This is a genomic window from Martinezella sp. CNPSo 3959 (assembly GCF_057784355.1).
In genome coordinates, this window is sequence record NZ_JBXSOV010000009.1 from 1 (window position 1) to 57,671 (window position 57,671).

General features: G+C 59.7%; 48 protein-coding genes and 1 pseudogene (1 of these 49 running past the window's edge). 21 read left to right on the forward strand and 28 right to left on the reverse strand.

The window, feature by feature from the left end:
• Nucleotides 1–637, reverse strand: a 637-nt coding sequence (locus tag AC13RE_RS18840; protein WP_488564052.1) for a DUF2161 domain-containing phosphodiesterase, incomplete at its 3' end; no start/stop codon positions are given.
• A gap of 324 nt (nucleotides 638–961) precedes the next feature.
• On the opposite strand from AC13RE_RS18840, the gene AC13RE_RS18845 reads away from it, so the two are divergent.
• Nucleotides 962–1,816 carry a WcbI family polysaccharide biosynthesis putative acetyltransferase gene (locus tag AC13RE_RS18845; RefSeq protein ID WP_488564053.1) on the forward strand — a complete coding sequence of 285 codons (855 nt, stop codon included), beginning with the start codon at nucleotides 962–964 and terminating at the stop codon, nucleotides 1,814–1,816.
• A gap of 129 nt (nucleotides 1,817–1,945) precedes the next feature.
• Here AC13RE_RS18845 and AC13RE_RS18850 read toward each other — a convergent pair whose 3' ends face one another.
• The 3 genes from AC13RE_RS18850 to AC13RE_RS18860 form a co-directional block, all read right to left on the reverse strand.
• On the reverse strand, nucleotides 1,946–5,206 hold the full coding sequence (locus tag AC13RE_RS18850) for a GH36-type glycosyl hydrolase domain-containing protein (protein ID WP_488564054.1): 3,261 nt from the start codon (nucleotides 5,204–5,206) through the stop codon (nucleotides 1,946–1,948).
• A gap of 176 nt (nucleotides 5,207–5,382) precedes the next feature.
• Entirely contained in the window at nucleotides 5,383–7,851 is a 2,469-nt protein-coding gene (locus AC13RE_RS18855; protein ID WP_488564055.1) for a glycoside hydrolase family 2 protein, read from the reverse strand.
• Between the two features lie 28 nt (nucleotides 7,852–7,879).
• Nucleotides 7,880–8,581 carry a FadR/GntR family transcriptional regulator gene (locus AC13RE_RS18860; RefSeq protein ID WP_488564056.1) on the reverse strand — a complete coding sequence of 234 codons (702 nt, stop codon included), beginning with the start codon at nucleotides 8,579–8,581 and terminating at the stop codon, nucleotides 7,880–7,882.
• A 113-nt stretch (nucleotides 8,582–8,694) separates the two neighbouring features.
• Between AC13RE_RS18860 and uxuA the strand changes: the two genes are divergently transcribed.
• From uxuA to AC13RE_RS18875, 3 genes are all read left to right on the forward strand, one after another.
• Complete coding sequence (gene uxuA / locus AC13RE_RS18865; RefSeq protein WP_488564057.1) at nucleotides 8,695–9,873, forward strand: mannonate dehydratase; 1,179 nt, start codon at nucleotides 8,695–8,697, stop codon at nucleotides 9,871–9,873.
• 186 nt (nucleotides 9,874–10,059) lie between these two features.
• On the forward strand, nucleotides 10,060–12,132 hold the full coding sequence (locus AC13RE_RS18870) for a putative bifunctional diguanylate cyclase/phosphodiesterase (protein WP_488564058.1): 2,073 nt from the start codon (nucleotides 10,060–10,062) through the stop codon (nucleotides 12,130–12,132).
• Between the two features lie 156 nt (nucleotides 12,133–12,288).
• Nucleotides 12,289–12,720: a VOC family protein gene (locus tag AC13RE_RS18875; protein WP_488564059.1), complete on the forward strand. Its 432-nt coding sequence runs from the start codon at nucleotides 12,289–12,291 to the stop codon at nucleotides 12,718–12,720.
• An 80-nt stretch (nucleotides 12,721–12,800) separates the two neighbouring features.
• On the opposite strand, the gene AC13RE_RS18880 is transcribed toward AC13RE_RS18875, so the two are convergent.
• The 5 genes from AC13RE_RS18880 to AC13RE_RS18900 all read right to left on the reverse strand — a co-directional run bounded on the left by AC13RE_RS18880 (nucleotide 12,801) and on the right by AC13RE_RS18900 (nucleotide 17,821).
• Nucleotides 12,801–13,631 carry an alpha/beta hydrolase gene (locus AC13RE_RS18880; RefSeq protein WP_488564060.1) on the reverse strand — a complete coding sequence of 277 codons (831 nt, stop codon included), beginning with the start codon at nucleotides 13,629–13,631 and terminating at the stop codon, nucleotides 12,801–12,803.
• A gap of 34 nt (nucleotides 13,632–13,665) precedes the next feature.
• Nucleotides 13,666–14,913: a kynureninase gene (kynU, locus tag AC13RE_RS18885; protein ID WP_488564061.1), complete on the reverse strand. Its 1,248-nt coding sequence runs from the start codon at nucleotides 14,911–14,913 to the stop codon at nucleotides 13,666–13,668.
• A gap of 19 nt (nucleotides 14,914–14,932) precedes the next feature.
• Nucleotides 14,933–15,856 carry an ABC transporter permease gene (locus AC13RE_RS18890; protein ID WP_132719563.1) on the reverse strand — a complete coding sequence of 308 codons (924 nt, stop codon included), beginning with the start codon at nucleotides 15,854–15,856 and terminating at the stop codon, nucleotides 14,933–14,935.
• A 7-nt stretch (nucleotides 15,857–15,863) separates the two neighbouring features.
• Entirely contained in the window at nucleotides 15,864–16,643 is a 780-nt protein-coding gene (locus AC13RE_RS18895; RefSeq protein ID WP_488564062.1) for an ABC transporter ATP-binding protein, read from the reverse strand.
• Nucleotides 16,644–16,834: 191 nt separating this feature from the next.
• Nucleotides 16,835–17,821: an ABC transporter substrate-binding protein gene (locus AC13RE_RS18900; RefSeq protein WP_112335734.1), complete on the reverse strand. Its 987-nt coding sequence runs from the start codon at nucleotides 17,819–17,821 to the stop codon at nucleotides 16,835–16,837.
• Nucleotides 17,822–18,004: 183 nt separating this feature from the next.
• On the opposite strand from AC13RE_RS18900, the gene AC13RE_RS18905 reads away from it, so the two are divergent.
• Together AC13RE_RS18905 and AC13RE_RS18910 are read left to right on the forward strand one after the other, a co-directional pair.
• Nucleotides 18,005–18,721, forward strand: a complete 717-nt coding sequence (locus AC13RE_RS18905) for a GntR family transcriptional regulator (RefSeq protein WP_488564063.1) — start codon at nucleotides 18,005–18,007, stop codon at nucleotides 18,719–18,721.
• Nucleotides 18,722–19,154: 433 nt separating this feature from the next.
• Nucleotides 19,155–21,230: an acyltransferase family protein gene (locus AC13RE_RS18910; protein ID WP_488564064.1), complete on the forward strand. Its 2,076-nt coding sequence runs from the start codon at nucleotides 19,155–19,157 to the stop codon at nucleotides 21,228–21,230.
• On the opposite strand, the gene AC13RE_RS18915 is transcribed toward AC13RE_RS18910, so the two are convergent.
• The 7 genes from AC13RE_RS18915 to AC13RE_RS18945 form a co-directional block, all read right to left on the reverse strand.
• Nucleotides 21,224–21,463 (reverse strand): hypothetical protein, encoded by a 240-nt coding sequence (locus AC13RE_RS18915; RefSeq protein ID WP_488564065.1) that lies wholly within the window; start codon nucleotides 21,461–21,463, stop codon nucleotides 21,224–21,226. The two genes, AC13RE_RS18910 and AC13RE_RS18915, sit on opposite strands and share 7 nt — an antisense overlap.
• A gap of 74 nt (nucleotides 21,464–21,537) precedes the next feature.
• A complete protein-coding gene (locus AC13RE_RS18920) occupies nucleotides 21,538–22,137 on the reverse strand; it encodes a cation efflux transmembrane domain-containing protein (protein ID WP_488564066.1) in 600 nt (199 codons plus the stop codon).
• On the reverse strand, nucleotides 22,137–22,712 hold the full coding sequence (locus AC13RE_RS18925; RefSeq protein WP_488483855.1) for a Chromate resistance protein ChrB: 576 nt from the start codon (nucleotides 22,710–22,712) through the stop codon (nucleotides 22,137–22,139). Before AC13RE_RS18925 ends, AC13RE_RS18920 begins: the two co-directional genes overlap by 1 nt.
• A gap of 130 nt (nucleotides 22,713–22,842) precedes the next feature.
• Nucleotides 22,843–24,630: an ABC transporter ATP-binding protein gene (locus AC13RE_RS18930; RefSeq protein WP_488564067.1), complete on the reverse strand. Its 1,788-nt coding sequence runs from the start codon at nucleotides 24,628–24,630 to the stop codon at nucleotides 22,843–22,845.
• Nucleotides 24,624–25,661: a glycosyltransferase family 2 protein gene (locus AC13RE_RS18935; RefSeq protein WP_488564068.1), complete on the reverse strand. Its 1,038-nt coding sequence runs from the start codon at nucleotides 25,659–25,661 to the stop codon at nucleotides 24,624–24,626. The genes AC13RE_RS18930 and AC13RE_RS18935 overlap by 7 nt, the downstream gene beginning before the upstream one ends.
• 1 nt (nucleotide 25,662) lies before the next feature.
• On the reverse strand, nucleotides 25,663–26,766 hold the full coding sequence (locus AC13RE_RS18940; protein ID WP_488564069.1) for a glycosyltransferase family 2 protein: 1,104 nt from the start codon (nucleotides 26,764–26,766) through the stop codon (nucleotides 25,663–25,665).
• A gap of 15 nt (nucleotides 26,767–26,781) precedes the next feature.
• A complete protein-coding gene (locus AC13RE_RS18945) occupies nucleotides 26,782–27,975 on the reverse strand; it encodes an acyltransferase family protein (protein WP_488564070.1) in 1,194 nt (397 codons plus the stop codon).
• On the opposite strand from AC13RE_RS18945, the gene AC13RE_RS18950 reads away from it, so the two are divergent.
• Nucleotides 27,952–28,431 carry a hypothetical protein gene (locus tag AC13RE_RS18950; RefSeq protein ID WP_488564071.1) on the forward strand — a complete coding sequence of 160 codons (480 nt, stop codon included), beginning with the start codon at nucleotides 27,952–27,954 and terminating at the stop codon, nucleotides 28,429–28,431. The two genes, AC13RE_RS18945 and AC13RE_RS18950, sit on opposite strands and share 24 nt — an antisense overlap.
• Nucleotides 28,432–28,639: 208 nt before the next feature.
• Here AC13RE_RS18950 and AC13RE_RS18955 read toward each other — a convergent pair.
• Nucleotides 28,640–28,978: pseudogene (locus AC13RE_RS18955) on the reverse strand (substrate-binding domain-containing protein); the annotation flags it as partial.
• 183 nt (nucleotides 28,979–29,161) lie between these two features.
• On the opposite strand from AC13RE_RS18955, the gene AC13RE_RS18960 reads away from it, so the two are divergent.
• From AC13RE_RS18960 to AC13RE_RS18970, 3 genes are all read left to right on the forward strand, one after another.
• Nucleotides 29,162–29,449 carry a hypothetical protein gene (locus AC13RE_RS18960; RefSeq protein ID WP_488483850.1) on the forward strand — a complete coding sequence of 96 codons (288 nt, stop codon included), beginning with the start codon at nucleotides 29,162–29,164 and terminating at the stop codon, nucleotides 29,447–29,449.
• A 382-nt stretch (nucleotides 29,450–29,831) separates the two neighbouring features.
• The gene (gene kynA / locus AC13RE_RS18965) at nucleotides 29,832–30,662 is read left to right on the forward strand and encodes a tryptophan 2,3-dioxygenase (protein ID WP_132719497.1); all 831 of its coding nucleotides are present in this window, start codon (nucleotides 29,832–29,834) and stop codon (nucleotides 30,660–30,662) included.
• Between the two features lie 517 nt (nucleotides 30,663–31,179).
• Nucleotides 31,180–32,043 carry an alpha/beta fold hydrolase gene (locus AC13RE_RS18970; RefSeq protein WP_488564072.1) on the forward strand — a complete coding sequence of 288 codons (864 nt, stop codon included), beginning with the start codon at nucleotides 31,180–31,182 and terminating at the stop codon, nucleotides 32,041–32,043.
• A gap of 15 nt (nucleotides 32,044–32,058) precedes the next feature.
• Here the strand turns inward: AC13RE_RS18970 and AC13RE_RS18975 are convergent, their stop codons facing one another.
• On the reverse strand, nucleotides 32,059–32,982 hold the full coding sequence (locus tag AC13RE_RS18975; RefSeq protein ID WP_488483847.1) for a response regulator: 924 nt from the start codon (nucleotides 32,980–32,982) through the stop codon (nucleotides 32,059–32,061).
• Nucleotides 32,975–36,364, reverse strand: coding sequence for a hybrid sensor histidine kinase/response regulator (locus tag AC13RE_RS18980; protein ID WP_488564073.1), 3,390 nt, complete (start codon nucleotides 36,362–36,364; stop codon nucleotides 32,975–32,977). Before AC13RE_RS18980 ends, AC13RE_RS18975 begins: the two co-directional genes overlap by 8 nt.
• Before the next feature lie 230 nt (nucleotides 36,365–36,594).
• Between AC13RE_RS18980 and urtA the strand changes: the two genes are divergently transcribed.
• The 7 genes from urtA (at nucleotide 36,595) to AC13RE_RS19015 (ending at nucleotide 43,129) form a co-directional block, all read left to right on the forward strand.
• Entirely contained in the window at nucleotides 36,595–37,884 is a 1,290-nt protein-coding gene (gene urtA / locus AC13RE_RS18985; protein WP_112337771.1) for an urea ABC transporter substrate-binding protein, read from the forward strand.
• Nucleotides 37,885–37,951: 67 nt separating this feature from the next.
• A complete protein-coding gene (urtB, locus tag AC13RE_RS18990) occupies nucleotides 37,952–39,577 on the forward strand; it encodes an urea ABC transporter permease subunit UrtB (protein WP_488564074.1) in 1,626 nt (541 codons plus the stop codon).
• The gene (gene urtC, locus AC13RE_RS18995; protein WP_488483844.1) at nucleotides 39,574–40,734 is read left to right on the forward strand and encodes an urea ABC transporter permease subunit UrtC; all 1,161 of its coding nucleotides are present in this window, start codon (nucleotides 39,574–39,576) and stop codon (nucleotides 40,732–40,734) included. Before urtB ends, urtC begins: the two co-directional genes overlap by 4 nt.
• Nucleotides 40,735–40,738: 4 nt before the next feature.
• Entirely contained in the window at nucleotides 40,739–41,494 is a 756-nt protein-coding gene (gene urtD / locus AC13RE_RS19000) for an urea ABC transporter ATP-binding protein UrtD (protein ID WP_132719507.1), read from the forward strand.
• A 1-nt stretch (nucleotide 41,495) separates the two neighbouring features.
• A complete protein-coding gene (gene urtE, locus AC13RE_RS19005) occupies nucleotides 41,496–42,191 on the forward strand; it encodes an urea ABC transporter ATP-binding subunit UrtE (RefSeq protein ID WP_132719509.1) in 696 nt (231 codons plus the stop codon).
• 321 nt (nucleotides 42,192–42,512) lie between these two features.
• Nucleotides 42,513–42,695, forward strand: coding sequence for a metal-sensing transcriptional repressor (locus tag AC13RE_RS19010; RefSeq protein WP_488564075.1), 183 nt, complete (start codon nucleotides 42,513–42,515; stop codon nucleotides 42,693–42,695).
• On the forward strand, nucleotides 42,692–43,129 hold the full coding sequence (locus tag AC13RE_RS19015; protein WP_132719513.1) for a YqaA family protein: 438 nt from the start codon (nucleotides 42,692–42,694) through the stop codon (nucleotides 43,127–43,129). Before AC13RE_RS19010 ends, AC13RE_RS19015 begins: the two co-directional genes overlap by 4 nt.
• A 56-nt stretch (nucleotides 43,130–43,185) precedes the next feature.
• Here AC13RE_RS19015 and AC13RE_RS19020 read toward each other — a convergent pair whose 3' ends face one another.
• The 7 genes from AC13RE_RS19020 to AC13RE_RS19050 form a co-directional block, all read right to left on the reverse strand.
• The gene (locus AC13RE_RS19020; protein WP_488564076.1) at nucleotides 43,186–43,683 is read right to left on the reverse strand and encodes a BON domain-containing protein; all 498 of its coding nucleotides are present in this window, start codon (nucleotides 43,681–43,683) and stop codon (nucleotides 43,186–43,188) included.
• 329 nt (nucleotides 43,684–44,012) lie between these two features.
• Nucleotides 44,013–44,594: an NAD(P)H-dependent oxidoreductase gene (locus AC13RE_RS19025; RefSeq protein ID WP_488564077.1), complete on the reverse strand. Its 582-nt coding sequence runs from the start codon at nucleotides 44,592–44,594 to the stop codon at nucleotides 44,013–44,015.
• Nucleotides 44,591–46,000, reverse strand: coding sequence for an FAD-binding oxidoreductase (locus AC13RE_RS19030; protein ID WP_488564078.1), 1,410 nt, complete (start codon nucleotides 45,998–46,000; stop codon nucleotides 44,591–44,593). The genes AC13RE_RS19025 and AC13RE_RS19030 overlap by 4 nt, the downstream gene beginning before the upstream one ends.
• Before the next feature lies 1 nt (nucleotide 46,001).
• On the reverse strand, nucleotides 46,002–47,315 hold the full coding sequence (locus tag AC13RE_RS19035) for a cytosine deaminase (RefSeq protein ID WP_488564079.1): 1,314 nt from the start codon (nucleotides 47,313–47,315) through the stop codon (nucleotides 46,002–46,004).
• Entirely contained in the window at nucleotides 47,315–48,184 is an 870-nt protein-coding gene (locus AC13RE_RS19040) for an ABC transporter permease (RefSeq protein ID WP_488564080.1), read from the reverse strand. Before AC13RE_RS19040 ends, AC13RE_RS19035 begins: the two co-directional genes overlap by 1 nt.
• Nucleotides 48,181–49,005: an ABC transporter ATP-binding protein gene (locus AC13RE_RS19045; protein WP_488564081.1), complete on the reverse strand. Its 825-nt coding sequence runs from the start codon at nucleotides 49,003–49,005 to the stop codon at nucleotides 48,181–48,183. The genes AC13RE_RS19040 and AC13RE_RS19045 overlap by 4 nt, the downstream gene beginning before the upstream one ends.
• A gap of 238 nt (nucleotides 49,006–49,243) precedes the next feature.
• A complete protein-coding gene (locus AC13RE_RS19050) occupies nucleotides 49,244–50,260 on the reverse strand; it encodes an ABC transporter substrate-binding protein (protein WP_488483835.1) in 1,017 nt (338 codons plus the stop codon).
• A gap of 184 nt (nucleotides 50,261–50,444) precedes the next feature.
• Here AC13RE_RS19050 and AC13RE_RS19055 point away from each other — a divergent pair, with 184 nt between their 5' ends.
• Nucleotides 50,445–51,413: a LysR family transcriptional regulator gene (locus AC13RE_RS19055; RefSeq protein WP_132720254.1), complete on the forward strand. Its 969-nt coding sequence runs from the start codon at nucleotides 50,445–50,447 to the stop codon at nucleotides 51,411–51,413.
• Here AC13RE_RS19055 and AC13RE_RS19060 read toward each other — a convergent pair.
• Nucleotides 51,401–52,198 carry a creatininase family protein gene (locus AC13RE_RS19060; protein ID WP_132720270.1) on the reverse strand — a complete coding sequence of 266 codons (798 nt, stop codon included), beginning with the start codon at nucleotides 52,196–52,198 and terminating at the stop codon, nucleotides 51,401–51,403. The genes AC13RE_RS19055 and AC13RE_RS19060 overlap by 13 nt on opposite strands.
• A 436-nt stretch (nucleotides 52,199–52,634) precedes the next feature.
• Here AC13RE_RS19060 and AC13RE_RS19065 point away from each other — a divergent pair, with 436 nt between their 5' ends.
• Both AC13RE_RS19065 and AC13RE_RS19070 read left to right on the forward strand, forming a co-directional pair.
• On the forward strand, nucleotides 52,635–53,324 hold the full coding sequence (locus tag AC13RE_RS19065) for a carbonic anhydrase (protein ID WP_112337756.1): 690 nt from the start codon (nucleotides 52,635–52,637) through the stop codon (nucleotides 53,322–53,324).
• 4 nt (nucleotides 53,325–53,328) lie between these two features.
• Nucleotides 53,329–54,855 (forward strand): SulP family inorganic anion transporter, encoded by a 1,527-nt coding sequence (locus tag AC13RE_RS19070; RefSeq protein ID WP_488564082.1) that lies wholly within the window; start codon nucleotides 53,329–53,331, stop codon nucleotides 54,853–54,855.
• Nucleotides 54,856–54,957: 102 nt separating this feature from the next.
• Here the strand turns inward: AC13RE_RS19070 and AC13RE_RS19075 are convergent, their stop codons facing one another.
• Complete coding sequence (locus AC13RE_RS19075; protein ID WP_488564083.1) at nucleotides 54,958–56,892, reverse strand: methyl-accepting chemotaxis protein; 1,935 nt, start codon at nucleotides 56,890–56,892, stop codon at nucleotides 54,958–54,960.
• Between the two features lie 586 nt (nucleotides 56,893–57,478).
• On the opposite strand from AC13RE_RS19075, the gene AC13RE_RS19080 reads away from it, so the two are divergent.
• Nucleotides 57,479–57,671: the 5' portion of an SDR family oxidoreductase gene (locus AC13RE_RS19080; RefSeq protein WP_488564084.1), read on the forward strand. Its footprint extends 584 nt past the window's final position; only the first 193 of its 777 coding nucleotides appear in the window; its start codon is at nucleotides 57,479–57,481; its stop codon lies beyond the right edge, outside the window.

Genomic DNA, 57,671 nt, shown 5'->3' on the forward strand with positions numbered 1-57,671 from the left:
AACGCTTGAGGGCTTCTATTCCAAGCTCCGTCAGCGCGTAGATGCCACGGTCGATGCGCTCGAACCAGCCATAGACATTATCTCTCAGAATTTGTGGCGCCTTCGGTGCCGCTTCGCGCATATCCTTCGGGCGTTGCACGCCGTTTTCGATAGCGGCAGCGCAGGCAAGGGCCTGTTGGCGATAGGCGGTCATGATCGGCTTGCGGGTGCTGCCGCCAAGAGCGGGGTCGCCCTTGCGCCGACGATGTTCGTCGACAAGGCGCGATCTGCGCCGTGCATTCTTGCGGGGCATCGGCGCGACGGGACTGACGACGATGTCGACTTGGTCGTTGTCGGAGACGGTGAGCATGCCGAAGCCGAGCCTTCGGCATAAATCGCGGAACCGGCGATCGCCTTCCCGACCCTTGCCCTTTGCCGAGACGCGGGCTGCGATCCAGACCTCGTCACTGGCAGCGGCGCGATCTACCGCCTGTAGGATGAGTTCGAGGTTGAAGGTCATCTTCAGTTCGCAGATGACGACGACGGGCGGCTCGCCATCAGTCAGGCCGACAAGGTCGCAGCCGCCGATCTCGCCTTTTACCGCATAGCCGGCTGCTTCGAGAAATGACTTGATCGGGAGATAGAGCGCCGTTTCCAAATCCGCCTCCGGGCTTTGCACATCCGGGTGAGCTTAGTCGATTCGGTTAACCAGAAAGTCGATAAAGACGCGGCAATAGGTAGCCAAGTTAAAGCGAAGGCGCTGAGGTCGATTCGCCGGATGCATATGCCGGCGCCCGACAACCGCCATTCTCGCCGCAATTCGGACAGCCCTGACGTCATCGATATAGACAAGCCCAACCCATCAACAAAACAATGGCTTACTGCCATATTTGATCTCGCGGAGAAGCTTCCATCGAGATAAATAGTCGGAATTTCAATCTGATAGCGGAGGTTGTGTGCGGCGTGTTGAGGTGATTACCTGATGGAGACTTGGCTCGTACTGTCGAATTGCCAAACCTACGAACTTGCGAACTCCCTGAGGCTTCTTTCCTCTCGTTTCCATATCGATGCAATCGACATATGGGCATTCACGAAAAATATCGAGAAATACAAGCAGGAATTACCCCGTTATTTCAGGGTGCTTCTCCATCCCCGCTTTTACAGTATGGATTTCGATTTCAGTATCGCCCAGAATCTCGATTTCATCCCGTCGATCAGCTTCGATGCCTATCATCCAGATATCTGCTATGCCTTCTCGCCTGGCCCGGTCCAAGGCCCGATGGGCTTTTATCATTCCATGATCGTCCTGGCGGCGTACGAAGTCGGGTTAAGTGTAGAAACGACCCGGAAGTTCTTTCGGCGCGATGTTTTCGAACGATGTGGCTTTTTCGCACGCTGGGAACAGGAGCGGGCGCGGCTCCTTAAGCATTTTGCAGAATATGGTCTGGATATCGCGCCCTGCTTCGCACAATGGTCGCGAGGCGAAGCCTTCATGTATTCGGTGAATCATCCGAAGATCCGCTGCATCCACGATATTGCCGGCAACTTTTTGAAGCGGCTAGGGGTCGAGCCCATTGCAAGTGGTATCAAGCCCGTCGACGATTTCCTGAACGGGGCGTGCTATCCGGTCTATCCCGAAATTGCCGAGGCTTTCGGAACCCAGGGCTCCTACCTTTTCAAGCTGCCGGACGAGTATCGACTTATTTCCCTCGAGAGGTTCGTCGAGCTCAGCTTTGCCGCGTATTCGCGGCTTCCACCGCGATCCATTCAGGTCGAATCGACCTTTCGTGCGCGCTATGACCATGTGAAAACAGTTGTGGTGGAGGCGGCTCGATAACCGATTGCTAAACCGGCCGGGTATCATCAGCCTGTGCCGTGCTGATCGAACTGTTGCGCTTCGCACGCACCGGCGGTAGCCTGCGTGAGAAAAAAGGCCGCAAAAGCGGCCTTGTTCATTTGATCTTGCTCAAGCCCCGAAATCCAGCTTGACATCGCAAGCGCCGATCGAGGCCGGCAACAACGGCTTGCGGATACGCTCGCCGAATTGCCGCTTGAAGCCGAAAACGTTGCCGATCAGGCTCTTGGTGTAGAGACCAGGGCCGCTCGAATAGATGCGCCAGCCGCCATCGACGGCGATGTCGCCGGCCTTGACGCGTGCCCATTCCGCAGAAGCCTGATAACGGTCGGCGAAAGCCGCGTCGCTGCTGCTGAAGTAGGTGTTGCGCTGGCGGAGCGACGCATGTTCCACCCGGCCGCTGACCGCAATCGGGTTGGCGAGCGCAAGTGCCGCCCACACCGCCTCCGCGTCGTCTTCGAGCGCTAGGGCTTCGCAGTAGCGCAGATGCGCATGCACATACATGAGCCCGATCTCGCGACCGAAGAAGGACGAGGATTCGGCACGCCGGAAGAGCTTTTCCGGACCACCGGAATAGGTCGCCGGCTTTTCCATCAGCCGCACACCGTCCGGGAACAGTAGGTTCTCGCGGATTAGCTTCATGTGCGCGTGGCGCTGCTCTGGAGTGAACAGCCCGCCGATCATCGGCTGCGTCATCGCGATCAGCGAATAATGCAGGCCGGTGCGGGTATCCTCCGGATGCAGCAGCAATTCGACGCCGTCATGGCTCGGATCGAAGACGCCGTAGCCAGCGACGATGCCGTCCCGCATCAGGAGCCTGTTGAAATCGGCGTGCATGGCAACGGCGGTCGCCTGCAGCGACTGCGCTTCCTCATTGCGGCTGGCGAGCGTCAGGATGTTCGCATAGCGCACAAGCTGTTCATACAGAAGTGAAACGGTCCAGCTGCTGACCATCCAGTCGCGCAAATGCGGATCGGCCGGCTGCAGGCTGTCGTTCCAGTCGCCTTCGCCGTAGCGGATGAGGCTTGTGCCCGGCACGAAGCGGCTGCGCACGGTGTCCAGCAGTTTTTCGATGTGATCGGAGATCGTCGCGCGTTCCGATGTCAGCTGCATCGTGTCGTCGGCACGCCACGGCACCGTTTTGGCAAGGAAGGCGATGTCGCCGGTCGCCTCAATGTAATCGCAGAGCGCCTTCAGCGGCCAGACAACGATATCGCCATGCGCCTCGCCGGCGCGGATATTGGCGTAGGGCTCCAGCATGAACCATTGCGGCCAGTCGCCGCGATCGCGGTACTGCTCGGAAAAGAGCGTTAAAAGGATCCGCCGGACTTCTTCGTCATGCTCGTAGGCAAGCAGGAATTCGATCGGCCCCTGGCAGACATCGCGCGTGCCCCAGGCAGCTCCCGTATATTGTTCAAGCCCGTGCGGCACGCTGAGATGCACGATGGCGTCATGTGCGATCCAGGGCAGCATCACGGCCTGCGCCGCCACATCTCGGCCATCACCCTCGATGCGCGCGCCCCGCGTCACATGGCTCCAGAAGCGGCGCGCGGGCGCGAGCATTTCTTCGCTTTCAACACCCGCGGCATAGCGCGCGGCAAGGGCTTCGGCCGTATCCGGATCGGTCATCGAGCCCGTGACGGCAAAGCGCAGTGCTTTCGTCGGGTGCGATTTCAGAGCGATGAATGGGCCGTTGCGGGCGTTGCCGTCGCTGTAGAGTAGTTCATCGCCACCAACGGCTTCGAACGCATCCGGGGTCGAGGTGACGAGATGGTATCCAGCCTTCGGATACCGGTCCCACAGCCAGGACGGCTGCGGCCGGAAAGAGATGCGCTTGCCCGCCGTATCGACCGCGATGTTCGCCACAGCTTCATAATCACGTTCGCCAAGCACGATTTGACCGAATACGAGGAAGCGGCAGGCGGCGCCCTCTACGGAAACGCTCCATTGCATCGCCGGGTCGTCGCCGGAGGCGATTGCCGATACGGTGATGGTTCGACCGGAAAGCCGGTAGATCCAACGCGTGTCGCTCAAGCCCATTTCGAAGGCGGCAGGCACGCCAAGCAGGCGCCAGCCATCGCCGAGATCAACGAGGATGCGCAGGCCGCTCGACCGGGTCAGATTGTAGGGATCGCGCGAGACCGAAAACAGCTTGTGGAAAGACGTGTTGCCGATGGTCAGCTGCGCCGCGAAGATGCCCTGCATCCAGCAGGTGGCCGCCAGTGTCTGGTCATCGAGCAGCATGTTCTGGCCGCTGCGGACGATGGCGCCATGGCGGCGGGCTATGTGTCGCTCCTTTTCGCGCAGCACGATGTGCCTGTTATGCGGCCCGTCGGACACGAAGAAGGAAAGCGGCTTCCCGTCGGCGTGTTCTTCCAGCATACGCTGGGGGTAGAGCGTATTGATCGCGGCTTGATCCAGATCGTCGCTTTCGGCAAGCGGCGCGTCCTGCACGAGGCTGCGCACCGGTTGTCCAGCTGCTACCGTCTCCGCTGCCAGCTCACTTTGAAGCGCCGGCAGGCTATCGAGATTGGCAAGATCGGCGTCGCTGGAAGCGGCCGGATGATCGGCAACGAAGAGGCCGAAGAAGGTCGTCGCGGCGGCGGCACCTGCTGCAAGGGAAAGCGGCTTCGACTGTATTGTCGGGCAGGCGACTTCGTGCTGGCGGCGCACGCTGGGCAGGCTGGCGCCGAAGTCCGGCACCATGACGCCATCATTGCCCTTGGACGGCACGAGAAGCTGGATTGCATCGGTCGCGTAGGCCGCCGCACCCTCGAGGCAGCCTTGTGCGAGCCACGGATTTCGCCCGCCACCCTGCTTGAGGTTCTGCCTGACCATGATGACAGGGCCGAAGGCGCTATGATCGGCAATGTGGTGATCGATATATTGCGAGGCATAGGCTTCGCTGTTCATCAGGAAGCCGCGATCGCCGAGGCCGACATCCTGAACGAGAACGAGGTCGGCCGAAAGCGTCGCATTGGTGCTGTTTTCCAGCGAAACTTGCCAGAACCATACGGTCTTATTCGGGTGCAGCCGCAGGCTGACCGTATGCTTCACACCTGCCGTCTCGCCGCTCCAGGAAAAAGCGTTTCTGCCATGGCCGAACTGCACGGTAGCCTTTGGCCCGACGATTTCCGCAGTCGCCGGCGCCGCACCGCCGACGCGCAGATAGAGCCGGCCTATGCCGCCATAGACCGGCGAACCGAGGACCTGATTGATCATGACGCCGCCCTGCTGGTCGGCAAAGTCGATCGAAAACAGCGTGCCATTCGGCAGGGCCGAAGCCGAAAGACCGGCGGTATTGCTGAGGGTGATGAGGCCAAGTTCTTCGCGGCGGGGCGTTTGAAAGCTGCGATTGGTGCCCGAGGACATAAGCGTGATCTCGCTGATTCATGGATCGGATGAGGGGCACTAGATCACAAGGCGGCGCCCGATCATAGAAGGCAATTCGCCATTCACCGACGCAATCTTTTGTGACGGCATACGGAAAATATAGGCCTCGATCCGGCGCAATGCGCCGGGTATTTTCCGCGAGAGAGTACCCGGTGTCAGTGATGCGGGCATTCCGCAACCTGATTGGCCGTGCGAAGGATTGCCGAAAGATCGGCATCGTCGAAAGCCTCCTTTGAGATGCCTTTTATCTTGAACGTCCTGCTTTCGCCGGGCGCGAGATTGACCAGCATGTCGTCGACCTCGGCATTCGGATTGATGCGATCGACGAACAGGCAGACATCGCGCAGGAGCGACTGGGCGGTGATGGTTACGGTGATCCCGTCCGTCGTCTGGATGGTCTCGATATCAAAGCGAGGCTGGGGGTATTGCAGCTTCATGTCCTTCTCGAAGAACCACCACGCTTCCGCATCGCCGAGGCGGGCGCGCAGATATTCGCGGCGCGGATCGCTTGGGGTCGCGACCTCGGCCGGGATCTCGGTATCGGCGTTCTCGAAGCGATCGCACAGGATGCGCCAGACGTGGTGGCGGGCAAGCAGTTTGCCGTTGAAATCGAAGCGCTCGACTGTGAAGGGCACGCGCCAGAATAGGGTCGCGTCATTAACGGCGACCGCAGCCAAGCCATCACCACGCGGCTGGATGGTGAGGAGATGCGGCGCATAGCTATGCTTCAAGGCATACCAGAGCGGCTTCTTCCGGCCAGCGCCATCGACGGCCGCCCAGGAGGTCACCGGCCAGCAATCGTTGAGCTGCCAGACGATGGTTCCCATGCAGGTCGGCCGATGTGAGCGCATGTGGTCGATGCCGAAGCTGATCGCGCGCGCCTGGTTCAGCTGCGTGACGAAGAGCCAGTCGTCGAAATTTTGCGGGTGAGGAAACCAGCCTTCCAACCCTTGCAGAAGCTTGTCGTTGCCGCCGGTTGCCTTCTGGTGGTGCATGACCGCGGGAGAGGCCGGGGCGCGGTCCTTCTCGCGAACGGATTGGGTAAGAGTTGCGAAGGTCGGTGGTGCCTGCCAGCCGAATTCGGAGCAGAAGCGTGGGATATAGTTGCGGTAGGTCTCGTAGCCTACCTCGTTCCAGACGTCCCATATGTGCTTGCAGCCATGCTCGTCCGCGTTCGGCGCGATCTCCATGGAGCCAGAATAGGGGCTGCCCGGCCAATAGGGTCGGGTGGGATCGATCTCGGCTACCAGTTTCGGCAGGAGGTCGAGGTAGTAGCCGGCGCCCCATGGGCGATTGCCGAGCACATCCTGCCAGCCCCAGTCGAAATAGCCCCAGATATTCTCGTTGTTGCCGTTCCAGATCACCAGAGAGGCGTAGGGCATGAGCCTCGTGATCGCCTCGCGCGCTTCCGCCTCGATCTCGCTGTAGACGGGCTCTTCTTCGGGATAGGTGGCGCAGGCAAACAGGAAATCCTGCCAGACCATGATGCCGGCGGCATCGCATTCCTCGTAGAACGTATCGGTCTCATAGATGCCGCCGCCCCAGACTCGCAGCATGTTCATATTGGCATCACGGGCCTGGGCGATCCGCTCACGGTAGCGTTCACGCGTCACGCGCGGCAGGAAGCAATCATCGGGGATCCAGTTGGCGCCGCGGGCAAAGACCGGCACGTCGTTGATGACGAGTGTAAAGGCCGAGCCGATCTCGTCCGGCGTCGTATCCAGCCGCACGGAGCGGAAGCCGACGCGCCGCTTCCAGCCGTCGAGCGCCGCACCGTCCGAGCCGAGCAGCTGCAGGTCGAGATCGTAAAGCGGCTGACCGCCCATGCCATGCGGCCACCAGACCTGCGGGTTGTCGATCCGGCATTCGATCAGCGCGTGGGTCTCGCCTTGCGCGACACGCACTTCCGCGCGCTTGCCGCCGATGGAGAGGACAAGTGCAGCACTATCCGTGCCCTTTTCGGCCCATTCGACCTCGACATGCAGGCGCGCGACGCCCTGGCTGCCTTGCAGGGTAATTTCAGGGCGGATGCTGCCGAGACGGGCCTTCGACCAGCTCTCGATGAGGATGGGCTTCCAGATGCCCGATGTGACGACGGTCGGACCCCAATCCCAGCCGAAATTGCAGGCCATCTTGCGGATGAGATTGCTTGGGCCAGGATAATTCTGGGGAATATCGGCGGCGCTGCCGAGCTGCTTGCGGACTTCCTCGCCATGCTCATAGGCGGATTGGAAATCGATGATCAGCTCATTACGGCCGCCTTTCAGGTGATCGCCGATGCCGAAGCGGTAGCTGCGATGCATGTTGCGGGTTTCGCCAAGCAAACTGCCGTTCAGTTCCAGGCGTGCCGCAGTGTCGAGGCCAAGGCAGGAAAGATCGATGCGTTCGGCGTCTTCGCCATCCCAGTCGAAGGCTAGACGATAGCGCCAGGCGGCGCGACCGACCCAGTCCTGAGAAATCTCGTTGACGTCGAGATAGGGGTCGGTGATCAGCTGCGCCGCCATCAGGTCGAGATGCACATTGCCGGGGACTGCTGCCGGGATCGTATTGGGCAGGGCCGGTGCACTGGATGGCGCGCGAAGGCGCGAGATGGTCCAGCCGGTGTCGAGCGTCTGTCTTTTCATGTCATGTATCCGTGATGAAATGGATGTCTCAAACAGCCTTTGGCGCGATGAATTGCAGGCCCGCCTGCAGGTGGCGGTTCATGTGATAGGCGTAGGCGATTCGATCCCGTTGTTCCAACGCTTCGATGATGGCGCGATGGTCATGATAGGCGCTGTCGACCGCTTCGCGTGAACGCTTGCCCGCCTCCATCAGCCGCTGCAACAATGGCTGCAGAATGCCATAGACTTGTGACAGGGTCTGATTGCCGGCGAAGCCGACAAGGGCGGCGTGAAACCTGAAATCAAGTTCCGCCGCCTCGGCCAATGTCGATGCGGCCTTCATCGCGTCGTTGATGGAGCGCAGCCTGTCGATGGCGGTTTCGTCGAGAGTTTCGAACAGAAGATCGCTGAGATTGACCTCGATGAGGCGACGAAACCCCTGGATATCGAGAAAGCTTTCTGCCGAGATGTCGATAGCGAAGGAGAAGAGGTCCATCAGCGCCTGCTGGCGGCGATCCGTAATCACCGCGCCGACCTTCTGGCGGCTTTCGACGATGCCATAGGCCTTCAGGATGCGGATCGCTTCGCGCACCGTATTGCGGCTGGCATTGAACATGGACGCGAGCTCGGCTTCCGAGGGCAGTGCGTCTCCGAGGCCAAGATTGCGCTCGCGCATCAGCCGTCGCAGCGCGTCGACCACCTGATCGACCGCCGAACCTCTATCTTCGATATTAGCGGTATCTGTCACCATCTCTCCTCCGCTATCGGACCATATTGTTGGTCAATAAGGGGTGTCAACCGTCGTATGTTGGTAGACATTTTCCTTTTCAAGGATATTTTGACCCACAAATGGGGAGGTGTCATATGGAAAGCTGCTGGCGTTGGTTCGGCCCGAAGGATCTCGTTCCGCTCTTGCATGCGCGCCAGGCAGGCGCCACGGGCATCGTCACGGCGCTGCATGAAGTCTCGCATTCGCGCGTCTGGATGCCGACCGAAATCGAAGCGCGAAAGGCGCTGGTCGAGGCGGCGGGGCTGCGCTGGAGCGTGTGTGAATCGATCCCCGTTCCGAGCGCGATCAAGCTCGGCGGGGCAGGGGCGAAAACTGCGATCGGTGTCTGGAAGGACAGCCTCGTTAATCTCGCCCGCTCCGGCATCAAGACGATCTGCTACAATTTCATGCCAGTTGTCGACTGGACGCGCACGGATCTGCGCTTCGAAATGCCGACCACCGCGCTCGCATTGCGTTTCGATATGGTGGAGTTCGTTGCCTATGACGTCTTCGTCCTGGGCAGGCAGGGTGCCGAAGAAAATTATGCGCCGGACCTGCTACGGCGTGCCGAAGAGCGGCTGAGACGGCTTTCGCCGGAGGCCGTGCAACGGCTGGAGAACAACATCATCGCCGGTCTTCCCGGCGGTGAGGACAGCTATGGCCGCGACGCCATCCGCTCAGCCATCGCCCTCTTCAACGGAATGACGGCAGAAGATCTCCAGGCCAATCTCGACGCTTTTCTGCAAGAGGTCGTGCCGGTTGCAGCCGAATTCGGCGCCAGGCTTGCGATCCACCCCGACGATCCGCCGATTTCCCTCTTCGGCCTGCCGCGCGTCGTTTCGACGGCGGCAGATCTGCGCCGCATCCTGGGCATTGTCGATGATCCGGCCAACGGTTTGACGCTCTGTGTCGGCTCTCTCGGCTCCCGTGCCGACAATGATGTGCTGGCGATCGCCCGCGAATTTGCCTCCCGCATCAATTTCGCGCATCTGCGCGACGTTGCGATCGAAGAGGATGGCTCCTTCGTGGAGGCTTCGCATCTGGAAGGGCGCAGCGACATGTATGCCATTCTGCGCACATTGCTCACGGAGGAGGCGCGGCGCCGCAAAGAAGGCCAGGAAGATCATGTGATCCCGATGCGGCCGGACCACGGACATCTGATCGGCGATGATATCGATAAGCCCACCAATCCCGGCTATTCCCTCATCGGCCGCCTGAAAGGTCTTGGCGAGCTGCACGGCGTCATCCATGCGATCGGCAAGGCGGCGCTTTGAACCTCACGGCATTTGCGGTCCCATATCGATGAAACGGGGCGAATGGAATAAAGCCTGTCGTTGCATATTCGATGGGCTTTTGCCTAAAGTTTAATCTTGTTACTGTTTTGATTTTATTTAGTTTTTTCGTCTATCAATATCCAATTCGCTAATCTTCAAACTCGAATTGGCAAGGTCGACCTTCCTATGAATTCCGTTTGGCCCGACGCCCCGAACGACGATTTTCGGTCGCTTTTCAAGACACATCCGTCGCCGATGTGGGTCTATGATCCGCAGACGTTGAAGTTTCTGATCGTCAACGATGCGGCCCGCGACCTCTATGGCTATGGCGATGCGGATTTCGCGGTCATGACCGTGCTCGATATCAGGCCATCTGTGGAGCGCGAGCGGATGCTGGATGCCGTGCACCACCGCACCGACATCGAGACGGCGCAGCGCTGGACGCATCTGAAGGCGGATGGCGAGACTTTCGAGGTTCTGACCTATGGGCGGGAGATCCGCTTCGACGGCAAGATAGCAATCCTGGCGATCGTGCAGGACCGTACCGAGGTCAATGCGGCACGGCGGCAGGTCGATGCCACCCAGTCGCTGCTCGACAGCATCGTCGATAATCTCCCCGTCGGCGTCTTCGTCAAGGATATGGAGTGGGATGGCCGTTATATCCTCTTCAATGAGGCGTGCGGCGCTATCGCTGGGCACGCAGCACAAGATGTGATCGGCAAGTCGGATCGGGCGATATTCTCCGATGAACAGACGGCGCTTTTCCGGGAGCAGGACAAGCTTGCCTTCGAAACCGCCGAAACCGTCTACTTCGAGGAAACCATTCACACGGTGGATGGCGTATTACGTATCCTGAAGACAGCGAAGCGGGGACTTCCCGCTCCGTCAGGGCAAGCGCCGCGCTATGTTCTCGGCATTTCCCAGGATGTGACAGAGGAGCGCAACGTCGAGGCAAGGCTTGCGCATCTTGCCATGCATGATTCCCTGACCGGCCTTCCGAACAGAGCTTTCTTTTCCGAGAACATCGTGCGGCAGGTGGCCGCTGCGAGGCCGGAAAAGCCAATCGCACTGCTCTACATCGATGTCGATCATTTCAAGCATATCAACGACAGCAAGGGCCATGCTGCGGGCGATATGCTCCTGCGACAGGTTGCCGAGCGGCTCCAGCAGCTTGCCGAGAGGAGCGATCTGGTCGCGTGCCTGGGCGGCGACGAGTTCGCGCTGGTTTTAAGGATGACAGATGCCGGGCGAGCCCGGCGCTTCGCCGACCTGTTGTTGCAATCGCTCTCGGCACCCTTCGATCTCGACGGCGTGCGGGAACATGTGACCTGCAGCATCGGCATTGCCATGGCGCCGGAGCACGGCAACGATGCTGATGTGCTGATGCGAGACGCGGATCTGGCGCTCTATGCCGCCAAAGCGAGTGGCCGCTCAACCTATCGATTCTATCAGACGGAGATGCGGCTTGAAGCTGAACGCCGCCACCAGCTCACGCTGGAGCTTCGGGAGGCATTGCAGAACGACGAATTCGAACTCCATTACCAGCCGATCATCCGTCTGGACGGAGACGCTCTTTCCGGCTTCGAAGCTCTGATCCGATGGCGCCATCCCAAGCGTGGACTTATCGCGCCGGCGGAATTCATCCCCGTCGCCGAGGAGACGGGGATGATCGTTCCGATCGGCGACTGGGTGCTGCGGGAAGCGTGCCGGACCGCCATGGAGTGGCCGGAACATCTAAAAGTGGCCATCAACCTGTCCGTCTATCAGTTCCGGCATGCGAGCCTGCTGGCCACGGTCGTTTCTGCGCTGAGCGAGACAGGTCTTTGCCCCGGACGCCTGGAGATCGAGGTCACCGAATCCATCCTGCTTTCCGAGGTCGAGCAAAGCCTGTCACTGCTGCGTGCTCTCAAAGAGCTTGGCATTCGCATCGCGATAGACGATTTCGGCACGGGCTATTCCTCACTCAGCTATCTGCGTTCCTTCTCTTTCGACAAGATCAAGCTCGACCGCAGTTTCGTCGCCGGCATGGATGCCGATCCCGGCAATCTTGCCATCGTGCGGGCCGTTGTCGGTATTGCCTCCGGCTTCAATGCAGTGACCTTGGCCGAAGGTATCGAGACGGAGGCGCAATTGGCGAAATTGCGGGCCGAGGGCTATCACGAGGTGCAGGGTTTCCTGCTCGGGCGACCAATGTCACGCGAGGATGCCTTGGCGCGAATTTTAAACGAAGCCCGTCCCGCCCGGCTTATGCGCGCCTGAATGCCAGCGCATGGATGGTCGCGGAAGTCTGGAACGGGCGCGCGAAAATTATCGAAAAAATTCGGCGCCGGTTGTCGGGAAGGATGATCGGCCAACGTCCTTGGAACAGCCCATCGAAAGGGCATGACACCTAGAACCGTTCCCAAGGAGACGAACATGACCGATGCAGCAGATCAGACGCAGTCCCAGCAGCCGCGCGTGCCGGTTCGCGGCGGCGTCGTAGCCTATCTGACCGTCGACGGCGCTGTGAAGGCCGCCGAATTCTACAAGCGCGCTTTCGGTGCCGAACAGGCCTTCATGTATCCGGTCGATGAAAAGGGCCGGACCATGCACATCCATCTCTATATCAACGGCAGTTCGGTCATGCTCGGCGACGCTTTTCCGGAATATGGCCATGCGCTGGAAAAGCCGCAGTCCTTCACGATGCAGCTCGTCGTCGATGACCTCGATTTCTGGTGGCAGCGTGCCGTCGATGCGGGAGCCGAAGTGGTCGTCGAGCCGCAGGTGATGTTCTGGGGTGATCGTTGGGGCCAAGTTCGCGACCCATTCGGCGTCGCCTGGGCAATGAATGCGCCTGTCAATAACTGACATTATCTTAATCGCGGCTAACGGAATGCCCTCGGTGCGGATGGCGCCGAGGGCACCTCTCTTGTCCGACTGCGAAAACGTTATTCGGCTAGCAAGGCCCGCGTCAGCGGATGTTCAGCCTCGATGAGGCCGTCCAGAATTGAATAGTGATGCTTGTCGGGCTCCACCACCACCTCAGTGGCAGCGCCAAGTCCTGTCCAGATATTGGCAAGCAGCGCATTCTGGCGCACGAATTCGGCGCGTTCGGCGCCGCCGACCCAGCAGGTGAGGCGGACGGTTTCGACCGGCTCGAGCAGAGCAGGGCTCTCAGTCCTTGCCTCGGCGGCATCGATGCGAAGCTGCTCGTTCATGCTGCGCTTCATGATCGGCCGCAGGTCATGAAGGCCGGAAATGGCAAGCACATGCCGAATGCGTTTGCAGATTGTCTCACCGAGCGGCGATGTCGTCGTCATCATGCGGGCGACGAGCTGACCGCCGGCGGAATGGCCAGTCAAAACGATAGGGCCGCCGACGAGCTCGGCTGCTTTCGTGATCGCGGCGGCAATCTCCTTGCCGATCCCGGCGATGCGATTTTCCGGGCAAAGCGTGTAGGACGGGATCGCGACCGCGTATCCTCTAGCAATCGAGCCGGCGGCCAGGTGCGACCAATAGCTTTTGTCCAGTTGCAGCCAATAACCGCCATGGACGAAAACCACCAATCCCTGCGGCTCGCCTTCGGGCAGAAAGAGATCGAAGCGATTGCGCTCCGCGGGGCCATAGACCAGATCGAGTTTTGCGCGTCCCGCAGTTGTCAGCCTGTCACGGAAGGATTTTGCCGGCTCGACCCAGGCTGCCGGCCATTGGTCGCCGTCGACGATATAGGCGCCATTGGTATAGGCGACGTCCCAATTGGTGACCCTGAAATAGCTCATCTCCGCCTCCTTCTTCCGGCTGCCGATATTCGTATCAGGTTACGGCCGCGCGCACCGCAAAGCGTGCGTCCTTCCATGATCCGCTGCTCAGGATTTCCTCAAGCACCGTCACGGCGCGCCAGACGTCGTGATATGAGACATAGAGCGGCGTGAAGCCGAAGCGCAATGTCGACGGGGCGCGGAAGTCGCCGATAACGCCACGCTCGATCAGCGCCTGCATGACTTCATAGGCGTTGCTATGGATGAAGGACACCTGACTGCCGCGCTTCTCGCTGTCGCGCGTCGTCTCGAGGTCGACACCATATTGGCCGCATTTGGCTTCAACCAGGCGGATGAAGAGATCGGTCAGCGCTATGCTCTTCCGGCGCAAGGCTTCCATGTCCACCTCGTCCCAGATGGAGAGCGCCCCTTTCAGAGCCCGAAGCGACAGGATTGGCTGGGTGCCGCAAAGGAAACGCTTGATACCGGCATCGCCATCGAAGCTCTGTTCGAAGGCAAAGGGGCGGGCGTGGCTCCACCAGCCGCTGAGCGGCTGAATGATCGATGCGTGATGACGCTTCGCCGCATAGATGAAGGCCGGCGCCCCCGGGCCGCCGTTCAGATATTTGTAAGTGCAGCCGACAGCAAAATCGGCATCCGCACCGTCGAGATCGACCGGCAAAGCGCCGGCGCTATGGCACAGATCCCAGATGACGAGCGCACCCGCCGCCTGGATGCGCTTCGTCAGCGCCGCCATGTCGCGCAACTCGCCGCTCTTGTAGTTGACGTGATTGACGAGGACGACGGCGACGTTCTCATCAATCAATTCCTCGATGGTGCTAGCATCACGGCCTTCAAGGCGGAGCGTGATGCCGGGGCGCGTCGAAAGGACGCCTTCGGCCATGTAGATATCGGTGGGGAAACTGTCGCCCTCTGCCACGATCACGTTGCGGCCCGGTCGCATTGCGAGCGCCGCATGAAGCGTCTTATAGATGTTGATCGAGGTGGAGTCGGTGACCACGGTCTGGCCTTCGGCGGCGCCGATCAGCCGGCCGACGCGGTCGCCGAGCTCCAGCGGCAGATGAAACCATCCGGCGCTGTTCCAGCTGCGGATCAGGCCGTTGCCCCATTCTTCCATGGCGGCCTGGCGCACTTCGGCAAAGACTTCGTGCGAGGCAGCACCGAGCGAATTGCCGTCGAGATAGATGACGCCGGCGGGCAGGGCGAAGCGGCTGCGGAAGACGCGCAGCGGGTCGGCCTCGTCCATGGCCTCGACGGCGGCGAGATCGGGAAGGCTATCCATAATGTCGTTGCCTCGTAATCTATTCGCGAATGGTTTCTCGGGTGGCGGCTCCGCCGCGGCTGCGGCGGATGCTCGGCAGCGCCAGCATGATCAGCACGAACAGGCCGGTGGCGAGCTTCAGGTTCGGCGGCGGCATACCGGCGGCAAGGCACAGCGACACCAGCTGATAGTAGATGATGGAGCCGACGAAGGGCGCCAGTAGCTGACGCAACACGGTCTGCTTGCCGGTAAAGGCTTCGCCGATCATGAGCGCGGCAAGGCCATTGATCAGGATGCCGATACCCATGTTGACATCGGCAAAGCCCTGCGACTGCACCATCAATGCGCCGCTTGCGGCTGAAAAGGCGCTGGCGATGCCGACGCCGCCGATGGTGGCCGCCCAGACATTGATGCCCTGCGCCTCGGCCATGTCGGGATTGGAGCCGACGGCACGCATGGCCGTGCCCTTTTCCGTCTTGAAATAGAGATTGAGGGCGATCAACACGATGACGGCCAGCAGGCCGGCGATGACGATCTTGCTCGCGGGAAAGCCCGGCGTCGTGAAGGGTACCCAGTCGAACACAGTCGGCGAGCCGAAGACGGAGAGGTTCGATTTGCCCATGATGGCGAGATTGACGCTATAGAGCATCGTGGACATCAGAATGCCGGCGAGCAGCGTATGGATGCGGAAGCGCAGGTGAATGAAGGCCGTGCAGCAGCCGGCCGCAAGGCCGACGACGAAGGCGACGGCGATCGCCAGCGGCGGTGCGACGCCCGCGGCAAGCAGGATGCCGCAGACGCAGCCGCCGAGCGGAAACGCGCCTTCACTGGTCAGATCCGGAAAGCTCAGCATCCGGAAGGGGATCATGATGCCGAGGACGACGAAGCTCAGGATGAAGCTCTGGGCCAGCGTCACCGGGATGAGCGAGACGAAGCTCGAAACGGTTGTCTGAATGAAGTCCATCATGATCTCAGCTCACCAGCAGCATTCGGTCGGTCTTGACGGCGAAGTGGCCGATCAGCTCGGGTACCGTGATGCGCCGCTTGCCTTCGCCGGTAATTTCGAGATGGACGCGGCCGGCGTCGAGCATGATGATGCTGTCGCCGAAATCGACGGCGTGCTGCATATTGTGCGTCACCATCAATGTCGTCAGCTTGAGCGCCTCGACCGTACGTACCGTTGCCTGCATGACGATATCGGCGGTGCGCGGATCGAGCGCGGCTGTGTGTTCATCGAGAAGCAGCACGTCGGGCGAGCCACCGACCGCCATGATGAGGGACAGCGATTGGCGCTGGCCGCCCGAAAGCAGCTCGACCTTGGTATCCAGCCGGTTTTCGAGGCCGAGGCCGAGCACGGCCAGGCGCTCCTTGTAGGCGGCGAGGCGGGTGGCGTTCAGGCCGGGACGAAATCCTCTGCTCTTGCCGCGCAGTTCCGCGAGAAGCATGTTCTCGCCGACCGTCATGCTGGCGGCGGTGCCCTTCATCGGGTCCTGGAACACGCGGGCAAGCCGCGCGGCGCGCTTGTGGACCGGCATGCCGGTGACGTCGTTGCCGTTGATGAGGATCTGACCGGAATCGAGGCTGAGCGCGCCCGAAATCGCATTCAACATGCTGCTCTTACCGGCGCCGTTCGAGCCGATCACGACGCCGAATTCGCCTGTTTTAAGGGAGAGCGTCAGGCCATTGAGCGCGACCTTCTCGTCGGGCTGGCCTTTATAGAAAACCTTGCGCGCGGATTTGATGTCGAGCATCCGTGCCTCCCCTGCAGTATAGGGTTATGAAATGGCGGCATCCCTGACGCCGCCATGGATCGGATTGATCCTACAGCGCCGCGCGTCACATGTGACGCGCAAAGGTCGCTGTAGCACTTTAAATCTGCTGCATAATTCTGTCCTTAAATCGATGTCGATTTAAGGAATTATGCAGTAGAGGATGCCGCCTATTACTTCGTGAAGCAATTGCAATCGGCAAGCGAAGCCGGCACCTCGGCACCGAATGCCTTCAACACGGTCTTGTTGATCAGCGGCGCGTGGTCCTTATAGGCAGGAACGGAGGGCTTGATCGTCTTCGGATCGGCACCCTTGAGGATTTGCGCGGCGATCTTGCCGGCATTTTCGCCAACCTGCTCGTAGTTGACGGCAAAGCTTGCCGGAACGACGCCGTTGCGAACAGCCGCGTCGTCGGAGTTGACAATCGGGATCTGAGCCTGACGGGCGGCGGCGGCAACGGCGGGGATTGCCGGCTGCAACAGGTTGGAAGCGGGCGTGTAGATGACATCCGCCTTGCCCGCGAGCGATGCGATGCGCTGCTGGATGTCGTTGACGTTATCTACGCCGACGGGAACCACTTCGAAGCCGGCTGCAGGAGCGGCCGCCTTGACCTTGTCGAGCAGCGCCACGTCGTTGGCTTCGCCCGGATTGTAGGGAATGCCGATACGCTTGGCGTTCGGAAGCAGCTTCTTGGTAAAGGTTAGGATCGCGGAGATGTCCTGCAGATCGCTTGAGCCGGTGATGCCGACGTCGCCTGCGTCCCAGGACGGCACGAGCTTGGCTGCGACGGGATCAGTGACGGCAGTAAAGACGATCGGAATGCCGGAGCCGGCGAGCGCCTTCTTGGCGATCTGCGACACGGGCGTGGTGACCGTGTATATCAGCTTCGGATGTTCGGATTGCAGCTTGGCGATCATCTGCGGAACGAGCGAGGCGTCGAAGCTCGTATTGCTCTCGGAGTAGACGACATCCTTGCCTTCGACGAAGCCGTTGTCGGCGAGCGCCTTCTTGAAGCCGGCGATCGAAGCATTGAGCTGCGGATGTTCGCCGAAATTGGCGATTGCGATCTTGATCGGTTCGGCCGATGCCGTTGCGACACTAGCGACGAACGCGCCGGCAACGACGAGGCCGGAGAGCCATTTAGATGTAGATCTCAGCATATTTTCCTCCCGGATAGACAAGGAGCCGTGTTCCATCGGCTCTCTTGACGCGGGATCATAGCGACTGCCGCAAGACTGTCAATTTCCGATATATGATATTCACGATAGGGAGGTTTTATATATAATTTCGGCAGCAAATGATTTTATATATAATCTGAGCCTGACGGGACTGGGACGAGGATCATGCGAGACACGGATGCCCTGAGCAAGACGGAGGCGGCTTACTGGCTGCTGCGGCGCGACATCCTCAATACCCGGCTAAGGCCGGGTGCATCGCTGAGATTGAGCATGCTTCGGGACACCTACGGCGTGGGCTGGACGCCGCTGCGCGAGGCGCTGTCGCGGCTGGAAGCTGAAAAGCTGGTTACCGCTGTCAGCAATCGCGGCTTTGCGGTCGCCCCAGTATCACGTGCCGAACTGGAGGATCTGACGCGGGCACGTATGATCGTGGAACTGCCGCTTTTCATGGAATCGATCGAGAAAGGCGGGCCGGATTGGGAATCGGCTGTTGTGACGGCGCATTACCGCCTGTCACGTTGCAAGATCGTGCTCGGCTCTACCTCCGATGAAGTGGCGGACGAATGGGACGAGAAGCACAATGCCTTTCATGCCGCACTTGTCAGTGCCGCGACATCGAACTGGCTTCAGCGCTTCCGGTCCACCATCGCGGATCAGCTTCGCCGCCACCATCGTTTTCTCGGTCTGGCACCGACGCAGCGCGCGGCCGCCGGCCTCTCCATCGGCTACGAAGAAGCTGCCGCCGCCCTGCAGGACGCCATGGCGATCGAGCATCACACGGCCCTGATGGACGCCGCCCTCGACCGCGATATAGAACGTGCACGCGCTCTGATGACCGAGCATATCGGCTATACGCTGCAGGTTTATATCCGCTCGGAATAGCTGCGGGATCATCCGTTAGTGTTCGCCAATCCTGCGATGAAGTGATAGAGGCGATTATCTTGTCAGGATTCGTCTGGAAGATCCTGAGCGATGATTGTCTGCTGCCTTGAGTTCGTTTGCGAACTCAAGAGCGGCGGCAGTTGATCAAGAGCCTCCGGCCGCGGAGGTCCTCGCCATTTGAGGCAGCCAAGCGCCCTTACGCGGCATCACGGCGTCTCGACGCGTTTGGAGCACGGCCTACTTGGGAGAGACAGCCGACGAGGCTCTGTGATAAGGATGTGAACGCCTTTTTGGAAGTGACCTTGAACCTTTTCGTGAGGGAAGGCAGGGACCTAAGCCGCGGCGTTCAGCCCGTCGTCAGTTCATCGGCCTATTAGCCGCAAATATCGGACGTCCCGGCGGCATGGGCTATGATTGAGCTGGAGTTGAGAATTTGAATCTTGCAATTGCGCGCCCCGCGCACGCGGTCCCGATGGGCGCTCCGGCGCAAGGTGCGGGACTTGCCTATCGCCGGGATATCGATGGTTTGCGTGCCGTGGCGATCATTCCCGTCGTCCTTTACCACGCCGGTATTCCGGGTTTTAGCGGCGGCTTCGTCGGTGTCGACGTATTTTTCGTCATCTCCGGCTTCCTGATGGCCTCGCTGATTTCGGGCGAAATCGCTCGCGGTGAATTCAGTCTCATCCGCTTTTACGAGCGGCGCGTCCGCCGGATTTTTCCGGCATTGTTTGCAGTTCTAATCGCTGCATTCGCTGCGTCCTGGTTCCTGCTGATGCCGGCCGAGTTCGCTTATTTCGCGCGCAGTCTGAAGGCCGCGGCCCTGTTCACCTCGAATATCCAGTTCGAGAAGGAGAGCGGCTATTTCGACATTGGCGCCCAGATGAAGCCGCTGTTGCACACCTGGTCGCTCGCTGTCGAAGAGCAGTTCTACATTCTGTTTCCGCTTCTGTTATTGATCATCGACCGATTTGCGCGCCGGCACGCGATCTTCCTGCTGGCGTGCCTTTTGGCCGTCTCGTTCGCAGCAAGCACATGGATGCTGTTTCGATCGCAGGCAGACGCGTTCTATCTGCTGCAGTTTCGCGCTTGGGAGCTCCTGCTCGGCGCGTTGTTCGCCTTCAGGACCTTCCCTGTGCCGCGCCAGCCGATCGTGCGGACAGGGCTGGCGTTCAGCGGGCTTCTTTTGATCGCTGCGGCGATCTTCGGTTTCAGCGATCAAACTTTGTTCCCCGGTCCGGCAGCCTTGCTGCCTTGCCTGGGTGCCGGGCTGATCATTCATGCCCGCGATGAGATTGGCCCGGCCAGCCGAATTCTTCGATCGAAGGCAATGGTGGGTGTGGGGCTAATCTCCTACTCCCTTTATCTGTGGCACTGGCCGATCATCGTCTTCAGCCGCGAGCTATCTGGAAAAGAGCTATCTCTGCCTCAGGGCGCCCTGATCGTCTTGGTCTCATTTGTCTTCGCCGTCCTCTCATGGCGCTTCGTCGAACAGCCGTTTCGCGGTCATTCCGCTCGTGTGACGCGTTGGCCATTATTTGCCGGCGCTGCGGCGCTCATGGTCGCAGCAGTCGGCTTAGGCGACTATATCGCCCACCAGTCTGGACTCCCGGGTCGCCTGCCCGCCGATGTGCAAAAGGTCTATGCCGCCACGTACGATGAAAGCCGGTTCGGCGTGCCACCCTGCTTCGCCGAATCCGCCGAGACAGGACCGTCGGTGACAGACATCCGCGCTGGCAAGCTCTGTCCGCTCGGCGCCGAAAGTTCGGGCAAGCCATCTTTTGTCGTATGGGGAGATTCCCATTCCGGTGCGATGGCGCCGGCCATCGATGCTGCGGCGAGGCAGGCTGGCATGCAGGGGCTCTTTGCCGGCCATTCGTCCTGCCCGCCCCTGCCGGGCGTTAAACTGACGCCGCGCGGCGATACCGAACGCTGTGGCGCCTTTAACGGCGCCGTGCGGGATCTCATCACATCGCAGCATATTCCCCTGGTCTTCCTCGTCGCCTACTGGCCCAAATATGCTCATGACGCCGAAATGCCGAACGAGGGACCGTACTTCGATGCGTCGGTGCCCCCGCCGCTGGAGGACCGATCCACCTCGATTGTCCAGACGTTTGATACTCTGCTGGCGGATTTGACCAAAGAGGGTACCAAGGTCGTGCTTGTTTCGGATGTTCCCGAAATGGGCCACTACATGCCGGAGGCGATCACAAAGGCAATGATGCGGGGCACGTCGACGGATGTCGCTCCGCCATTTGATTACATCGAAAAGCGGCAGGCGCTCTCGCATACGATCTTGAGCCGTCTCGCGGCAAAATATGGGGTCACGATCGTCGATCCTCTTCCGTCTATCTGCAGCAATGGCCGCTGTGATGCGGTCCGAAATGGACTACCGCTGTACAAGGACGCAGACCATCTCACAGCAACCTTCGCAACGACGCTCAGCCCGCTCTACCTACCGGTGCTTTCCGACGTCCGCAACTCACTGGCTGCCGGCAAGACAATTCACTGATCGTTATCGTCATCCACTGTGGTCCAAACCGTGCGGACCAGCAGGACGATAAAATAGAACGAAACGAAGAGGATGAATGCCGCAATCCCATAATGGACATTCTCCATCAGCTTGGGATGATGCTTTTCCACCACCTCGCCAAGGTTATAGGCAACGATCACCAGAACGGTGAGCCCCGCCGATAGCAGAAAGGGCCAGCTCTTTTTGAAGAGTGTTGCAAGGCTGCGTAGCATCGGAACGTCCCTGGATGATATGCGCCGGATTTTTGAAGCATCTGTCTTCATGGGTTCATCGATCCTGCGCTGTCTCACGGCTGGGCCGTTCGGTGCTCGTCGCGGGCGGCAGTCCACACCTCGCGGGCGGCATCCGCGTTCATCGCAGCGATCGCAAGCCCGACGAGCAGATCGGGCCAAGCGGAACGCCAGAGGAAGGCTGTCACCAGGCCAGCGGCAATGATGGCGATGTTCGCAAGAGCATCATTGCGCGCTGACAGGAACGCCGCGCGCGTCAGGCTGCCGCTATGGTGACGATAGCGGGCGAGCATCAGCGCGCAGGAAAGATTGACGACGAGCGCGCCGAGGCCCGTCAATGTCAGCGGCAGTGGATCGGGTGCGACGGGGGTCATAAACTTCTGCCAGGCAGTCCAAATGGTGGCGAGACCAGGCACCAGCAATATGCCGGCAAGCGCCATGCCGACGCGCGCACGATTGCGAGCACTCCAGCCGAGCGCGACGGCAATCAGTAGATTGATGGAAGCGTCCTCTAAGAAGTCGACGCTATCAGCAAACAGCGAGACCGAGCCGATCGACAGCGCCACCGCAAACTCGACCCCAAAATAGCCGAGGTTCAGGAGAGCCACCTGCCTTACAACCCGCTTCAGACCTTCGCCCATCAACACCGTCATCATCACTCCTTGTCGTCCGCTGGCTTGGAGGTGTTGCTCCGGGTTTCCTCATGGGCCTCGAACACCTGCTTTGCGAAGCTGTCGAGTAGAGTCTCGCAGGCTTTTAGCCGCTCTTGCGCTGCGGCTGCGAGAGGGGCGCCGTAGAAGTCGAGCTTGGTGATTTTCTCGAGCCAATCCTGCAGCTTCTTCAGGTCGGCGTCGTTTTCCTCAAGCTCGGCATAGGAAAACTTGCTGGCCGCCGTTTCCTTGGCGATCTCCTTTTCGAAGTCACTGCAGCGTTCCAGAAACTCGTGATAGTGCTCATCACGATCCGCTTTGAAGCGGGCGGTCACTTTCTCCTGCTGGCTGGCATCGGCCGCGGCAGTTTCCAGGATGACGGCCTCGCCGCCCATCTCCACGATATCGTTTTCGAGCATCTTGAAGCGGCGGAGATGTTCGTCCGCCTTCGGCAGCAGGCAGACGCCGTTCTGGATATAGACGGCGCCCATGCCTTTAATCTTGCGCCAAAGGGCCACCCGCTTTGTCGCGGGATCCGATGGAACCTTGTAGGTCAGCAACAGCCATGATGAGTCACTCATGGTTTTGCCGTAATGTAACGATCGTTGCATGTCAATCGCTACAGCTATAGACGCGTGCGTGAATGCCGATGCTGAACGACCCGCTTCGCCGTCAGCCCAGCCGCGCCAATGGCCATTGCCTCACCAGGCGTCACGATTTGCCGAGCACTTCGTCCTCATAAAGCTGGTCCATGCTGAGGGACGCAACTTCGGCAAATGCCGTCTGGTTGCGGACACGGCCGCCGCTGAGGATGACAACGTCGTCGCAGAAGGAGATCGTGCTGCGATGATGGCTGATTACGATCGTCGTGCGGCGACCGGCTCGCAATTTCAGCGTCTCGACAATGGCAGCTTCCGACAAGCCATCCATGGCGTTGGTGGCTTCGTCCAGAATGAGAATATCGGGATCGCGAACAAGTGCCCTAGCGAGAGCTATTCGCTGGCGCTGTCCGGCCGAAAGGCTCGCGCCCCTGTAGCCGACGAGTGTTGCGTATCCGTCAGGCAGTTTTTCGATGAATTCATGCGCTTCGGCAAGTCTGGCAGCCTCTTCCGCCTCGGCGCGCGAGGTATGCTGCCCATAGGCGATGTTTTCAAAAATGGTGCCGTCAACCAGTTCCAGGTCCTGGCTGGCAAGCGCGAGCCGGTTTCGCCATTGCGTGGGATCGATACGGCTGAGCGGCAATCCATCGATCAGGATCTCGCCTTCGTCAGGTTCGACAAAACGGCAAAGGAGGTTCACGATCGTCGTCTTTCCCGCTCCCGATCGGCCGATCAGGGCAGTGGAGCGACCATGGTCAATTTCGAAGCTGGTGGATCGTAGCACCACCGGACGCGCGGCGGAGCCAGGATATCGAAAGCTCACCTTGTCGAATTTTATCTCCCGGTTCAGTCGGGGAGCTGGCAGATCTCCCGCCGGCGGGGGCGGCTTGCCGGAGGCATCCAGCAGCCAGCGGACTTCCTCCAGCGAACCGCTCCAGCCTTGCACCTGGCTCCATGCCTGCTGCAGAGCGCGCACATGCGGCTGCAGCCTGTAGAGCAAGACGACGAAGGCGACGATGATGGGAAAACTGACGTCAAACGACCAGGCGCTGACGACGACCGCGAGGAAAAGTGCGGAATGCAGCACCTCCGTCAGCGGCGGCAGCGCGCCTTGGCGAGTCTGCAGAATAAAGCCCGCCTTTCTCACCGCATTCGATGCGCCGTCGAACACGGCCTTTTCGCGCTCCTCCTGACCGAAAATCCGGATCAGCCGTCCGGCATGAACGAGATGCAGCATTCTGCCGGCAAGTTCATTGTTGGAAGACGTGACCGTGCGGCTCGGCATCTTCAGGCCGGCGGAGAGGCCGGCATGCGCGGCCTGGACGAGGACGAGGCCGAGCGCGACGCAAAGCGTCATCTGCCAGGACAACAGCAGCAGAAAGGCAAGAAGAATAACGGTCGCCGACGCATTGACCATCGCCCCAAGCACCGTCTGTATGGCATCCGATGCCCGCCAGGATTCGTTGGAAATGATGTTGAGCAGCCGGCCTGGGCTTTCCTGCAGGAAGAAAGGATATCCGATCTTCAGGAGCCGATCGGCAAGCGCACTGCGGATCGCGTGGCCGGCCTTGCCGTGTATGAAGTTGGTCAGCGCCGTATTGGCGAAGGCGAGGATGTTCTTGAGCGTGATCAGCACCAGGATGCAGGCGGCAATCACCATCATCCGCTGTCGCTCGTCCAGACCGGATCCGACTTGCTGGAAGAGAGCGGAAAACCCGCTCAGCCCCGTCGAAGCCTTTTCGCCTCCGATGATGCCGAGCATCGGAATGATGAGGCCGATGCCGGTGCCTTCGAGTACGGCACTGATCAAGCCGAGAATGACGACGACAGGCATGAGCCGGATCTGCCGGCCAAGCGCCTGCCGCAGGAGCTGCAAACCCGGCAGGAGGAGTTTCAGCATGGCGGATCTCTCCTCAATGAGCGGGTTGTCTGCTTGATCCGGTTCAGTTCCGGCCGAGGGCGGCTCGTTATGGCACATCGCGCGAATTCGAGTGCGCCCAGCACATTCATGAATATGATTGGCCAATGAGACAAGGAGACTTCCGGATCGAAGCGCGGCCCGCCCCACAATTCCTTCCAAGCCGAGCGGAAAGTCCAGCAGAAATGACGCAGCAGCCACGGCGCGCCAGACAGATGCTTCAGACAGAGCGCGCCATTTCCAAGACTGTAGCTGCGATGAAGCCGTTCGATCGCCTCACGTTGGTTGCGGCCGTGATAATGCAGCACGTTCATGTCGGGAACATATTCGATCGGAATGCCAAGCTGAAAGGCGCGGACGAAGTAGTCGGTATCCTCGGCCGATTGCAGAACGCTGCCGGCACCGAAGCGCTCGTCGAAGCGGCCGATGCGCCGGGCGACTTCGCGGTGCATCGTCATGTTGCAGCCGAGGATGAAGCCGCCCGGATGGACAGCCGGCGTAAAGCGGGCCGGCTCCGGCGATCGCTTGATCGTAAACGGCAGATCGAGCGCATTGCCGAGTTCAACACGGCCGCCTCGGATGACTAGGCGTTCTCCGCCTGCGTAATGCCGCTCAAGATCCCGCAGATAGTGCAAGTCCACTTCGCAATCGTCATCGATGAAGATCAGGATGCGTCCGCGAGACCTCTCCATCCCTGCATTGCGGGCGGCCGCCAGGCCGCGGCGGCGCTCCGTCACCGGTATGATCGCCATGCTGGAGGAGGAGGCGATGCGGGCGAGCCGCTCGGCGGTATCGTCGGTCGAGCCGTTGTCGACCACCACCAGCTCGCTTGCCATCGAGGCATGCGCGCGACTGGCTGCCTCGATCGATCGGATGCAGGCCTCAAGCGCCTGGGCGCGATTGCGGGTGCAGACGATGAAGCTCGCCGTCGGCGCTCGGCCGATGGACGGGCGAGGAGGCCTTGTGGCGAGCTGCGCCTGCTCTTGCGGGATGTCAGAATCCGCGCCAGCCATATCAGGCAAGCCCTTGTTGCGGCAGCACGCTTCCTGCCGGCACCGATTGCCGATATCTTGCCAGGGCGTCGAGGCGCAGGCTCGCATCGCTCCAAAGGCGGCTGCACCAGGGCGCATAGGTGGCGACGCGAAGCCCATACCGTTCGCGACGCCGTATCGTGTGCCATTTACCTGTCTGTGTCAGGAACTGATGCGTCAATGCGGGCTGCTTCTCGTCCGCGATCAGCTGATAGAGGAAATAGAAGAAGCACATCAGCCCTTCTTCATAGCTTGCGGAGGCCTGCAGGCCGCGTGTGGCGATCCTTTCTTCGATGGAGAGGAGACAGTCGGCGGCCCGGGCAACCGTGTCCTGCGTCACCGCCATACCGATATCGTGCAGGGCATGGGGATCATCGATCAACGATACCCGTTGGAGATTTTCCGCCGCGATCTTCAGATGCGTGAAGCGCATCGGCCGCTTATGTTTGTTGGTGACGCTCTCGTCGTGGACGCGATAGGCAACGAGGCTTTCGTCGATCATCGCGGCGGGGAATTCTCGGGTGATCCGCCGGAACAGATCGAAATCCTCCGCGTGCACATAGCTTGCATCGTAGGTCAGCATGTCAGCCGGAATGACCCTGCGGTTATACATCACGGTCGAATGCATGAAGACGGTGTAAAACATCGATAAAACATGCCAGTCGGCCGACTGATGGATCGGATTGGGCGTGCCGCGTACAACGCGATTGCCGATGAGCCGGTCGATGCCGGTGCCGCTGATCGCAAGCTCGGGCCGCTCACGAAACAGGGTAATCTGGCGTGAAAAGCGTGTGGGATAGGCGATGTCGTCGGCATCCATCCGGGCGATGAAATCGCCTTTCGCCATGGTCATGCCCTCATTGAGCGTCGCAATGAGGCCGCGGTTTTCACGCGAGACGATGCGTAGGCGATCGTCCGCTGCCTGATACCGTCGCAGGATATTCAGCGACCGGTCGGTGGAGCCATCGTCGATGGCAATGACGTCGAGGTGTTTGTGATCCTGTCGCAGGATGCTCTCGATCGCCGCGGCGAGATAAGGTTCGCCGTTATAGACGGGCAGCAGGACGGAAACCAGTGGGACGGTCATTCTTCAGCTCCCGCGCTATTGCAGATCAGAGGCTTGAACGGCTTCGCCGGGATCATGAGTATCGCGGCGAGAGAGCGTTGTTTCGTATATTTTCGCACCACGCCGCGGTTCCCATGGCTCGCCAGCTGCAGCCACCGGCAAGTTGTTGCGGGCGACATAGGGAAAGTGACGCTTGAAGCCGTTCAGCGGCTTTTCAAAAAGGCGCCATGAGATGGCAGCCACCGCTAGCGTCACGGCACTTCCGATGATCAGACGGCCGAAACCCTGTTGCGAGACGTTGACAGGAATCCAGACTTGAGCCTTGACGATCAGAGAAAGGATGATCGGATGGAAGAGGTAGATGCCGTAGCTGATCCGTCCGGTTGCTGCCATCGGCGCGGATTCGAGCAGCTGGCCAAAACCGGATCGAAAGCCCAAGGAAGCGGTCCCAACCACCATGACAAGCGGCACGAGCGGAAAGACCTCCGAACCAATCCAGATGAACCAGTCGAGTACTGGAGCTATCGGATCAGGTCTCAGCCATAGTGCCACGCTGGCAGCGGCCATCAACGGCATCCAGCTCAGCCGCATCCATTGCGGCCAGGCCTGTGTCCTTTCGCGATAGACGGCGAGCAGAGCGCCGCATGCGAGCGCATCCATAGAGGCCGAGGGGAGCAGGTCGCGCACCAGCGAGGGCGTTCCCGTCAGCGGCCAGTAGAGGCGATAGGCGAGCGAGCAGGCAATGACGGCAAGACAGATGCCCCCGATCATCCGGCGCGGCGCCAGCAGGATTGCCAGCGGCCAGACGATATAGAACTGTTCCTCGATGCTGAGGCTCCAGGTATGGCACAGAACCCAAGGCGTCCATTCGCCGCGCAGGGCGTACCAGTAGTTTGCCAGGTAGAGCGCATGCCATTTCAGACTGCCAGTGCCGCGAACGCCTTCGAGATTGACGAGCCACACCAGCGCCAGAACTGCGAAATAGGGTGGAAATATGCGCAGCGCCCGGCGGATATAGAATGCCTTCAGGGCGGTGGCCGGCTGGTAGCGGGCATCGGCCCGTGCCTCCAACAACAGGCGCGTAATCAGGAAGCCGCTCAGTACGAAGAAGAGACGAACGCCGAGATGACCCCAGATGGAACCGTCGGCCGCGAAAAAATGTGCGTAGAGCACCATGGCAACGGCAATGGTTCTTAGGCCATCCAGTTGGCGATCGCGCATATTCGACATAGACACCCCCGGCTTTTCAGCCTTTTTCGAACCCTCTCGTTACAGCGCCAGCACCCCGATATTCCGCTGCTGCTTTTCTTTATGATGGCCTTCTCGCACCATCAACTTGCCAAGCGACCTATCGAGGCTTCCGGATCGATTCCGGCCAAACTTGGGCAGTTCGAGGCTGATAAGGCAGTGATCGATCACGTGTTTGAAACAATCGGCCATGTTTCTCGAAATATTGAACTATGGCCGCTTCGAGGGATGCAAAATTTTCGTCATTCATCAGGTAAGGCCGGCCTGGATCGCGGAGAGCCGGTCAGGGGCCGTAAACGTAATCTTGGGCGGGACTTCGGTTGGTCAACCCTATGCTTACACTATGCAATTAGCGAAAGATTCCAGAGCCTTCAGACATCCATGCACTGCGGTATTGCGTACATTTTTCGCTTTTTCTTCATTTTTTTCTATTTATGATAGAAGAATTTATTTATGCGCCTTATGCGATTTTTCGATCGCACGAACGTTTGTTGCATTGCCGGATCATGAAAATGCACGGAACTGATGATGGCTGCCCGCGCTGGACGGCTGCGCGTTCTTGCGGAAAGGCGGGCGGGGTATGTCCGACAGCCATGCGAGTTAATCCTTGCTGCTTCATGGGCGTTGGTTCTAACCCTATCAACTGTTAGAGAACGATGGATCGCGTCGACTTCCTGGGGATGAGTGTCGGGGCCGACACCCGAATGCGATCATCCGGTGGTATAGCCTCGCCTCCCAACAAATCGAGCGCATTTTCAGCAATCTGCTCGAAGGGCACCCGCAAGGTGGTCAGCGACGTGGAAAGATGGCCGACGATCGGAATATCGTTGTAGCCGACCAGCGAGACGTCGCCCCGTACCGAGAGACCCATACGCATCAGACCCGATAATGCACCGATGGCTGTGTTGTCGTTTACCGCAAATATTGCTGTCGGCGCCTGCGGCAGATGCATGATTTTCTCGGCGGCTTCCGCTCCGGATTCAATTTTGCTGCTCGGCGCACTTGTCACCGCCGTATTCGCCGTGAAAACCAAAGGCCGGACGCTCGAAGAACTCTCTCCGTAATCCAGCCGCATTACCTGTTCCTTCTGATGAACGCGGGAGCTGCAGGCATTCATGCTCCGTTCAGCCGTCTGGCTTCAGGATGATGGCACGGATGGAGGTTCGCTATGAAAATCTTTAACAATCTGCTTGCTGCATTTCTGGCTGTCGGCCTGTTGATCGGTGCGGGTGCTGCGTCGGCGGCACCGATGACGAACATGACGAAGCCAGAGGTCCAGTCATCTGTTCAAACGGTCCGTTATCATCATGGTCGCCACTGGCACGGGCCGCGACATCACCGGCATCACCACTGGAAATCGCACCGCAGCTATCGGAGCCATTACTGGCGCGGCCATCATTATGGTTGGTACAAGCATCGTCACCACCACCGCCATCACCGCTACTATCGCTGGTGATCGCAGCTCGACGGAGTGGTAGTCTCATGACCAAACCGTCGCGCAACCTAAAGCCGAGCACCGGCGATATCGCCTGAACCGGCTCTGGAAGGCACTGCAGTTCGAAGGCATGACGGCGTCTGCGACAGCAGGCGCCCTTGTCGCATGGATTTGCAAAGTCTGATGGCTGGTTGCCGGGCGGGTACGAGCCCGAGTTCGGATTGCGGGCATGGGTAACCTCAAACACCTCGCAAAACCTGCCCGGTGTTCGCCGCACATGTGCTAGAAGCAACGTCGCGCCTGCCGATTCACGAACAAAATTGTACAATGGCACCGGCAACGACGCTTCGCTTCATATCGGGAGATCCTCCCGAATTTCATGTCCGGGAGGAGGAATGCCAGAATGACCTATGATCCCTCGAAAGATGGCGCCGAGATGGATTTCCGGCAGCGCATGTCTTACGGCGACTATTTGCAGATCGATCGGATTCTGACGGCACAGCTCCCGCTCTCAACTGCGCATGATGAAATGCTCTTCATCATCCAGCATCAGACGTCCGAATTGTGGATGAAACTTGCGCTATATGAGATCCAGGCGGCGAGGAGGATGATCGCGGCCGATCAAACGCAGGAAGCGTTGAAAATGCTATCCCGTGTGGCTCGGATTTTCGAGCAGCTGAATTCCGCATGGGATGTCTTGAGGACCATGACGCCATCGGAATATACGCGCTTCCGCGACGATCTCGGCCAGTCTTCCGGCTTCCAGTCATGGCAATACCGGCTGATCGAATATGCGGCCGGAAACCGGAATCTCGCAATGTTGAAGCCGCACGAACATCGGCCTGATATTCTGGAGATGCTGGAAGCCGAACTTGCGCGTCCCTCGCTCTATGATGAAGTGTTGCGCCGGCTGGCGCGCACCGGCCTGCCCGTGCCGCAGGAGGTGCTGAAGCGGGACTTACGTCAGGCATGGCAATTCGACGAGGGTGTCATGGCCGTTTGGGTGACGGTCTATCGTGACCCTTCGCGATACTGGGAAGCCTATGAAGTTGGCGAGAAGCTGGTCGACTTCGAAGACTATTTCCGGCGCTGGCGCTTCAACCATGTTACCACGGTCGAGCGCGTGATCGGTTTCAAGCGCGGCACAGGCGGAACAGCCGGGACCTCGTATCTGAAGCGGATGCTGGAGGTGGAGCTTTTCCCGGAATTGTGGCGCGTACGCACTGAACTTTAGCGTGGCTGGAAGCCTGTCCGGCGGTGTCGAAGCGTGCAGCTTCACGTCGCGCATGATTGTCGTTTATGCACGCGGTCTGCGACCATCGCCCAATTTTCAAAAGGTAAGCAGGTCGATCGGTGTTCCGCTGTCGCAGGAGTCATGTGCCATTCCCATGGAGCAACAACACGATTTCCATACTCATCTCGCTTGGGAACAATTTCGATGCGCTATGGTTTGACAGCCCGAGGGGAGAGTAACGCCGGCCTCTCCGGCTCACAGCTTGCTGGTGAGCTACCTCCTGAGGCCCGTCACGAACTTGGCGAGGCCGCTCCCTTGCCGAGCTGAGTTCGTGACGTGTCTACTTCCATTGGCAATTCAAAGTAGAATTAATTGTGCGAGCCTCGCTTTGATATGAAAGGTCGCCGTTCGACCGAATCGGGGTTTTCCGCGGAAAATTGGCGTGACGGGTAAAGTTGGAACAATCCAATGCCGCAAACGTAAGGAGCAAGGAGCGAATATTCGAGGGAGGCGGGATTTGTTCAGCGGAATGACACTGGATTATATCGACGTCGGTCCCGGCCTTTTACGCGTTCGCCACGGCGGCAACGGGCCGCCATTGCTGTTGCTGCACGGCCATCCGCGAACGCATATGACTTGGGGCCATGTCGCAGACCTCTTATCTCCTCACTTCACGATTGTTTGCCCTGACCTCAGGGGATTTGGGAAGTCTTTCCAGCCCGTTGACAGCCAGGATAGCCGTTATTCTTCGAAACGGGCGAAGGCGCTGGACTGTGTAGCGCTGATGCAGGCTTTAGGGCATCGGACTTTTGCCGTGGCGGGTCATGACCGCGGCAGCTACGTGGCATTCCGCCTTGCCCTCGATCATCCCGAGATCGTCACCAAGGTCGCCGTAATCGACAGCATTCCGATCATCGAGCATCTCGAACGGATGGATTGGCGCTTTGCGCGGGACTGGTACCATTGGTTCTTCTTCGCGCAGCCGGAAAAGCCCGAGCAGGCCATCAATACCGACCCTCGGGCCTGGTACAGCCGCATTCACCCTGATTTCATGGAGAAAGAGGCCTATGACGATCTGCTGACGGCGATCCACGATCCCGCGGTCGTCCATGGGATGATTGAGGATTATCGGGCAGGATTGACCGTTGATCGGGAAGATGAACTGCAGGACCGCCTTGCCGGTAAACTGATCGTATGCCCGTTGCTCTGTCTTTGGTCGACGAAAGACGATCTGGAATACTTCTTCGGCGATCCGAGGGAAATCTGGCGCTTATGGGCGGTGAATGTCACCGGCCACGGTATCGAAAGCGGTCACCATGTCGCGGAAGAAAATCCGGTCGATCTTGCAAACTCGCTCCAGCGTTTTTTGAGCGAGGAATGAAAAACTGGCCGCGCCTTAAGCTTCATGCAGGACGTGGGCGGCCCTCACAGCTGCCGATGCCCGGTTCTCGACACCGAGTTTCACATAGATCTGCTCCAGATGCTTATTCACGGTGCGGGCGGAAAGGCCGAGGATTTCGCCGATATCGCGGTTGGATTTGCCCTTGGCGAGCCACAGCAATACTTCGGATTCGCGCTGCGTCAGCGCAAAATGCCGGCGCAGGGCTTCGTCGTCGGCACGCTGGCTGGTGGCCGTCAGGCGAAAGAGGTATTCGTCGGCGCCGATGGCACCGAGAAAGGTGAATTGCAGCGCCGCCTGGCCGCCATTGTTCATCGAAAGAAGATTGTCGCGAGCAGGGCCGAGCCGCTCGCGTTCCAGCATGAAGGCGGCGATATGTTTCGAGGCGAGCTCAAGGCCGTCGTCGCTGCCGGTGGCGGCGTTGATCAGGCGGGTTGCCTGGGGCGTCGACCAATGGATGGCGCCATTGCCCTTGACCGCCAGGAGATGGCGGCCCGCGGCATCGAGCGCCACCCTGGCGCTTTGAGCCGAGCGGGCATTGCGCAGATGGACCCGGATGCGGGCGCGCAGTTCGTCGATATTGATCGGCTTGGTGAGATAATCGACGCCGCCGGATTCCAGCGCATGCACCACATGCTCGGTTTCGGTGAGCCCGGTCATGAAGACGACCGGAATCTGGGCGATGCCGGCATTGGCTTTCAGCCGGCGGCAAGTTTCGAAACCATCCATGACAGGCATGACGGCATCGAGCAGGATGAGATCGGGTGTGATGCGCTCGACGATGTTGAGCGCCGCTAAACCCGAGGTGGCGATCAGCACGGAAAAGCCGGATTGCTCGAGCGCGTCGGTCAGAAAACCGAGCGCCTCCGGTGAATCGTCCACCAGCAGGACTATGTCGCGGGGAAGGGCAGGCTCAGCCAATCTGTTCTACCTTTTCAGTGTCGAAGCTGCGCAGCACCTTCAGGAAACCGTCGAGATCGAAAGCCTGGACATGGGCGCGCAAGGCATCGATGAAGGGTTTGTTTTCTTCAAGTTTCGCAAGATCCGCAAGCTTTGCTTCGATTCCCCTGACATAACCGATCTCACCGAGCCGCAGCAATTCGCGGACATGCTCGATCCCAGGGCTTTTCAGGGGCGGTGGCGGCTTCGGCGCGGTCGGGATAGAAGCATCGGCATAGATCCATTTCAGCCCGAGATGCAGCGCGAGCTTGTCGCGAAGCTGACGGATGTCGAGCGGTTTGGAGATGGCGTCGTTATGGCTGTCGTCGCTGTCGGTCGCCGCAGCAGCGTCACCGATATTGGCGGACAGCATCAGGATCGGCGCCGTCTGGCCGTTTTCCCTGAGCCGTGAGACGAGCTGCCACCCGTTCATGCCGGGCATGGAAATATCGACCAGGAACAGATCCGGCTTGATGCCCTCGATCAAGGTCAGGCAGTCCGGCCCGCCGGCGGCGGTGAGCACGATGAAATCGAGTGGCGACAGTATCTCGCGCATCAGTTCGCGATGATCCTCATTGTCGTCGACGACGACGATGGTGCGGCGTGGACCTTCGTAGCCGACCATACGCTGCTCCTGCGCCGGCGGCTTCATTGGCCGGATCACCGCAGATAGCATCAAGCGTACCCTGAAGGTCGAGCCCACGTCTTTCTCGCTTGAGACCGAAATCTCGCCACCGAGCGTATTCGTCAGCAATTGTGTGATGGTGAGACCAAGGCCGAGGCCTGGCATTGGTCTGATGCTGTCGGCTTCGCCGCGCTGGAAGGGTTCGTAGATACGGGTAATGTCCTTTGCCGCAATGCCACGGCCGGTGTCGGAAACGGTAAAGGTCGCGACCTGATTGCGGTAACCCACCTCGAAGCGGACGGTTCCGGCATCGGTGAACTTGATGGCGTTGGAGAGCAGGTTGACGAGGATCTGGCGCAGCCGCTTCTCGTCGGTGCGGACATAGTCGGGCAAGGCGGCGGCGCGCTCGTGGACGAAAGCCAGCCCCTTTGCCTGTGCCTGCGGGTGGAACATGTCGATGATTTGATCGAGAAAATCCTGGATATTGATCTCGTTGGAATAGACCTGCAGGCGGCCCGCCTCGATCTTCGAAATATCGAGCAGCCCGTCGATGAGGCCGGAAAGATGCTCGGCACTGCGGCGGATGACCTTCAGCGAGGATTGTCGGGGTGCCGGAATGGTCTCGTCTCGCTCCAGGATCTGCGCGTAACCGAGGACCGCATTGAGCGGCGTGCGCAATTCGTGGCTGAGGCCCACGACATAGCGGCTCTTGGCGCGGTTTGCCGCCTCTGCCGCCTCCTTGGCACCCTGCAGGGCAGCGTCCGTTTTCTTGTGGGCGGCAATTTCCTTCAAAAGCAGCGTGTTCTGGCGCGAGGATTCCTCTTCGGCGACCACGCGGCTGTCATGGGCAAGCACATAGAACCAGCACGCGACGCCGGCGATGACGGCAAAGACGAAGAAGACGATGAGGATGGTGCGGTCGACCACGGCAGCGGTCTCGGGAGAGGCGGCGCCGACCTGATGCGCGATCATTGCAAGAATAGCGCCCATGGCGGTCAGCGCCAAGACAACGGCAATTCCATAGCGGCCGAGGCGCGTCGCGAGCCTTGCGACGATGCTTTCCGGCAGCAAGGTTTTTGCGACGGTGGCGACCTGCGTGTTGAGCCGAGCCTTCGGCTTGCACATGTCGTGGCAGCGGCTGTCGAGCGAACAGCAGAGCGAGCAGATCGGCGCGGCATAGGCCGGACACCAGGCCATGTCCTCCGGCTCGAACGGGTGCTCGCAGACGGAGCAGGTGATGGTGGTCAGGTTCTTCCAGCTCTGCCGCGGCTTGCGCGCGAGATAATATTTGCCCTTGGTGATCCAGGCGATAGCAGGTGACGCGATGAGCGCGACGATCAGGGTGATATAGGGCGCAAGAGAGGCGGCAATCGAACCGAAGGCGCCGAAATGCGCGATGAGAGCGATGGTTGCCGAAAGCGCCATTGCGCCCAGGCCGACCGGATTGATGTCGTAGAGATGCGCGCGTTTGAACTCGATGCCGGGAGGTGCAAGCCCGAGCGGCTTGTTGATGAAAAGATCGGCTGAGACGGTGCAGAGCCAGGCCATGGCGATGATCGAGAAAATGCCGAGCGTCTCCTCCAGCAGCCGATAGATGCCGAGCTCCATCAATAAGAGCGCGATGGCGACATTGAAGACCAGCCAGATAACGCGGCCTGGATGGCTATGCGTCAGGCGCGAAAAGAAGTTCGACCAGGCGAGCGAGCCGGCATAGGCGTTCATGACGTTGATCTTCAGCTGCGAGATCATCACGAAGGCGGCCATCAACAGCAATGCCGCATTGTGCCATGGGATCATGTAGCCGAAGGCGGTCAGATACATCTGTGCGGGATCGGCAGCACGGTCGGCCGGCACGCCTGACGTCAGAGTCAAGACGACAAGGAAGGAGCCGGCGAGCAGCTTCGGCGCCCCGATGATGACCCATCCGGGTCCGGCGAGGAAGATGGCCAGGCGATGGCGCCATTTGCGGTGACCCTCCGGTGGCAGGAAGCGCAGGAAGTCGGCCTGTTCGCCGATCTGCGACATCAGCGCCAGGATGACGGCGGAAGCGGCGCCGAATTCCACCAGGTCGAAAGGAGCGGCGCTGCCCGGCGCGCTTGCTGGATGATGAATGCCGGCAAAGGCCCGCCAGAGGTCGAATTTTTCCCAATCGGCAAAGGCGATGAAGACGAAGGGCAGGATGTTGAGAACGATCCAGAAGGGTTGCGTCAGCAGCTGAAACCGGCTGATAAGACGGACACCGTGGGTGACGAGCGGGATCACCATGACGGCGCTGATGATGTAGCCGATCCAAACGGGTATGCCGAGCGTCAGCTCCAGTGCTCCGGACATGATCGAGGCTTCGATCGCAAACAGCATGAAGGTGAAGCTGGCATAGATCAGCGAGGTGATGGTCGAGCCGATATAGCCGAAGCTCGCGCCGCGCGTCAGAAGATCGATATCGACGCCATGGCGGATCGCATATCGGCTGATCGGCAGGCCGACTGCGAGCATGGCGAGGCTTGCGACGATGATGGCGTAGAAGGCGTTTGTGGTGCCGTAGGAGAGCGTGATCGTGCCGCCGATCGCCTCCAGCGCCAGGAAGGAAATGGCGCCGATCGCGGTTTGCGAGATGCGTTGCGAAGAAAACTGGCGGGCGCTCTTGGCGGTGAAACGCAAGGCGTAGTCTTCCAGCGTCTGGTTTGCGACCCAGCGATTATATTCGCGTCTTACCGGAATGATGCGTTGCCGCGCAGCCATGCTTACCCTTCAGCAGTCCCGCCATCGTCACCTTGGCGGTCCGATGACGTCGTAACATGGATCGATGCCTTGCTTAAGGGCGTCGGAGTGCCCAAAGCTGCACATTTCGCCCCGGCGTCTACGTCATTTTACGTATGTGGTTTCCTGAGGGCGCGCCGGATAGTCGCGGAAGGCAGCGGCTAATCCTTGTTTACCGGCCGTTGCGGCAGACAAAAAGAGGGGAACCACGGATGAAATTCAAGACTCTCGTCTCCGGCGCGCTGCTCGGCGCCATCATGTCCACCACAGCATTCCACGGCGCTTTCGCAGCCGACGACACCATCAAGGTCGGCGTCCTGCATTCGCTGTCCGGCACCATGGCGATCTCGGAAACGACGCTGAAGGATGCGATGCTGATGCTCATCGATGAGCAGAACAAGAAGGGCGGCGTTCTCGGCAAGAAGCTCGAGCCCGTCGTCGTCGACCCGGCCTCCGACTGGCCGCTCTTTGCTGAAAAGGCTCGTGAGCTGATCCAGAAGGACAAGGTCTCGGCCGTATTCGGCTGCTGGACCTCCGTGTCGCGCAAGTCGGTACTGCCGGTCTTCAAGGAACTGAATTCGATCCTGTTCTATCCGGTGCAGTTCGAAGGTGAGGAGTCCGAGCGTAACGTCTTCTACACCGGCGCTGCCCCGAACCAGCAGGCAATTCCGGCCGTCGACTATCTGATGAAGAACGAAGGCGTACAGCGCTGGGTGCTTGAAGGCACCGACTATGTCTATCCGCGCACGACCAACAAGATCCTCGAAGCCTATCTGAAGTCCAAGGGCGTCAAGGACGAAGACATCATCATCAACTACACGCCGTTCGGCTTCTCGGACTGGCAGACGGAAGTCTCCAAGATCAAGGCTTTCGGCGCGGCCGGCAAGAAGACCGCCGTCGTCTCCACCATCAACGGTGATGCCAACGTTCCCTTCTACAAGGAACTGGGCAACCAGGGCGTCAAGGCCGAGGATATCCCGGTCGTCGCCTTCTCGGTCGGCGAAGAAGAGCTTGCCGGTGTCGACACCAAGCCGCTTGTCGGCCATCTTGCCGCCTGGAACTACTTCCAGTCCGTCGACACGCCCGCCAACGCCGCCTTCATCAAGGAATGGCATGCCTATACCAAGAACGACAAGCGTGTGACCAACGACCCGATGGAAGCCGCCTATATCGGCTTCAACATGTGGGTGAAGGCAGTGGAGAAGGCCGGCACGACCGATCCGGACAAGGTGATCGACGCGCTCGTCGGCGTCTCGGTGCCGAACCTCACCGGGGGCACCGCCACCATGATGCCGAACCACTACATCACTAAGCCGGTCCTGATCGGCGAAGTGCAGGAAAACGGCCAGTTCGACGTCGTTTCGCAGACCCCCGCCGTGGTCGGCAAGGAATGGTCCGACTATCTGCCTGACAGCAAGGACCTGATCTCGGATTGGCGTATGCCGATGAACTGCGGCAACTTTAACGTCACCACCGGCAAGTGCGGCGGCAAGGGCTCCTGATGTCAGCCGACGCAAGATCGCCGCGGGCAGGCTTTTCTGGCCGCGGCAGCTTGAGGGGACTAGCGCAATGTTCGACAAATTCGTTTACCGTATCGCCCTGGCGCTGGTCGCCGGCTTCTGCCTGATGCTGGCGCTGACGGCGACAAGCCTGCGCGCCCAGGAAGACGCCCACGGCCTCATCAATTCCCTCGGCCAGGCCAATTTCCAGAAGGCCGGCGATATCGTCCAAAGCCTCGCGAAGTCAGGCGATCCAAAAGTGGTGCCGGCATTGCAGGCCTTTTCCGACGGTGATCTTTATATAAGAAAATCCGACAATCAGGTGTTTATCGCCAAATCCTCCGGCGACATGATGGATCTGGTGGATCCTTTGACCGGGCAAGCGGCCGGTCAGGAAGCCAAGGACAATCTCGGCAAGATCAAGATCAACAACAATCTGCGCCGTGCGGTTCGCGCGGCTCTCGGCAGTCTGACGCTGATGAGCCCGGATCGCGCGACGCGGCTAGAGGCGGCGCAATCCATTCTAAAGGCGCCGAGTGCGGATTCGCTGGACGCCGTCGAGACGGCACTGCAGAGCGAGAAGGATGCGGACATTCGCGGTGTGCTTGAACGCGCAAAAGCGGTTGCCGTGCTTGGCTCGGACCGTCCGATCGAAGATAAAAAGGCGGCGATCGAGACGATCAAGAACGAAGGCGGCCGCGATGCCATCGGCATTCTCTCATCGGTTTCCGTCGACGATAGCCTGAAACCCGCTGTGGCTGCCGCCATTGCCGGCATCCAGGATCAACTGAAGTTCTGGGATGCGGTGCAGAACGTCTGGTACGGCCTGTCGCTCGGCTCCGTCCTGCTGCTGGCCGCCATCGGCCTTGCGATTACCTTCGGTGTCATGGGCATCATCAACATGGCGCATGGCGAGATGGTGATGCTCGGCGCTTATTCGACCTTCGTCGTTCAAAGCATCATCCGCACCTCCTATCCCCAGCTATTCGACTGGTCGCTGGCGATTGCCCTGCCGGTCGCCTTCATTGTCACCGGCGCCGTCGGTCTCGTCATCGAGCGCGGCGTCATCCGCTTTCTTTATGGCCGACCGCTGGAAACGCTGCTCGCCACCTGGGGCATCTCGCTGATCCTGCAGCAGGCGGTGCGCTCGATCTTTGGGCCAACCAATCAGGAAGTCGGCAACCCGTCCTGGATGTCGGGTTCGTTCGACCTCGGCTATCTCTCGATCACCTGGAACCGGCTCTGGATCATCGTCTTTTCGCTCGCTGTCTTCGTGGCACTCCTGCTTCTCCTCAAGCGCTCGGCGTTTGGACTGCAAATGCGGGCGGTGACGCAGAACCGGCGCATGGCGTCTTCGATGGGGATCCGCACCTCCTGGGTCGACGCCTTCACCTTTGCGCTTGGGTCCGGCATCGCCGGCATGGCGGGTGTGGCGCTTTCGCAGATCGACAATGTCTCGCCGAACCTCGGTCAGGGCTATATTATCGACAGCTTCATGGTCGTGGTGTTCGGTGGCGTCGGCAATCTCTGGGGAACGCTCGTCGGCGCCTTCTCGCTCGGCATTCTCAACAAGTTCCTCGAGCCCTATGCGGGGGCGGTGCTCGGCAAGATCCTCGTCCTCGTCCTCATCATACTCTTCATCCAGAAACGTCCGCGCGGCCTCTTCGCGCTCAAGGGAAGGGCGGTGGAAGCATGATCACGGCCTTCATCCTCCGTTCGCTCGACCGCCGGATCAGCATCGCCATCGCGATCCTGCTTGCCGTCGCGGTGCTGGTGCCGCTGTCGAACCTGGCTCTGCCGGAAACGAGTGCGTTGCATGTGCCGACCTATCTCATGTCGCTCTTCGGCAAGTACCTGACCTATGCGCTGCTCGCCTTGGCGCTCGATCTGGTCTGGGGCTATTGCGGCATTCTCTCGCTCGGCCACGGCGCCTTCTTTGCGCTTGGCGGCTATGCGATGGGCATGTATCTGATGCGTCAGATCGGTTCGCGTGGCACCTACGGCAATCCGATCCTGCCCGACTTCATGGTCTTCCTGAATTGGAAGGAATTGCCGTGGTTCTGGTACGGCTTCGATCATTTCTGGTTCGCCATGCTGATGGTTCTCGCAGCACCCGGCCTGCTTGCCTTCGTCTTTGGCTGGTTTGCCTTCCGCTCGCGCGTCAATGGCGTCTATCTGTCGATCATCACGCAGGCGATGACCTATGCGCTGCTGCTTGCTTTCTTCCGCAACGACATGGGTTTCGGCGGCAATAACGGCCTGACCGACTTCAAGGATATTCTCGGTTTCAATATCCAGGCCGATGGCACGCGTGCCGTGCTGTTCGCTATTACGGCCGTGTTCCTGGCGCTGGCATTGATGCTGTCTTCGGCCATCGTGCGTTCGAAGTTCGGCAAGGTGCTTGTGGGCGTGCGCGACGCCGAAAGCCGTACGCGCTTTCTCGGCTATCGTGTCGAACATATGAAGCTCTTCGTCTTCGTCGTATCGGCCATGATGGCCGGTATTGCCGGCGCGCTCTACGTGCCGCAGATCGGCATCATCAATCCCGGCGAGTTTGCTCCTGCCAATTCGATCGAAGTGGTCATCTGGACGGCCGTCGGCGGCAGAGCCACCCTGATCGGGCCGATCATCGGCGCCATCCTCGTCAATGGCGGCAAGACTGTTTTCACCGGCCTGTTCCCCGATTTCTGGCTGTTTGCGCTTGGCGGCCTGTTCGTGGCCGTGACGTTGTTCCTGCCGAGAGGCATCGTTGGCACCATCGCGCACTATTTCGGCAAGACACGCCGACCGGCAAGCCCGCCGCCCAAGGCCGCGAAGGATGAAGCCCAAAAGTCCGTGCAGGCTGCGGAGTAGGACCATGATCCCGGATATCAAACCCAACAGCATGCTCTACCTCAACAACGTCTCCGTCTCCTTCGACGGATTCAAGGCTTTGAACTCGCTGTCGATCGTCATCGAGCCAGGGGAGCTTCGCGCAATCATCGGCCCGAACGGCGCCGGCAAGACGACGATGATGGATATCATCACCGGCAAGACCCGGCCCGACGAGGGCGAGGTATTCTTCAACGGCCAGGTCGATCTGACGAAGAAGGACGAGGCTGACATCGCCCAGCTCGGCATCGGTCGCAAATTTCAGAAGCCGACTGTCTTTGAAAGCCATACCGTCTGGGACAATCTTGAACTGGCGCTAAATCGGAACCGCGGCGTCTTTTCGACGCTCTTTTACCGCCTGACGCCTATCGATCGCGATCGTATCGAAGAAATCCTCGAGACGGTGCGGCTTTCGCATCGGCGCGACGAGCTGGCGGCCAATCTTTCCCACGGCCAGAAGCAGTGGCTGGAGATCGGCATGCTGCTCGCGCAGGAACCGAAGCTGCTTCTGGTCGATGAACCGGTGGCGGGCATGACGGATGCCGAGACGGCGGAAACCGCCGTGCTCTTGAAGGAAATCGCCAAGACGCGTTCGGTCGTGGTGGTCGAGCATGACATGGGCTTCATCCGCGATCTCGGCGTCAAGGTGACGTGCTTGGCGGAGGGATCGGTTCTGGCTGAAGGCTCGATCGATTTCGTCAGCAGCGATCCGAAGGTGATCGAGAATTATCTGGGGCGGTGAGATGCTGACAGTCGAAAACGCAAATCTGCACTATGGCGCCGCTCAGGCGCTGCGCGGCATCTCCGTCAAGGCGGAGATGGGCAAGATCACCTGCGTGCTTGGGCGCAATGGCGTCGGCAAGAGCTCGCTCTTGCGCGCTGTCACCGGGCAGCATGCCTTGTCGGCCGGCACCGTTGCCTTCAACGGCGTAACGCTGAACGGCATGGCGCCGTTCGCGCGCGCGAAGCAGGGGATTGGCTATGTGCCGCAGGGACGCGAGATCTTTCCGCTTTTGACCGTGAAGGAAAATCTCGAGACCGGTTATGCGCCGCTCTCACGTCGTGACCGCAATATTCCGGATGACATTTACAGCCTGTTTCCCGTATTGAAATCCATGCTGTCGCGCCGTGGCGGCGACCTTTCGGGCGGACAGCAGCAGCAACTGGCGATCGGCCGGGCGATGGTGACGCGGCCGAAGATCCTGGTTTTGGACGAGCCGACCGAGGGTATCCAGCCGTCGATCATCAAGGATATCGGCCGGGCGATCCGTTATCTCAGGGATTCCACCGGCATGGCGATCCTGCTGGTCGAGCAATATCTCGATTTCTGCCGCGAGCTTGCCGACTACGTCTACATCATGGATCGCGGTGAGATCGTTCATGAGGGGCTGGCTGAAACGCTGGATACAGCGGAGGCTCGCAGGCATCTGACCGTTTGAATAACTGTCTCAGGTTCATTCATCTGAAGCGAGGCGTTGAGAAGGCGATACTACAGTCTAACCCTTGAGAGCTAGGCAGCCGAATTCGCAAAGTGATCCGCAGGCCCGCAGGATCCCAGAAACGGTCGATCGAACCTCTCAACTCTCGTGCCGTCATGCGTTCGAGGTGCGGCCCAAATCCTTTGGGCGCTTGCGGTGATTGAACGGACGACCCGCCCTTCTCGGCGTACCAAACTCCAATTCAAACCCCTCGACCCCTGGTCAAGTGCGCGACCAGACCGACGTTGACAATCATGCTCTCTTGCTGGGATACGGAGCGTCATGACGGAACACATTCGCGCTCCCCATCCAAAGGCGGTCAAGCGGCTCAGGCGCTCTGAAGACCACGTGAATAGCGTCACCAGTATGCTCGGGGGCGGCAAGCCGTGTCTTGACATTGCTCGGCAATTATCGGTGGCCGACCGACGAATTCAACACCATTACGAAATACCTTTGGCGGCATGACCGACCTATTGGCTTATTTCGGATTGTTCATGGCAGCCTTCGGTGCCGCAACGATCCTGCCGATGCAATCGGAGGCGGTGCTTGCTGGCCTGCTTCTGACCGGGAGATACTCCGCGCTCTGGCTGGTGGTTACCGCCGGGGTCGGCAATATTCTGGGTTCGCTCGTCAATTGGATGCTGGGAAGGGGGATCGAACGATTTCGACAGCGCCGTTGGTTCCCAGTTGGTCAGGATACCCTCGATCGTGCGCAGGCATGGTATCGAAAATATGGAAAATGGTCTCTGCTTGCGAGCTGGGTGCCCATCGTCGGAGACCCGATAACGGTGGTCGCCGGCGTTCTGCGCGAGCCGTTGCCAACCTTCCTGCTGCTGGTGACGATTGCCAAGCTCGGGCGTTACGTCATCGTGGCGCTGGCCACGATGAATCTGGCATGACATCTGACGAGCGGACGTTGGCCGCCCCGCCATCGTTGCCGTCCGGCTCCAACTCGCTATTCCTCATCGGGCATATGAGAATCGACGCCGAGCGTTTCGAGGTTGTTATGCACCCCCACGACACCTGGAACCGTCAGAACGATCTCCTCGAGATTGCGCGCCAACGAAATCGTCTCGACGCGCCCCTCCAGCGTGATAATCCCGTCGACGCAATGCACTTCGATGTTGTCGCTTACGACTTTGCCGCTTTCTTCGAGCCGCTCGGTGATCTGCGCCTCCAACTCGTCATCGTCAATTCTGCTGGCTGGCAAGGGAGCGGTCGTATCCACCCTATCTTCGCGACCTGACTCGTCGGCGGTATCTACGGTGAATCCTGTACTTGGATCCTCGTCGAAATTGGCCGGTGTGTCGCCGTAGGGAGTATTGTCGGGATGGCTTTCCAACGGATTGCCATCGACATCCGAATAGGGCCAGCCATCTCGAATTTCCCGATCCTCGTAATCGCGATAGTCTTCTTCGCGAGACAACGGGTTTGGTTTACGTGGCGGTGCCATGTTGACCTCCTTACAGCCACCTATCATCTGGAATGATCTAACAGCAGCAATGGGGAAATGTTCCCTTCGCTTGGCCGACGCAGGTCTTCGATCGACCCAATTCGTCGCGGCATCTGGCCGTTTGTGAAGTTTCGCGGCAGGTTGCCGCTCAGTCAGCGGCGGCGATTGAAATCGCTATCTGCCTTCCGTCCGGGATTGAATACGAATGCCGATGGCTTGGAATCTGATATCGAACGCCGTATTTCCTGGTCCTAGGTGTCCACGAACCTGACCGCTACTTCCGACAGAAGTGCTTGCACGTTCGCGGTCCGACGAAAACCGGAAATGCTCTAGAACCGTTCCATCTCTTGACCGACCTTCGTCAGAAATCGGTTACGGGACATGTCGGTCGAGCGGTTCATGTCGTAGTGAGCAAGGAAGACGACCGGGGCGAAGGGTTTGATCTGGGCACGCAGCACGCGCTTGACGATCTTCTTCGGCGGATTGCCGGCGACGAAGGCGCGAAACGGATCGGCGCCATAGGTCAAGATCGCGCCGAGCTTACGGATATGCTGCAGCTTTGAGCGCACCTTGCCGTCGACGAGTTCGAAGGAGACGCCCGGAAGCCAGACCCTGTCGAAATAGCCCTTGAGAATGGCCGGAAAGCCGAAATTCCAGACCGGGGTAACGATCACCAGGGCTTCGGTGCGTTCGAGCCGTTCGACATAGGATTTGACCGCCTCGGTATTGTCCGGATAATCGTGGTAGATCATGCGGTCGCGACGCGACAGCACGGGATCGAAACCTTCCGCGTAAAGATTGCAATCGTCCACCTCGTGGCCGGCGCTCTTCAGGCTTTCAATGGTTTTCCGGTGCAGCGCTGCACCGTAGCTTTCCTCAACTGGATGGGAATGAAGGACCAGAACCTTCATGAAGCCTCCATCAGCGCCGCGAGGCCGGGGAAGAGATAGTTCTTGCCGGATTTGAAGTCGAAATTCGGGTCGTCCCAGGCGATCATCTTGCCGGGATTGAGCAGGCCCTTCGGGTCGGTCTCCTTCTTGAAGGCAAGCTGGACCGCATCCGTCTGCTTCATGCCGCCTTCCTCCAGCGTATAGCGATGCGGATTGAAGATCGGGCAGCCATGATCCTGGTGAATCCTAATGATCTCCTCGAGCCGAGCCTCGGAGGTATAGCGAACCAGCGGTAGGCCCGAGCATTGGATCTGACCGTCGAACCTGATGAATTCGAGATGGCCGGGCACCTCGTCGCCGAAGATTTCCACCATCTTCCGGACCTTGGCGACATGATCCGGCCCCGGATACTGCACCTGCAGATAGGTGATCGACGGATCGACCTTCAGGGCGCGCAATGTGGTGTGGTTCCAGGCAAGCTCATAGGCATGCGGAATGCCTTTCATGCTCTCGACCTTGTCGGAGCGGAAGGTGATTTCACCCTTCTGCTGTATGGTGAGGGCGACGAATGGCTCCATCGAATGCGGCGCAATCATCAGCGCCACGATCGATTGCCCCTGACGGATATAGGGCTTGTGGCGGGTAAAATAGTCCTGCGGGATGGGAGCGGCGATCGGGGCGATCTCCTTGACCAGAATGCCGTTGCATTTGGCAAGCGCGTCGGAAAAGCGCACGGCGTCCATGAAGTCGTCATAGCCGACCAGCACGTCGATCCAATCATAGGCCGGCGCCAGCGGCATTTCGATTTCGGTGATGATGCCATTGGTGCCGTAGGCATGGCTGACCTTGGTCAGATCCCAGCCAGTGAGATCGAGCGTGCGGGGTTCGGCTTCCATCGTCACGACGCGTAGCCGCAGGATGTTGCCGAGATCGCGCAGGCCGCCCCAGGTGATCGAGCCGACACCGCCCGAGCCGCCGGCGATGAAGCCGCCGATCGTTGCGGTCTGCGCGGTCGAGGGATGGAAGCGCAGTTCCTGGCCCGAATGGGCCTTGGTCTGCCGGTCGAGCTCGGCAATGACGATGCCGGGCTCGCAGATAACGCGGCCGGGATGGATCTCCTTGATCCTGTTCATGGCGGCAAGGTTGAGCACGATGCCGCCGGAAAGCGGCATGGCCTGGCCGTAATTACCGGTGCCGGCGCCGCGCGGCGTGACGGGGACGTCATGCGCATAGGCGACCTTCAACGTGCGGATCACCTCCTCTTCGGTCTTCGGCGTGACGACGAGATCGGCCGTGACATTGTCGAGCTGGGCCTTCAAGATCGGCGAATACCAGTAGAAGTCACGGCTTTTCTGGCGCACGAGCGCCGGATTGTCTTCGACGGCGATGCCTTCGAGTTCTTTCTTGATGCGCTGATAATCCGGCATGTCAGGCTCCAATGACGCTGTCGAGTTCACGATAATCCGGCAGGCTGCGATCGATCACCTTGCCCTTGCGAAGGACGACGCGATCGGACTGCGGACGAGAGAGGAATTCGCTCCAGCGCCGCGCGCTGAAAAGCACGAGGTCGGCCGGGCTGCCGACGGCGATCCGCCCGATATCCGGGCGGCCAAGTATCTCTGCGGGCGAGGTGGTGATGACCCTTGCAGCCGTATCCAGCGGATGGTCGAGATGCAGGATGCGCACCGCTTCTCGGAACACTTCGACCGGATCGAGATCGCCATAGGCGTAGAAGGGGTCGCGCGTATTGTCGGAGGCCACGGCTGTCGGAACACCGGCGGCGGCAAGCTCGTGCAGAAGCGTGACGCCGCGCCAGCGTGGTGTACGCCCGGCATGGCGGTCCTGCAGGTACATGTTGCACATCGGCAGCGAAACGATGGAGATCCCGGTCTTGGCAACGAGATCGATGGTGGCGCGCGCGACATCTTCATCCTGCCGGGCAAGAGAGCAGCAATGGCCGGCGGTGACCTTGCCCTGGTAGCCATTTCGCAACACGGCTTCAGCAATCGCCTTCAGTGTCAGCACCTGCTTATCCTCGGTCTCGTCGACATGCAGGTCGATATCGAGGCCGTTGTCGGCGGCGGCACGGAAGAGCTTATCAAGTTGAGCATCCAGATCGGGGTTCATCTGGGTGACACCGCCCATCAACCCGCCTGCCTCGCGCACGACGCGAAGCAGGTCGGCGAAAAAGGCATCATCGACCATGGTGTCGAGCGGAAAGAGAGCGACAGCCTGTAGCGCGATCTTGCTCTTCCAGGACTCGCGGACCGAGGTGAAAACTTCGAAGGAAATGCGGTGCTGCGGAGCCAGCGAATCCAGATGGGTGCGGATCAGGCCGGTACCATGCGCGTAAGCCGAGCGCAGCGAGAATTCCATGCGCTTGCGCACGTCCTCGGCCGACCAGTTGGCCTCGCGGTCGGCACGCACGGCATCGAGCGCACCCATGAAACTGCCGTCCGGGTTAGAGCGCCGCTCCCATATATGGCCCTTATCGAGATGGGTGTGCATGTCGGCGAAAGTCGGCCAGACCATACCTTCCTTCATGTCGACTTTGGCATATTCGACTGGCGCGGTGCCAGGCGCCAGAATACCGTTGACGAGACCGTCAGTGACGACGATATCGGCCTTGACGAGACCCTCGTTGCCAGGCGTCTTGGAGCCGGAAAGCGTCACGGCTGGGACGGTGGCATTGCTCAGCACGAAGCGGGCGGCGTTCGGCGGCGACATGAAGGCGTGTGACATCAGTTCTCCCGCTTGAGGCTGCTTTCATGCCAGCGATGCAGGCTCAGCCATGAGATGAAAGAGGTAAAGGCGAAGATTGCAACGCCAAGCGCCGATAGCAGCAGGAGTGCTGCAAAGAGACGCGGCATGTTCTGGCGGTATTGCGCCTCCAGCAGTCGAAAGGCGAGACCGGAGTTCGGGCCGCCCGAACCAGCAGCGAATTCGGCAACGACCGATGCGATCAGCGACAGGCCGCCGCCGATCCTCAAGCCCGTCATGAAATAGGGCTGGGCGGCGGGCAGCTTCAAATGAAGCAAGGCCTGCCAGCGCGAGGCGCCATTGAGATCGAAGAGGTTGAGCAGGTTATGGTCGACGCTCTTCAATCCCTGCACCATGTTGGAGAGGATCGGAAAGAAGGCGACGAGGAAGCCGCAAATTAAGAGCGCTGCTTCGCGTGTCGGCGCATAGATCAGGATCAGCGGCGCAATCGCGACGATCGGCGTTACCTGAAGGATGACGGCCAGCGGATAGAAGGCGAGTTCGATCCAGCGGGACTGCACGAGGAAGATCGCGAAGCCGACGCCGCCGATCAGCGCTAGGATCAGTGATACGAAGGTGATCTCGGTCGTCACCCACAGAGCCGGCCACAGGATGCCCCAGTCGGAAACGAGCGCCTTGGCGACGGCGATGGGGCTTGGCAGAATATATTGCGGAATGCCGGTGCCGACGACCAGAAGCTGCCAGAGGATAAGAAGCGCAAGCACGGTCAGGATCGGCACGAAGATGCCGAGTGCGCGTTCGATACTGCGCTTCCTGGCTGCATCTGCCGCCGGCGCATCGGCCGATTCAACGGAAAGAGTGGCGGGCAGGCTGGTGCTGTCGCTCATCAATGGGCCTCCGGCCAGCCGATGGCCTCGATCAGGGAACGGGACACTTTTTCGCACACCTGCCGATATTCTTCCGACGAACGATAAAGCGGATCGCGCTCGCCGCTGGTTTTCAGCGGAAAATCGCTATGAACGCGGCCCGGTCGTGCCTTCATGACGACGATACGATTGGAGAGATAGGCGGACTCATAGACCGAATGCGTGACGAAGATGACTGTAATGCCGGTCTTCTGCCAAAGGTTGAGAACGTCGTCGTTCAGTTTCTGTCGGGTAATTTCGTCGAGTGCCGCGAAGGGCTCGTCCATCAACAGCAGCTTCGGCTTCGTCACCAAGGCGCGGGCGATCGAAACGCGCATCTTCATGCCGCCGGACAATTCGCGCGGATAGGCTTGCGCAAAATCCTGGAGGCCGACCGTTGCCAGCGTTTCCATGATCTGGTCGTGAGCGGCCGCTTTCGAAATACCCCTGAGCTTCAAGGGCAGATGGACGTTGCCGAGCACCGTCTTCCAGGGAAGCAGCGTCGGCTCCTGGAAGACAAAGCTGATATCGCCCTCCGGCAGGCCCTTGGCGTTGATGCGCGAACTCGGCCAATCGATCCTGCCACTGGAGGCACCACCAAGGCCTGCGATGATGCGCAAGGCCGTCGACTTGCCGCAACCGGAAGGGCCGAGCAGGCTGATGAACTCGCCGCTCTCCACATTGAGCGACATGCCCGACAGCGCCAGCGTGCCGTTGGAGAAGACCTTGGAGACCTGTTCCATGACGACGAGTGGCCGCTTGCGCATTTCCGCGGGGGGGGCAGTGGTTGCTTTGGATAGGTTCATATCCGGTTCTCTGTCGAAGTCAGCAATTGGGTTTCGAGCAAGAAGTGCCCATCACCCTAGCCCTCTCCCCGCTTGCGGGGAGAGGGGACGATCGTTTTCGTGGCACTCATTACAATCGCAACAGCCTGTGACGGCAGTTGCTGCTTTCGCGGTTCAGCGGGTGGCGCTTCTTGCTCCGTCGCGCCCTGTCCCCGCAAGCGGGGAGAGGGCTGGGGTGAGTGGCTGCCTTGCGCCAATGTTACTTCTTCAGCGACATCCCGATGCCCTTGCAGACGAACTGCGTATCGAAGGCCTTCTTGTAGTCGATGTCGGCATCGAAGAGCTTGATCTGGACCATCTCGTCGAAGAACTTCTTGTAGTGGGCCTCGGTGAGGCAGCCGATGCCCTTGTCGAGGGCCTCGCCGGATTCGACGATGCCATATTCCTTCATCTTGGCGATAGAATAGGCGATCTGGCCATCCGTCATATCGGGATTGTCTTTCTTAATCAGCTCGTTGGCCGCCTTGTTGTCGCCGTAGAGATAATTGTACCAGCCCTCGATCGAGGCATTGACGAAACGTTGCACGAGATCCGGGTTCTTGTCGACCAGCGCCTTCTGCGCGGTGATCATCGTCGAATAGGGCGAGTAGCCGGCATCCGCGATCAGGAAGACCTTCGGCTTCCATCCGGCCTGCTTCTCGATCTCATAGGGCTCGGAGGTGACATAACCCTGCTGCGCGGACTGCTTGTCGGCGAGGAAGGGAGCGGGGCTGAAATTGTAGGGCTTGAACTGTTCGTCCTTGAAGCCCGGGAAGTTCGCCTTCATCCACTCGAAATAGGTGATGTAGCCGTCCTTGCTTAGGAACAACGTCGGCAACTTGGCCAGATCCTCGAATTTTTCCACGCCGGCATCCGGATGGGCGATCAGCACCTGCGGATCTTTCTGGAAGATCGCCGCGACGTCAACGATCGGAATGCCCTGCTTGACCGCATCAATCTCCTGCTGCGGGCCGCCCATGTAGAAATCCAGCTTGCCGGAGATCAGTAGGGCCGAATTGGCCGCATTGGGACCGCCCTGGACGATCGTGACATCAAGACCATATTTCTTGTAGGTGCCGTCGGCAACCGCCTGGTAGAAACCGCCGTGCTCGGCTTGCGCAAGCCAGTTCGTGCCGTAGCTGACTTTATCGAGCGCATTTGCAGGCTCGGCAGCCATAATCGCGGCGGCAAGCCCCATGGCGGCAAAGAATGTTTTTGTCTTCAAGGCTTTATACATGGCTGACTGTTCCCCTTATCTGCCATGGGACGTCGTGGTTGGCGCCCATTTCCTGCATTTGAGCGGTTGCTTCGCTCTTTGAAAAGCATCAAAATTCGTGCGCATTGATGCCTTTTCGGCATCTGTTCCCGGGTCTGTGCCTAAATTGTGCGGTCTGGGCAAAAATTAAGCAATGGGGACAGATATGCTGCACTCGCGACGGCTTCTCTATATCAATGAAATCGCCCGCTGCGGCTCGATCCGTAAGGCGGCAGCACGGCTCAATGTGGCCTCGTCGGCCATCAACCGGCAGATCCTGGCGCTGGAAGAGGAAATGGGGGCGCCGCTTTTCGAACGGCTGCCTCGCGGGCTCAGACTGACGGCGGCCGGCGAGCTCTGTATCGAGCATATCCGCGAGGTTCTGAAGAATTACGAGCGGCTTGAGGGCCGCATTCGCAGTCTCAAGATGCAGCAGGCGGGCAAGGTTCGTATCGTCGCCACTGTCGGCCTGGCCTCAGGTCCGCTACCCGAGATCATCGCGCGTTTTCTTTCCGAGCATCCAAGGGTCTTCGTCCAGCTGCGCAACGATGCCGGATCGACGACGATGGCGCCGGTCGTCTCCGGAGAAGTGGATCTCGGGCTTGGCTTCAACATTCCGGCAACGCCTGGCATTCGCTCCCTTGCCAATTTCGATATACCGATCGGCGTCGTCCTGCCGCCCGGTCATCCGCTGATCGGGCCCGGACCCATCAATCTCGCCGATGTCGTGGAGGAGCGGCTATTGCTTGCGCAGCCCGGGACGAGCCTGCGAGAGGTCATCAATCTGATGCTTTCGCGTCTTTCCGTACAGGTCGAACCTGTGCTGGAGAGCAATGCGTCGGAAATGCTGAAGCAGCTGGTAAAATGCGGGGCAGGGCTGACACTGCTCAACCCCCTTGATGTGCTGACCGAATGTCGCCGGGGAGAGCTGGTCTTCCGGCCGATCGCCGAGCCTCATTCGCGGCATCAACCGATGAAGCTCGTTGCCCGTGCACGAGCGCCGCTCGACGCCGCCACCAGCCTCTTCGTCGAATACCTGCTTGCCGAGCTTGCAGGGATGGTCGAGGAATTGCAGGCGAAGGGGCATATCATGCCGCCCTCCGAACGCCGCCGCACGGACGCCTATTTCGAATAGAGGTTGGCAAGCGGGTAATCGCGGAGATCACGCAGCATCTCGATGAAGCCAGCGATCTCGTGGCGGCAGATGAGCGCGCCCTTTTCCGCCGTGCCGTTGGCGGCATTGCCGACGACGCCGTTCGGATTGAGATCGTGGGCGATCCAGGCGAGCGAATGTGGCGGCAAAGGCTGCAGATATTTGGAATGCTCTTTCATCCATTCGGCCTTGGAGGCGAAATTCTCAGCCTTGTCCATGCGCACGAGTTCGGGCCGGAAGTGCAGCATAAGCGACGTTTCGACATCGCCGCCGTGAATGCCGAAGCGTTGCTCATGTTCGTCGATCATGCCGTCAGGCGTGCCGAAGCGTGTCCATTGCGTGGCGACGACGGCCATCTGGTAGCGCACGCGCAGTTCGCGCGCGACGATGCTCATAATATCCACGTTTCCGCCGTGGGAATTGACGATCACCATCTTGCGGATGCCAGCCTCGGCCACTTTCGCGCCGATGGCGGTCCAGACCGGGATCAGCAGCTCTGCGGGGAGCGACAGCGTGCCGGGACCGTAGACATGTTCGTTGGCCTTGCCGATCTCCTGCAGCGGCAGCACGAGAAAATCGAGATCGTCCGGACGCTGCACCTTCAATTCCGCCAGCATGCCTTCAGCGATCGCGACATCCGTCGCGATCGGCAGATGCGGACCGTGCTGTTCCGTCGAGGCGATCGGCAGGATCGCGATCGTGGTGTCTGGCGAAAGCTCGGCGAAATCATGGGTATTGAGTTCGTTCCAATAGAAGGGCTTCGTCATTGCCATGTCCTCTCGTCAGCGCCTGTTGCTCAACGGATACGGCAAGGATGGTAACGGTGGAAAGCATCAATTTGCGGCCGTGCCGCTGCCTTTTTGCGTGCGCTGACCGATGGGCAAACTTGGAATAGGGCAGAAGCGATGCGGCAACCGAAGCATTCCGCATCGGTAAAGAGCGTGACTGCCGCGCCGATTGACGCTGTTGGAACGAAATCGCTTCGTTCGGGTGCGGGCGCACAATATGAATCCCAGGTCGATTCAAACCATCTCACAGTTCACTCACAAGAATTTTATAAATTAGATTCACCTAAATTCATTTCCGCTATTTTCTTCCAGTCACCCGTTCCTATCTCGCACTTGCGAAATGATCGCGCATTCCAACCCGCCGGGCATGGGTACGCCCCCTGCCTGCCGTCCGGCCCATCACAAGGACTCGACAATGGGTGATTTGCTCAAGGGTATCTCCAGCTTTCGCGGAGCCGTATTTCCCGACCATCAGGCACTTTATCGCAGGCTGGCGGAGGAGGGACAGCAACCACAAGCGCTGATGATTTCCTGCGCCGACAGCCGGGTGATGCCTGAAACGATCACGCAATCCGGCCCCGGCGAACTTTTCGTTTGCCGCAATGCCGGAAATATCGTTCCTCCGTTTTCCACCGCCAATGGCGGCGTATCATCGGCGATAGAATATGCCGTCGTCGCGCTGGGCGTTCGCGATATCATCGTCTGCGGGCACTCCGATTGCGGCGCTATGAAAGGGCTTTGCTATCCCGATCTCCTGAAGCCGATGCCGAATGTCGCTGCGTGGCTGAAACACAGCCATGCTGCCCATTCGATCGTTTGCGAAGCCTATCCTGGCGATCTGCCCGAGCGCCAAAGGGTCCGCGCCATTGCCATGGAAAACGTCGTTGTTCAGCTTGACCATCTGCGCACGCATCCTTCGGTCGCGGCCAAGCTGGCGACCAACGACATTACCCTGCATGGCTGGTTTTTCGACATCGAGACCGGGGAGGTGCTCGTTTATGACGGTGCCGCCGCTCGGTTCACGGATATCAATGAGGACAGGCCCTTGCCCGTCGCCGTCACCGGTCGTGGTCGTCCGCATGTGATGCCGCAAGCTGCGGAGTAGGCCGATGATGTCAAGCTCTGTTCTTTCGCGAGACTTCCCATCGTCGGTCGTCGTGTTTCTCGTCGCCATACCGCTTTGCCTCGGGATTGCCGTGGCTTCAGGCGTTCCGGTGGCCATGGGCCTCATTTCAGGCATTGTCGGCGGCATCGTTGTCGGCATTTTGGCGGGATCTCCACTTCAGGTGTCAGGGCCGGCGGCAGGACTGGCCGTGATCGTCTTCGGCTTCGTCGAGCAATATGGCGTTGCCATGCTCGGGCCAATTCTCATCGTGGCGGGATTGCTGCAGGTTATTGCCGGATTCCTGAAGATCGGATCGTGGTTTCGGGCAATTTCGCCTGCGGTGGTCCACGGCATGCTCGCCGGGATCGGCATCCTCATCATCCTTGGACAGATCCATGTGCTGATGGGGGCAAGACCTGCTGCCGGCGGCATCGAAAACGTCACAGCCATGGAGCAGACCCTTGGCCGCGTATGGGGCGCCGGACTGACCCAGGAATCGGTTGCTCTCCTCGTCGGGTTGATTTCTTTGCTGGCCATGGTCGCCTGGGAGAAGTTCAGGCCGAAGCCATTGATGCTGGTGCCCGGTGCTCTGGTGGGGGTTGCTGCCGGCACGATATTGACCGCCGGCATGAAGCTGCCGATCGCCAGGGTGGAAGTACCGTCTTCTCTCATCGACAGCATTTCGCTGCCGACGCTTGAGGGTTTTGCCAGAATGGCCGAGCCCGGTATCATCTTGGCGACGTTGGTCATCGCCGTGATCGCCAGTGCGGAAACGCTGCTCTCGTCCGCCGCCGTCGATCGCATGCATGATGGCGTGCGAACCCGCTTCAACAAGGAGCTGTTTGCGCAAGGTATCGGCAATGGGCTTTGTGGTTTGCTTGGTGCACTGCCGATCACGGGTGTCATCGTCAGGTCGTCCGCCAATATTCAGGCAGGCGCGCGTAGCCGGGCGTCTGCCGTGCTGCATGGTGTTTGGATCCTTGGGCTGGTGGCATTTCTGCCGCAGCTCCTTGCAATGGTGCCGCTGACGGCGCTTGCCGCAGTGCTGCTGGTGACGGGATGGCGGCTGATCAGTCTCCATCATGTCCGCCACCTTTTCGATCATCACGGCTGGGTTCCCGTCGGGATATGGACCGCGACGGTGGCGATGGTGGTGCTTCAGGACCTGCTCGTCGGCGTGGCGCTCGGCCTTGCGCTGTCTATATTGGAAATCCTTCCCTATCTGCGCCGCAAGCTCGCCATCGACAGATTGGAGGATGATGAAACCATCCATCTCGACCTTGTCGGTGTGGCGACATGCAAGGATGTTCCCGCCCTGCTCAACACGCTGGAAACTCTTCCAGAGGGTCGCAAGATCAGGATTGCCGGCGCTCGCCTGCATTATCTTGACCACACGAGCGCCGAAACCCTGCGTGAATGGCTAAAACGGCAGAAAAAATCGGGACGCCTGGTCGAAATCGAGCATCCGCCGATCGGACGCCATCGACGGCTGAAGCCGATCTTTGAAAAGCTATCGGAAGAGGTCGCGTGACCGTCGGCTAGAGATGACGGCGGGAAGGAAGCCAGTATCCTTCCCGCGATCTTCAATTTTGAAACCTGGCAATCCTTCAGGGATGGGCCGAAATCCGCGGGATCAAAACTCTTCCCAGGACGGTGATGCCGCAGTGGCAGCGCCGGAGCCTCCGAATGCGCCGGCAATCTTGGCTCGCAGCGAGCGTGCCGGCGATGCGGCAGGGCTGGAGCGTTCGGTGGCTGCAGCCGGTCTGGCATGCGAGCGCCCCTTCTGCAGATTGAACTGACCGAGAATCTCGTTCAGCGCCGTCACCTCCTTGGCGAGGCTGTAGCTGGCGGCCGTCGATTCCTCGACCATGGCCGCATTCTGCTGCGTTCCCTGGTCGATGCTGTTGACGGCCGTATTGATCTCCTGCAGGCCGGTCGCCTGTTCGCGGGCGGCTTCGACGATCGCCCGTACATTGCGGTCGATTTCCTCCACCTCCTTGACGATCTGCTGCAGAGACTGCCCAGTTCTTGTGACGAGATCGACGCCGCTGCCGACCTGCTGGCCGGATGTGGAAATGAGCGCCTTGATCTCCTTTGCCGCCGTGGCGGAGCGCTGGGCGAGTTCGCGGACTTCCTGCGCGACGACGGCAAAACCCTTGCCGGCGTCACCGGCTCGCGCCGCCTCGACGCCGGCATTCAGCGCCAGCAGGTTCGTCTGGAAGGCAATATCGTCGATGACGCCAATGATGTTGGAAATTTCGCCGGAGGATTTCGAGATCGCCTCCATTGCTGAGATCGCTTCCTGCATGACTTCGCCGGATTTTTCGGCGCCGACGCGAGCCCGCCCGACCAGCGAACTTGCCTCTTCGGCGCGCAGGGTGGAATCCTTGACGGTCGTGGTGATCTCCTCGAGTGCTGCCGCCGTCTCCTCGATCGAGGCCGCCTGCTGCTCGGTGCGTTTGGAGAGGTCGTCGGCTGCCGACCGGATCTGATTGGCGCCGGCGGCAATGGCCTGGCCACCTTGGCCGACCGCGACAAGGGTCTCCTCGACCTTCTCCATCGAGGCGTTGAAATCCATCCTTAGACGATCGAGGTGGGCGACGAATGGCTTCTCCAGGCGATAGGTCAGGTTGCCGTTCGAGAGCTCTCCCAGGCCCTGTGCCAGACTGTCGACTGCAAACTGCGCCTCGGCGGCATCCTTGGCCTTCTGCGCTTCGCGTTCCAGCCTTTCCCGTTCGGAGAGGCTGCGGCCATCGGCGGCTTCCTGCTCCAGGCGCAGACGCTCGATGGCACTGTCGCGAAAGACGGCAACGGCCGCCGCCATATGACCGACCTCGTCCTTGCGCTCGATCCCTGAAACAGGCTCGGCGGTATTGCCGTCCGCGAGCGATACCATACGCGCCCGCAGCCGTTCGATGGGAGCGGCAATGCCGCGTGCCGAAACGAGGATGGCGATTGCAATGGCGGCAGCAAAGAGAAGGCCGAGCGCGATCAACGCGTCGTCGATGGTGCTGCTTGCTTGTTCCGCCAACATGTTGCTCTTGTTATTGAGGGATTTGTTGAACGCGTCGAGCCACTGACGAATAGAAACGACCTCGTCATTGATCATCGGATCCACCTGCTTCAAGAGCGTGGAGGCGCTGTTGTTATCGTCTATCAGGCCGGCTTTCACGGCTTGGTCTGTAAGAGCGATGATGTCATTCGCCCTTGCGACGAGCTTGTCGATTGTATCTGCTTCTGTCGGAACCATTTGCCTGGCGTTTGCGAAACGCTGCAGAAGTACTTGCTTGTTCTCCTGATAGTCCCTGGAGAACGCCGCCATCTGCGGATCCCCCGCTTGATATTGTAGAATCTGGTAGGCGTTGTAACTCATGGCGGTCACGCGCTGGCTGGCTCTGGACATCTCCACCGCTGCCGTTTCGTCCTTGGCGATAAAATTCGAGTAGGTGCCAACCGTGTCCCTGAACTGGTTCGAGACGACGAGGACACCTGCGATCCCGATCAGGCAGATCGGGATTAAGATCGTGAGGACTTTCGTCTTGATCTTGGCGTTCTGGAGAAATGACATGGCTTGTTTCGCTCTCGAAAGGGTCGGCAACGCTAGGACGATTGAAGAAGGGCAAGTGCCAGCGAATGACCTGCTCTGGATAATGGGGGCATTACAGAGAGGGAGCATCCTGCTCGTCGCATCTTGGCGCTGTTCTTTCAAAATCTATAACCAAGCTGACAAAACGGTTAATCCTGTTCGATATTGGTCCAGTTGAACGAAAATACTGCTACAGATATAGAATATATAATTCTAAATTACTCTGTAGTTGTGCCTCTGTTTTGTTTCCAGCGGCTCTCGATTGGAAAATTGCGAGATGGAATGCCTAACTAAATTCCAGATGCACTTTGCATGTCAGATACACTCGTCGAGCTTCGTCATAGTGTCAGACGTTCTGAAGCCGACATCCCCCAAGATGCCTAAAGGAAAGTGCGGGTGTCGGAAGTTGCAGGCGCGGCTGCTGCCGTGGGGATGCATTATTCCGGAACATTTCCCATATCCACGAGTTTCGAATAGCTCAATGGCGAGAGCCGATACGAGCGCAAAGGCTCACCCTCCCGTGCTCCCGTTCCTCGTCGTCAATGCTAAGCCAGCAGGAGGTTCGTCAATGAGTTCTGCCGTTGCCCTCGTCACCGGAGCTGGCTCGGGGATTGGAAGAGCGACCGCATTGGCGCTTGCGGAGGATGGTTTTGCGATTGGTGTGCTGGGACGCACGCAGGAAGAGATTTCCTCTACATTTGATGAGATTTCCTCCAGGGGCGGGGAGGCGGCCATCCTCCTCGCCGACATTTCGGATGAAC

Bases quoted from the DNA above. Each gene is read 5' to 3' on its own strand.
- AC13RE_RS18945 (WP_488564070.1), bottom strand. From the start codon at position 27,975: ATGTCGAATATGCGCGATCGCCAACTGGATGGCCTAAGAACCATTGCC.
- AC13RE_RS18940 (WP_488564069.1), bottom strand. From the start codon at position 26,766: ATGACCGTCCCACTGGTTTCCGTCCTGCTGCCCGTCTATAACGGCGAA.
- AC13RE_RS18870 (WP_488564058.1), top strand. From the start codon at position 10,060: ATGAATTCCGTTTGGCCCGACGCCCCGAACGACGATTTTCGGTCGCTT.
- urtD (WP_132719507.1), top strand. From the start codon at position 40,739: ATGATCCCGGATATCAAACCCAACAGCATGCTCTACCTCAACAACGTC.
- AC13RE_RS19070 (WP_488564082.1), top strand. From the start codon at position 53,329: ATGATGTCAAGCTCTGTTCTTTCGCGAGACTTCCCATCGTCGGTCGTC.
- AC13RE_RS18850 (WP_488564054.1), bottom strand. From the start codon at position 5,206: ATGTCCTCGGGCACCAATCGCAGCTTTCAAACGCCCCGCCGCGAAGAA.
- AC13RE_RS19025 (WP_488564077.1), bottom strand. From the start codon at position 44,594: ATGAAGGTTCTGGTCCTTCATTCCCATCCAGTTGAGGAAAGCTACGGT.
- AC13RE_RS18960 (WP_488483850.1), top strand. From the start codon at position 29,162: ATGAAAATCTTTAACAATCTGCTTGCTGCATTTCTGGCTGTCGGCCTG.
- AC13RE_RS18935 (WP_488564068.1), bottom strand. From the start codon at position 25,661: ATGGCTGGCGCGGATTCTGACATCCCGCAAGAGCAGGCGCAGCTCGCC.
- AC13RE_RS19045 (WP_488564081.1), bottom strand. From the start codon at position 49,005: ATGAACCTATCCAAAGCAACCACTGCCCCCCCCGCGGAAATGCGCAAG.
- urtE (WP_132719509.1), top strand. From the start codon at position 41,496: ATGCTGACAGTCGAAAACGCAAATCTGCACTATGGCGCCGCTCAGGCG.
- AC13RE_RS18915 (WP_488564065.1), bottom strand. From the start codon at position 21,463: ATGCTACGCAGCCTTGCAACACTCTTCAAAAAGAGCTGGCCCTTTCTG.
- kynU (WP_488564061.1), bottom strand. From the start codon at position 14,913: ATGGATAGCCTTCCCGATCTCGCCGCCGTCGAGGCCATGGACGAGGCC.
- AC13RE_RS18860 (WP_488564056.1), bottom strand. From the start codon at position 8,581: ATGGTGACAGATACCGCTAATATCGAAGATAGAGGTTCGGCGGTCGAT.
- AC13RE_RS19030 (WP_488564078.1), bottom strand. From the start codon at position 46,000: ATGCCGGATTATCAGCGCATCAAGAAAGAACTCGAAGGCATCGCCGTC.
- AC13RE_RS18930 (WP_488564067.1), bottom strand. From the start codon at position 24,630: ATGCTGAAACTCCTCCTGCCGGGTTTGCAGCTCCTGCGGCAGGCGCTT.
- AC13RE_RS19020 (WP_488564076.1), bottom strand. From the start codon at position 43,683: ATGGCACCGCCACGTAAACCAAACCCGTTGTCTCGCGAAGAAGACTAT.
- AC13RE_RS19035 (WP_488564079.1), bottom strand. From the start codon at position 47,315: ATGTCACACGCCTTCATGTCGCCGCCGAACGCCGCCCGCTTCGTGCTG.
- AC13RE_RS18845 (WP_488564053.1), top strand. From the start codon at position 962: ATGGAGACTTGGCTCGTACTGTCGAATTGCCAAACCTACGAACTTGCG.
- AC13RE_RS19060 (WP_132720270.1), bottom strand. From the start codon at position 52,198: ATGACGAAGCCCTTCTATTGGAACGAACTCAATACCCATGATTTCGCC.
- AC13RE_RS18895 (WP_488564062.1), bottom strand. From the start codon at position 16,643: ATGCTCGACATCAAATCCGCGCGCAAGGTTTTCTATAAAGGCCAGCCC.
- AC13RE_RS19010 (WP_488564075.1), top strand. From the start codon at position 42,513: ATGACGGAACACATTCGCGCTCCCCATCCAAAGGCGGTCAAGCGGCTC.
- AC13RE_RS18900 (WP_112335734.1), bottom strand. From the start codon at position 17,821: ATGCTGAGATCTACATCTAAATGGCTCTCCGGCCTCGTCGTTGCCGGC.
- AC13RE_RS18880 (WP_488564060.1), bottom strand. From the start codon at position 13,631: ATGAGCTATTTCAGGGTCACCAATTGGGACGTCGCCTATACCAATGGC.
- AC13RE_RS19065 (WP_112337756.1), top strand. From the start codon at position 52,635: ATGGGTGATTTGCTCAAGGGTATCTCCAGCTTTCGCGGAGCCGTATTT.
- AC13RE_RS18855 (WP_488564055.1), bottom strand. From the start codon at position 7,851: ATGAAAAGACAGACGCTCGACACCGGCTGGACCATCTCGCGCCTTCGC.
- AC13RE_RS19075 (WP_488564083.1), bottom strand. From the start codon at position 56,892: ATGTCATTTCTCCAGAACGCCAAGATCAAGACGAAAGTCCTCACGATC.
- AC13RE_RS18875 (WP_488564059.1), top strand. From the start codon at position 12,289: ATGACCGATGCAGCAGATCAGACGCAGTCCCAGCAGCCGCGCGTGCCG.
- urtA (WP_112337771.1), top strand. From the start codon at position 36,595: ATGAAATTCAAGACTCTCGTCTCCGGCGCGCTGCTCGGCGCCATCATG.
- AC13RE_RS18920 (WP_488564066.1), bottom strand. From the start codon at position 22,137: ATGATGACGGTGTTGATGGGCGAAGGTCTGAAGCGGGTTGTAAGGCAG.
- uxuA (WP_488564057.1), top strand. From the start codon at position 8,695: ATGGAAAGCTGCTGGCGTTGGTTCGGCCCGAAGGATCTCGTTCCGCTC.
- urtC (WP_488483844.1), top strand. From the start codon at position 39,574: ATGATCACGGCCTTCATCCTCCGTTCGCTCGACCGCCGGATCAGCATC.
- kynA (WP_132719497.1), top strand. From the start codon at position 29,832: ATGACCTATGATCCCTCGAAAGATGGCGCCGAGATGGATTTCCGGCAG.
- AC13RE_RS19050 (WP_488483835.1), bottom strand. From the start codon at position 50,260: ATGTATAAAGCCTTGAAGACAAAAACATTCTTTGCCGCCATGGGGCTT.
- urtB (WP_488564074.1), top strand. From the start codon at position 37,952: ATGTTCGACAAATTCGTTTACCGTATCGCCCTGGCGCTGGTCGCCGGC.
- AC13RE_RS18925 (WP_488483855.1), bottom strand. From the start codon at position 22,712: ATGAGTGACTCATCATGGCTGTTGCTGACCTACAAGGTTCCATCGGAT.
- AC13RE_RS18890 (WP_132719563.1), bottom strand. From the start codon at position 15,856: ATGGACTTCATTCAGACAACCGTTTCGAGCTTCGTCTCGCTCATCCCG.
- AC13RE_RS19015 (WP_132719513.1), top strand. From the start codon at position 42,692: ATGACCGACCTATTGGCTTATTTCGGATTGTTCATGGCAGCCTTCGGT.
- AC13RE_RS19055 (WP_132720254.1), top strand. From the start codon at position 50,445: ATGCTGCACTCGCGACGGCTTCTCTATATCAATGAAATCGCCCGCTGC.
- AC13RE_RS18980 (WP_488564073.1), bottom strand. From the start codon at position 36,364: ATGGCTGCGCGGCAACGCATCATTCCGGTAAGACGCGAATATAATCGC.
- AC13RE_RS18905 (WP_488564063.1), top strand. From the start codon at position 18,005: ATGCGAGACACGGATGCCCTGAGCAAGACGGAGGCGGCTTACTGGCTG.